Here is a 57671-nt window from a genome sequence, read left to right as displayed (position 1 = left end):
GCAGCGGGGCCTCCACGGACACCAGGGGCCTGCCGTCCGGGGCGCACAGACGCAGCACGGCGCCCTCGGACCCGGCGGTCACGGCCGCCTCGGGCCCGCCCGCGTACAGCCCGGCCAGCAGGGCCCAGGTGTCCGGCATCTTCGGGGTGAGGGCGATGACGTCCTTGGTCACGACTCTCCTTCCTCGGCTCCGGTCAGCGCGGTCTGGACGAGCCGGTGGTGCCGGCCGCGGCGGACCAGGGTGCCGCGACCGGGTGGCTGCGGGGAGGCGTACAGGCCGGGGAAGAGCTGTCCCTCGGTGCGGTCGCCGGTCATCACCAGGGCGGTGGTGCCCGTCTCGCGCAGGGTGGTCAGCAGCGGCTCGTACAGCGCGCGGGAGGCTCCCGCGGTGCGCCGCGCCAGGACGAAGTGCAGGCCGATGTCCTGCGCGGAGGAGACGTACGGCAGGAAGGGCGCGAGGGGCTGCTGTCCGGCGGTGGTGAGGATGTCGTAGTCGTCGACGAGGATGACGATCCGCGGGCCCCGGAAGGAGGGTTCGCCGGTCTCGGGCGCGTCCGGGTCGGCGGTCTCCGGCAGCCGCTTCTGCAGTTCGGCGGCGATGCCCGTGGACAGGGCGGCGGCGAGCGCGGCGTTGTGGGCGTAGCCGCCCCGGTACGGCTCCGGGACGATGCCGCGCAGACCGCGGCGCGGGTCGAAGACGCCGAAGACCAGCTCGTCGTCGGAGTACCGCTCGACGAGCCCGGCGACGATCAGCTTCAGCAGGTTCGTCTTGCCGCACTCGTTGTCGCCGAGGACCAGCAGGTGCTGGTCGCCGCCGAAGAGGTCGAGCAGCACGGGCGCGAGGGCGTCCTGGTCGAGACCGAGGGGTATCCGCCGCGGTTCGGCGGCCGGCGAGGGCAGCCGGGTCGCCGGCAGCCGGGCCGGCAGCACCCGCACCGGGGCGGCGGGTTCGCCGTGCCAGGTGGCGCGGACGGTCCGGGCCGCCTCGTCCAGCGCCGGGCCCAGGTCGCCGGTCGTGGGCGAGCCGTCGATACGGGGCAGGGCGGCCTGCGCGAACAGCTTGCCGTCGGTGAGCACCCGGCCGGGCACGTCCGGCGAGAGGGTCTCGGAGAGCTTGCGGTCGACGGAGGAGTCGGCGGGGTCGTTCAGGCGCAGCTCGACGCGGGTGCCGAAGAGCGACTGGGTGGCGATGCGGACGTCGTTCCAGCGCAGCATGCCCGCCACCACGTGGATGCCGTAGCCGCCGCCCCGCTTCAGCAGGTCGGCGACCGGCTCGTCGAGGTCGGCGAAGTCGTCGCGCAGCGCGCCGAAACCGTCGACCACGAGGACGACGTCGGTGGAGCCGAGCTGCGGCAGCCGGCCCTGGGCGCGGAGCCGGCGGAGCTGGTCGACGGAGTCGATGCCGTGCTCGCGGAAGACCGTCTCGCGCTCGGCGAGCATGGCGCGCACCTCGGCGACCGTACGGGCCGCGCGCTCACGGTCGGCCCGTCCGGCGACCCCGCCCACGTGCGGCAGGGCGGCCAGCGCCGACAGGCCGCCGCCGACCAGGTCCAGGCCGTACACGGCGACGTCGCGGGGCGTGTGGGTGACCGCCAGGGACAGCACGAGGGTCCGCAGCAGCGTGGTCTTGCCGGACTGGGGGCCGCCGATCACGGCCACGTGGCCGCCGGCCGTGGTCAGGTCCAGCACCCACTGGCCCTGCCACTGCCGGGCCGGGTCGTCGAGCACGCCGAGCGGCACCCGCATCCCGCCCGTGGCGCGCGCCAGGCGCAGCCCGTGCTCGGAGACCCGGACCGGTCCGGCGGCCGCGTCCAGGGTGACGGTGTCCGGCAGCGGGGGCAGCCAGATGCGGCGCACGGCGGGCGCGGCGCCGGCGAGCCGGTCGACCATGAGGGACAGCACGGTCGGGCCGGTCTCCCGCCGGGTGGCGGCGGGTTCCTCCTCCGGCTCCTCGGCCTGCCCCGCGGTGTTGTACGCCGGGTAGGGCAGGGCGAGCGGCTCCTCGTCCCGCTGCTCGCGCGCCGCCGGGCCGCGGTGGGCGCCGGAGACGTACCCGGCCTTGAACCGTTCGTAGGTGGAGGTGTCGACCTTGAGGTAGCCGAATCCGGGCAGGGGCGGCAGATGGAAGGCGTCGGTGGTGTCGAGGACCGTGCGGGACTCGTCGGCGGAGAAGGTCCGCAGGCCCAGCCGGTACGACAGGTAGGTGTCCAGGCCCTTGAGCCTGCCGCCCTCGATGCGCTGGCTGGACAGCAGCAGGTGGACGCCGATGGAGCGGCCGATGCGCCCGATGGACAGGAACAGGTCGATGAAGTCCGGCTTCGCGGTGAGGAGTTCGCCGAACTCGTCGATGACGACGAACAGGTGCGGGAGCGGTTCGAGGTCCGGCCTCCGCGTCGCGCGCAGCGCGGCGTAGTGACCGATGTCGGCGACGTTGCCGGCGTCCTTCAGGACCTGCTGGCGGCGCTTGACCTCGCCGGCGAGGCTGGTGTGGACGCGTTCGACGAGCCCGGCCCGGTTCTCCAGGTTGGTGATCATTCCGGCGGTGTGCGGGAGTCCGGCGAAGGGGGCGAACGTGGCGCCGCCCTTGTAGTCGACCAGGACGAGCGCCAGGTCCTCGGGGGAGTGGGTGGCGACCAGGGCGAGGACGAGGGTGCGCAGCAACTCGCTCTTGCCCGAACCGGTCGCGCCCACGCACAGTCCGTGCGGACCCATGCCGAGCTGGGAGGACTCCTTCAGGTCCAGCAGGACCGGCTCGTGGCGGTCCGTCAGCCCGATGGGTACGCGGAGGAAGTCGCGTTCGCCGCGGGGCTTCCACAGGGCGGTCAGGTCGAGTTCGGCGGGGTCGGCGATGCCGAGGAGCGCGGGGAAGTCGACCGGACCGGTGACGGGGCTCCCCTCGGCGACGGACTCCGGCGACAGCCGCAGCGGGGCCAGCAGCCGGGCGACGCCCTCCGCCCCGGCCGCGGTGACCGGATCGGCGGTGCCCTCGGCGGTGATTGGTGCGGCGGCGCCCTCGGCACCGGAGCGGCGCAGGTCCTCGACGACCACCCGCTCGCCGTGGACGGTGATGCGGACGCTCACCTCGTCCGGCTCGTGGACCTGCTCCCGCAGGAGGTGCACCACGGTGACCCCCATGTCCGGCAGCCCGACCGCCGAGTCCGGTCGGGGGAGCTCGGCGGCCGGCTCGCCGTGCGTGTCGGAGATCACCAGCAGCCGGCTCGCCAGCCGCAGCGCGTTCCGGTCGGCCAGGCCGCGCCGCACCTCCGCCGCGTACGCGGACCGCCGGCCCAGCTCGTGCCGCAGCAGTCCGGCCAGCTGCCTCGGATCGGGCGCGATGCGGCGGGCGGCCACCGGACCGTCGTGCGCCTGCGGGTCCAGCACGTGGGGCAGCCACTTCGCCCACTCCCACTCGGCCAGCCGCTCGCCGGGCACGGCCAGGGCGAGCGCGACGTCGTCGGGGGCGTGTGTCACCGCCGTCTGCGCCAGCAGCGCCCGGGCGACGCGCAGGACGTCCTCCCGGTCGCCGACGACGCTGACGTTCCCGGCGCGGTCCAACGGCACGGTCAAGGGCACGTCGGCGGCGGTCGCGAACCGGCGTTGCAGAGCGCGCGCCTCGTTGAGCATGAAGGGGTCCGGCGGCGTCAGCACCCCGCCGGCGCCGCTCTGCTGAAGGGCCGGTTCCCGGACCGGTACGTCACCGAGACCGACCCGCACCCGCAGGAAGTCGGCGTCCTGACGGCGCCGCTCCCACAGCCGGGCGGGGTCGCGCACCAGGTCGTACAGCGCCTCCGGCGGCGGGTTCAGCTCCCGCTCCGCCTCCCGCAGCCGCCGCTCCGCGGCACCGAGCTCCTCCCGCAGTTCCTCCAGGTACTCCAGGTAGCGCTCACGCTGCGTGCGCCGGGTGCGCTGCGCCTTGCCGCGCTGCGACAGGAACAGCGCCACCGCTCCCAGCAGCGCGAAGACCAGCACGACCGCGCCCACCACCGCGAACCGGCTGTTGCGGACCACGGTCATCATGACCACGGAGCCCATGACGCCGGCCATCGGCAGCAGCGCGGTGGCCGCGTTGCCGATCTTCCCCTCGGGCAGGTTGGGCGGCGCCTCGACCGTACGGGGACGGGCGGGTTCCAGGGGGCGGGTGCTGCGGGCGGGCCGGTGGACGATCTGCAGGGTCACGGGCGGACTTCTCCGGAGCGGGTCGTGACGGAGGAGGGTCGGGGCGGGTACGGGCCGGGGCGCACCGGCCGGATGCTCATCGCACCCTCACCGCGCGCTCCATCACCTCGGCGGCCAGCCGCAGGACGGACTGCTGCGTGGCGTGCGCCAGGAGGTCGGTGCGGATGGGGCCGCCGCCGGCCAGATGACGGTCGTACGGCACGGTGACGACGGTGACACCGGCCTCCTTGAGGTGCCCCGCGGCCGTCCTGTCGTCGAGGAGGGTGTCGGGGGTGTTCGCCACCAGCGCCACGACCGTCGTGGCCAGAGCGGAATGGGGCAACCGCGCCAGCCAGTCCAGCACCTGACGGGTGGCGCCGACGCCCTCCGCCGTGGTCGGCGCGACCACCACCCGGGCGTGCGCGGTGTCCATCGCCGTACGGGCCACCTCGCCGGGGAGCGTCTCGCAGTCGGCCACGGTCACCGCGAAGTAGCGGCGCAGCGCCAGCGTGACCTTGCGGTACGACGTCATGTCGAGCGGCGGGCCGACCTGGCCGCGGCTCGCGGGCAGCAGCCAGCCGCCGTCCGACACCGGGACCAGGTAGCCGGTCACGTCGGTCAGTTGCATGGAGGGGTGGAGGATCGGCGCGAGATCGGTGCACGTCCAGCGCACCGCCTCCGCGCCCATGCGCACCGGCAGGGTGCCCAGCGCGGTGTCCGCCTCCAGGGTCAGCACCGGGTCGTGCCGGTAGTGGTTGAGGGTGCGCCCGAGCAACGCGGAGACGGTGGACTTGCCGACGCCGCCACGGATGGAGGTGACGGCCACCACCCGGCCCGTGGTGACGGGCTGCTGCAACGCGCGGGCGATCCGGGTCCGTTCGGCGACGTCCTGGGTGACGGACGAGGTGAGCTTGCGCAGGGCTTGCCCCGTACGCCGGGTCACGGAGTCGCCGTGCAGAGGGCGTCCCAGGGCGAGGAGGAGACGGGGATCGAGGGTGGGGGAGGACTCGGGGGCGGGGGCCGCGGGGAGACGGGGGTCGTGGGCGGGGGGCGTCGCGGGCCGCTCCGGGGTCGGCTCGTCGGCGGCCCGGGCGCCGGATGCGAGGGCCGGGGACGCGGGGCCGCCCGGTGCGTCGGGTGCGGACGGGGGCACCGGACGGGGGACGCGCGGGCCGGACGCGTCGCCGTCGGTGCCCGCTCCCGTTTCCGTCGTCGAGGGCGCGGGGTGCACGAGCCGCAGCGTGGGCTCGCCCGGCCGGACGGAGGCCCTCCCCCGGCCCCCGCCCGTACCGGCGTCCGTACCCGGACCGCCGCCCCCCGCGGCGCCGCTCAGTTCCCGCAGGACGTTCCGCTGCCAGTCACCGCCACCGCCGTGTGCGGACAACGGCTCCCGCCGCTGATCCCCCTGCTCCTGCGTCATGCCGCCGCGCCCCCTAAGCGAAGGTGTCGAGCAGTCGCCCGTACACACCGAACACGCCGACGAGCAGCGGGAGCAGTGCGATGACCCCCACCGACTCGAGCAGGTCACCGGCCCGCCGCAACCGGACCCGCACGTGCTCGGCCGGTTCCACGGCGAGCACGAGGAGCGGCAGGACCGCCAGCACGACGAGGAAGGCCGACGGCGCCGCGGCCGAGGACCGCTCCGCCCATACCGTCAGCAGCCGCACGACGACGCCCGCCGCGGCGGCCAGCAGCACGACCACCTCGGCGACCAGCGGGAACGCCCGGGCCCGCAGGGCCAGCACCACCGCGACGACCGAGGCGAGCGGCACCGTCCACACGGAGGGGTCCCGCAGCGCCAGGACGGCGGCCGCGGCGGCCGACCCCGCCAGGGTGACCGTGGCGAGCACCAGCCCGCGGTGGGCGGCGGCCAGGGCGACGGACACCTGGTGGCGGCTGACGGAGATCCCCCCGGCCCGCCGGTCGTCGAGCCCGGAGAGCCCGGACGCCATCAGCGCGAGCCGTGGCAGCACTCCGAGCAGCACCACGCAGACGACGCCGAGAACGGCTCCGACACGGGCCTGCTGCTCCGCCGTCCCGGCGCCGGACTGCACGGCGACGACGGTCTCCCAGCCGACGGCGGTCAGGGCCACGGCACCGGCGCCCACGACCCCGCCCCGCCCCAGCGGCGTGAACAGCCCGAGCAGGGCGAGGACCAGCACGCCCACGGTGGCCACCCCGGCGAGCCGCAGGGCGCCCGTCGAGGACCCGCCGACGACGTCGACGAGGCTCCACACGCCCGGCACACCGAGCGCGCCCGCGGCACACAGCAGGGTCGCGGCGAGCCCGTGCCTGCGCAGCCGCCCCAGGACCGCACCCGTGACCGCGGCCAGACCGGCGGCGGCGAGCAGGGCACCGGCGACGACCGTCCGGTCGTACTGCGCACGCGCGAACAGGGCGGCGACGACCACCCAGCCCACGCTCGCGGCACCCGCCGTGACCCGTCGCGCGGCCGGCCCCCACACCCATGCCCGATGACCGAGATCCTCCGCCACCTCGTCGGTGACGTCGTGCACGACGGGGGCGGGCGGGGCGTCCTCCACGCGGACGAGACGCAGTACGGCGCCGTCGCGGATGCCCGCCGTCTCCAGTGTGCTGTCGTGATCGAGCGCGGAGCCGTCCACCGTGACGAGGTGGCGCGAGGCGGGCCGCCCCGTCACGCGGTCGTCCAGCAACCGCATGATCTCGGGCAGCAGCAGCCCGACCGGCTCCCGCGCCGGAAGTACGAGGTCGACGCGGCGCCGCTCACCGACGAGCGTGACCCTGCTCAACACCGTCGGCCCACCGGCCGTTTCCCTGCTCAAGGCCCCCGTAGACATCACGTTCGCGAACCTATCACCGGCTTGTAGGACTGTCGGAGGGCGTGGAAACGCCGGAGGAGTACGGGCTCTGTCCGATCAGCCGGTGCGACACGAACGACCACCCCACGCACCCCGCGCACAGCACGGCCGCGATCACCGTCCCGGCGAGCACCTTCCCCATCCGCTCGTCCACGGTCCGCCGTTGCCGCTGTGCCCCGAACACCAGGGCGTCCCGCAACCGCCGCCGCCGCACGGAGACGGACTCGAGGAGCTGGCTGTCGTAGTCCTGAGCGGTCATGGTGATCGGTCACCTCGTGTCACGTGGGGAACTCACCGAGCCAGCTGCGCTTGAGCAGGTGCTCGGGCAGGTACTCCGATTCGACCTCGATGGGCCGTCCGGCGTCGTGGGCGAGGCAGGCGATGGCGAGGACCGCGAGGGGGACGTCGCCGTCGCCCGTCTCCTGGCGCTCCTCGTTCGCCGTCCAGTACTCCTTGTGGAGCTCGAGCGCCTGTACCAGGGCCTCGTTGAACTGGTCCGGGTCCCGGCCGACGAAGCGGTAGAAGAGATTGATCGGCGGATACAGGACCTTGAGCATCGTCTCGCGGTCCATGAACCGCAGCCGGTCCGGGTCGGTCCCGTCGAACGCGGCAACCAGCTTGTCCCCGAGTCCCGGCCGCTCCAGCCAGTACGTCTGGAGGGCGTCGACCCAGTGGTAGACGTACTCCTCGAAGACGGCGCCGGAGGCGCGCAGCGTCTCGATCGGCACCTGGCACAGCTGCGTCATCCGCGCCTGGTCCCGGCACACGACGGCCAGCCAGAAGGCCTCCAGCCAGGTACCGGCGTCGACGAAGTGCGTGATTCCCACGGCGGGGATCGTCCGTACCTCGTGGCCGATCATGCACTCGACGGTGGAGCCCTCCGGGGCGGTCGCCGAGGCGAACAGGGCGGACCCGACCTGCATGGCCATGACCCAGGCTTCCCACGTCTCCAGCTTCTCGGCGGTGGGGTCCTCGACGCAGAGGAGCGCGGCCCTTTGGCGCGCCCGGTTGAACGTCATGTCGAGGCTGTCGGGGTACTCCTCCAGGTCCTCGATATCCTTGAGGGTGCGCGCATTGATCCTCTGTCGCAGCCCGCCCGGATCCGGGTGACTTCCTTCTGCCGGCGGCCGCGAAATCCTCGTCGGCATGGACGGTTCCCTCATTTCGTGATGTCGAACTGCAGCATCTCGTAGCCAGCGTACTTAGCCCCGTTGGGCTTGGCTTTCACGAGGACGTAGTCCACCTCGCCTCGTTTGAGTGCCATGCTCAGGTCTTCCGCCAGTTTGCGTTCGGCTTCAGCCGCCTTGAGTAGATCTTGGTTACCGGTGCTCTCGGCCTTTCTCTCGTTCCTTTCGGCCCGGGTTTGCATTTGGTCGAGAATGGTCCGGAAGTACTCTCTCGTTCCCTGTGTCACCAACCGCCCGCTGTGACCCTTGCGTACTCCGAGAGAGGCTGTCGTGGACCCCTTCGCCTCGACGACGACGTACCGGCCGTCCGTCGTCCGGTACACCTGGTCGAACCGATTGTTCCCGAACGCCCCGTCGTCCAGGCGCACTGCGCCCGCGTAGTGCTCCGGGATCGCGTGACGCTCGGCCGCGTACTCGCCGAGCAGTTCGCTCTGCCTGTTCGCGTCGCCGTGGAGCGGTGAGTGCGTCTCGTCGGCGAGATCCCTCGCGGCGGCCAACTCGTCCGTGGGATTGGCGGCGTAGGCCTTCTCCGCGTCCTTGAGGACGTTCTCCGCCGCCTTGTCGGCCTTGACTGCCGCGTCCCGCTTGGCGGCCTGCTCGTTCAGGTAGTCCCGGGTCTCGTCGGGGAGATCTGACGCCTTGCCCTGGATGGGATCCGGGCGCACATACTTCTCCTTGATCGCCGGAGGCATGTCACTCGCCGCTATCCACTGGGGAGGCGCGAACGGGTTGCGTGTGAGCTGGGGTACGGCCTGGCCGTATCCGCCCTCGGCGGACGTGGAGCGCCGGTATCCGTTCTCTCGGTAGTGCTCCTTGAACCACTGGGGGTCGTTGTTGGCCCGTTCGACCTGCCGGCGCATGACCTCGCGTTCGGCATCCAGCGGATCACGGCTGCCGGACGGCGATCCGCCCGAGCCGTCCCCGCCTCCGTGACCGCCACCGGACCCGCCGCGCTGGGCGGGAACGTGACCACTGTCGGTCCCGCCGCCCGCGTGCCCGTCGCCGCCCGCCGCATGGCCGCCGGTGTCGCGTGCGGGCACCGTGTCCGTGCCGCGCGCCCCCGCGCGCTCGCCCACGTGAGCGGTCGGCGTCGTGTTCCCGCCGGCCCGCCCCGTCGCGTCGCCGCCGACGTGGGCCGCCGTGCCCCCGGCGGCGTGTGCGCCTGCCCGGTCGCCCGCCCCGACGAGCGCACCCTCCTCGTGCGGCAGGTTCTGCTCCAGCAGTTCCCGGTCCGCCGCCGACAGCTCCACCTTGGCCGGTGCCGCCGTGCCGTCCGCGCGGACGACCGAGCCGTCGTCCAGGTTCAGCCGGGTGCCGTCCGGCCACTCCACGACGTTGCCGCGGATGACCGGCGTGTCGTCGGCGACCCGCACCACGCTGCCGTCGGGCTGGACGCGCCCCGCGCCGGAGAGGATGTCGTCGTAGGCGCCCGCGTGCACGCCCCGCAGACCGGCGAACAGGTCGGTGACCTTGACCGTGCCGAACTTCGCGGCCTTGCCGAGGTACGTCATCGGGTCGACCAGCCGGGCCGTCCTGCCGAGCGCACCCACCGTGCGGGCCACCGAACCGCCCTTCGCCGCCGCTCCGGCCCCTCCGGTGAAGACCGTCGTCAGGACGTTGAAGGTGACCGCGCCGCCCGCCCGGGCGGGGTTCTCGCCCCACTGGTCCCAGGCGACCAGCGCCTTGCCCGCCTCCTTGACCGTGTTGCGGGAGTCGCGCAGGTAGGAGGGGAGTTTGTCCTCGGGCATCATCCAGTACGCGACGCCGACGACGGGCACCGCGGTGACGAGCACGCCGGTCGCGAGCTTGCCGAGCCCCTTCCACGCCTCGCCCGCCGCGTCCCAGCCGTCGACGCCGACGAGGGTGCCCAGGCCCCGGATCGTGCCCCACACCCCGTCGACGACGAAGCCCTTGCCGAACTCCATCAGCTGGTGGCCGAGCCAGTCGAGCCCGTGCCGCTCCTTCTCCACGGTCCTGCCCCAGGGCAGTTCCTCGGACCGGTTCAGGAGGTCGGCGGTGAAGCCGTAGGTGCTGGTGCCGCGTTCCAGCAGGCGCTTCTCCGCGCCGTCCTCGAGGATCAGCGTCGTTCCGCCCACCAGCGCGGTGATCTTGTTGTGGCAGGTGATCTCCGCCTGCCAGAAGGCCGCCGTGGTCGCGTTGACGTCGTGCACCAGGTCGTTGTTGAGCTGGACGTTGTCCTCGTCCTCGCGCCAGTCGTCGTCCCCCGCGATCTGCTGCCGGAAGGTTTCCGCACGCTGCTTGAGGCTCTTCAGCCTGGCCACGAGCGGCTGGATCTCCGTCTCGTACGAGCTGAGGGCCGCCGCCACCTTCTCCAGGTCGTCGGCGAACTCGTCCGCCTTGGCCGCCACCGGCGCCGTCGTGGCGAACAACTGCTCCGCCTCCGGGGCCGTGTAGCACGCCGACAGCCCCTGGAAGCGGGTGTGCACGTCCGACCCCGACTGGCGGAAGACGAGCGCCTCCCCCGTCAGAAGCATGTGGTCGATGCCCAGCTGCTCCAGATCGCCGGTGAACTGCGGGATGTTCTGCGGATCGATGAGGTCCGCGCTCACTGGCCCCCCTGCTGCCCGCCCGCACCCGGCAGGTCGATCTTCGGTTCCTTCAGCGCGTTCGCCTGGGCCTGCGCGGCCATCTCCAGATCACCCCTGACGTACGCGTTGGTCGCGGTGGCCGCCCCGTCGAGGGAGTTCGACGTGCGCACCGCGACGTACATCAACTTCTCCTGGTAGGCGGTGAAGAACTCGCCCAGCGCCGCCGCGACCGGGCCCTGGACCCCGCTCTTCTCCACACCGCCCTGCTGGATCGTGCCGGCGGACTTCGCCGCGCTCGGCATGGTCTCCTGCAGGGCCTTGCCGGTGTCCGAGAGTCCCTCGGCCGCCTTCGCCGTCTCGGTGAGGACGCGTTGCACGCCCGACGGCGAGATGTCCCACCCCGTCATGTGGATTCCCCGTACTCCCGTGTGCCGTCGTCCCGCCGACGCGCCCGCGTCAGCCGATGTTGTCGACCGCCGCCCGAGCCTTCGCCATCGTCGACTGGGCCGTCCCGTCGTTCTCCTCGAGGGTCGTGCGCACCAGTTGGATGATGCTGCGCACCTCGTTGGCCGCGCGGTTCCAGCGCAGTTCCTTGCCGTGGTACTCCTCGGAGACCCCGTCGGCCTGGAAGTCGGCCATGGCGGCCTTCACGGCGTTGTCGCGGTCGGTCAGCACGCGCTCCAACTGCCCGACGATTCCCTGCAAGCCGCCCTGCACCTCGCTCGACGCACCGGTGTCGTAGGAGCGGCGGTCCAGACTCTGACCCATCGTCACAAACCCCCTGTGGTTGTCGGCCCCTGCCCGGCGGCGGCCTAGCGCGCGCCGAAACGGGCCGCGTCGAAGTTGGCCGCGCCCATGTTCTTCTGGGCGTTGTCGTGCTGTTCGGCTTCACCGGTGGCGAACGCGGTGTCCATGCCGCCCTGGCCCTCGAGGATCGCGCCGAGCGACTCGTTCAGCGCGGCGGTGATCTCGTCCGCACGCGTCTTGAACGAGTCGAAGGCGACCTTTCCGGATCCGTTGAACTTGCCCTCCAGCGGCTCGGCCGCCTGGATGAGCATGCGGATCAGCGTGCCCAGGTCGGTGCTCGAACCGTCCGTGCGCCTGCCCAGCTCCGACAGGGTCGTGGACCCCATGTCGAACTTCACGTGTGTCACCCCCGTGCGTCACGTACGCATCACAAAGCTGTTCGAACATGCTGTCGCACAACCCGTTGCGGACGCAACGCCGTTGATCACGGTGTGACGCAATCCGGACAAGGTGGAGACAACACCGATGCCGTCGGTCCGTCGCCTGTCCGGCGTCGCCCGTCACGGGGACCACGCCCCGTGACGGGGCGGCCGACCGCACCGGCTGCGTCGAGGGCGGACCGTTCGACGACGCGCTGTGGGCCCGGGACGGCCGCGAGGTGCTCGCCGGGACGGCGGCGCGGTTCGCGGAGCACGCGGAATGAGGCCCGCCGCACGCTGGGACGCGGGTGCCCGGACACGCCGTGCCCGGACACCCGCGCCGCCGGCGCGGAGCACGCGGGCCGGGAGCCGCGCGGGGCGCAAGCCGTGCGGTGCCGGACCGGACGCCGACGTTCGCCGGCACCGCACGTTGCTTCCCCCCTGCTCCCCGCAGTGCACAGCCCCCACTGCGCACGCGCACCAGCATGCGGCACCGGGGCGCCCGAGACCTTGACGGTCCGTGCAGGGATCTTGTCGATTCCCGCAGCATCCGGCGTGCGGAGGGGAGTGCTACGCGGTCCGGCCCGTGTGGTGGTGGCGGTGGTCCGTCGGCGTCATCCCGTACGCGCGGCGGAAGACGCGGCTGAAGGTGGCCGGGTCGGTGAAGCCCCACCGCGCGGCGATGGACCGGACGGAACGGCCCCGCAGCCGGGGGTCGGCGAGGTCGCGGCGGCAGCGCTCCAGCCGCCGGTGGCGGATCCAGCCGGCCGGGGCCTCCCCCTCCGCCGCGAACAGCTGGTGCAGGTGGCGCACCGAGATGCCGTGCGCCGCCGCGACGGTGGCCGGGGACAGCGCCGGATCGCCCAGGTTCCGCTCGATGAAGTCCCGGATCCGGGTGTGCAGGGCACGCCGGCGGGACTCCGGGGGCAGCGCGTCCTCGGAGTCCAGGCACCCGCCGAGCACGGAGGCGAGCAGATCCGTGGTCACCGAGGCCAGCGCCGGCGCGTCGTCCTGCGTGAACTCGTCGGCCCGCCGGGCGGTGTCGGCCAGCCAGCGGTACAGCGTGCCTCCCATGCCCCGGTCCACCGGGACCGGCACGGCCAGCAGCCGCCGGACCGCGCGGGGCGGCAGCGGCAGCCGGGCCCGGGGCACGCTGACGACCACCGTCGTGGACCACTCCGACGTCCTGTTGATCCGGACGTCGTAGGGGAGGCTGCTGTCGGCCATGACGAGGCGACCCGCCTCGAACACCGCCTCGCGGCCGTCCTGCGCCATCCCGCCGTCACCGGTGAGGTGGCAGTTGATCTGGTAGACCTCGGGGTCGAACCGCCGGATGGTCCGCGGTGTGCGCACGGTGTCCAGCTGCGGCAGGCTCAGCTCGGCGATCTGCAGCTCGCCGAGCGGCAGGACCCGCATCACGGCCCGGAAGTCGTCGCTGCGCTCGCTGCGCAGCAGGTTGGGCACGTGCGTCCGGGCGGCGACGTCCTGCCACAGGTCCCACCGCTCGGCGGGCGGCACGACCTCGGTCCGGAACTCCTGCACCAGCATCGTCCCACGGCCCCCCCACGCGTAACCGGACGGCTGTTTCCTGCCCGGGGGACGTCGTAGGGAACCGGGTGGGAAAAAATCCGGGAAGACCGTGCAACCCTCTGCCCACTTCACCGGTCGTACTCTGCGTCAGGACTTCTGGAGGGGGACCCGGGGGGGCTTGAGGGGTTCTGACGGGGAGGGAACCGTGGGGGCCCGGTCGACGGACCGGGCCCCCTCGAGGTTCGCGTGCCGCCGGCGCCGCCGGCGCCGCCGGGCCGGCTCACCGGCGCCGGCGCGCCGGTGTCAGAAGAACACCCCGCAGCGCAGCAGCACGTTCGCGTACGGCCGTGCCTCGCCGGTGCGCACGACGAGCCGCGCGCCGGCCGTCAGCTCCTTGAGCCGCTCGTGCGGCACCAGCTCGAGCCGGGGGAAGTGCCCCGCCAGCAGGTCCGCCGCCGCCGGATTGGCCCGCCGCACCTCGGTCGCCGCCGTCGCGCCCTCGACCACCAGCTCCTCCAGCAGCCCCTCGACCACCTCGGCGAAGGACGGCACCCCGGCCCGGAACGCCAGGTCCACCACGTGCGGCCCGTCGGGTATCGGCATGCCGGCGTCGCACACCAGCACCCCGTCGCCGTGCCCGAGTGCGGCCAGCGCGCCGGAGAGGTGGCGGTTGAGGATCCCGTGCTTCTTCACCGGGCCCCGCCCCGCGCACCCTCGCGGTCGCCCTCCGGGCCGGCCGCACCCTCGCGGTCGCCCTCCGGGCCGGCCGCACCCTCGCGGTCGCCCTCCGGGCCGGCCGCACCCTCGCGGTCGCCCTCCGGGCCGGCCGGACGCAGCGCCGCGACCTCCTCCGCCGTCGGGAACGACACCTGCGCCCCCTCCTTGGTGACCGTCGCCGCCCCGACCCGGGCCGCGTACGCCGCCGCGCCGGCGAGGGACTCGCCCGCGCCGAGCCGCCAGGCCAGCGCGGCGGTGAACGCGTCGCCCGCGCCGGTGGTGTCCACGGCGCGCACCTTCACGGACGCCACGCGCGAGACGCCGTCCGGGGAGGCCACCAGGGCGCCCTCCCCGCCCAGCGTCACCACCACCGAGCGCGGGCCCTTCGCCAGCAGCAGCCGCGCCCAGTCCTCCGGTTCCCCGCCCCCGCACGCCTCGCCCAGGATCACCTTGGCCTCGTGCTCGTTGACGATCAGCGGGTCGCAGGCCGCCAGCACCTCGGGCGGCAGCGGGCGCGGCGGCGAGGGGTTCAGCACGAACCGGCTGTCCGGCGCCAGGTTCCGCACCACCTCCACCACCGTCTCCAGCGGGATCTCCAGCTGTGCGGAGACCACCCGGGAGGCGTGGAAGAGGCTCGTCGCCGCGCGCACGTCCGCCGGCGTCAGCCGGCCGTTCGCGCCCGGCGAGACGACGATGCTGTTGTCCCCCGAGGGGTCCACCGTGATCAGCGCGACCCCGGTCGGCGCCCCGCCCACCAGCACGCCCACCGTGTCGACGCCCGCCGCCCGCTGCGAGTCCAGCAGCAGCCGGCCGTGCCCGTCGTCGCCGACCCGGGCCAGCAGGGCCGTGCGGGCCCCGAGCCGGGCGGCCGCGACCGCCTGGTTCGCGCCCTTGCCGCCCGGGTGGACGGCCAGGTCCGAGCCGAGCACCGTCTCCCCGGCGCCCGGCCGGCGCTCCACACCGATCACCAGGTCGGCGTTGGCCGAACCCACGACCAGGAGGTCGTAGTCGTACATGAAGTGGCTCCCCACATGGTCGTGCGGGGGCGGACGGTCGCCGTGACCGTCCGCCCCCGGTCCTTCTGGCCGGTGTCAGCCGCCGAAGCCGGCCACGTTCTCCTTCGTGACCACCTTCACCGGGACCTTCACCGTCTCGCTGACCTTCTTGCCCTCGGCCGCGCGCAGCGCGTTGTCCACCGCGATCCTGCCCAGTTCCCTCGGCACCTGCGCGACGGACGCGTACAGCGTGCCCTCCTCGACCGCCTTGAGCCCGTCCGGCGTGCCGTCGAACCCGACGACCTGGACCGACTTTCCGGCCTTGGAGCCGAGCGCCTTGATCGCGCCGAGCGCCATCTCGTCGTTCTCGGCGAACACGCCGTCGATGTCCGGGTGGGCCTGGAGCAGGTTGGTCATCACGTCGAGGCCCTTGGTGCGGTCGAAGTCGGCGGGCTGCTTGGCGACCACCTCGATGCCCGGGTAGTCCTTCAGTCCCTCGGCGAAGCCCGCGCCGCGCTCCCGGCTGGCGGAGGTGCCGGCCTGGCCCTGGAGGATCACGATGGTGCCCTCGCCGCCCAGCTTCTCGGCGAGCGCCTTCGCGCCCTGCCGGCCGCCGGCGACGTTGTCGGAGGCGACCAGCGCGTCCGTCTCCGCCTGGTTGACGCCCCGGTCGACGGCGACGACGGGGATGCCGGCCTTGTTGGCGGAGCGCACCGAGGGGCCGGCCGCGTCCGAGTCCACCGGGTTGACGATGATCGCGCCGAGGCTCCCGCTGGTGAAGTTCTGCAGGTGGTTGGCCTGCTGGGAGGCGTCGTTCTGGGCGTCCGTGACGGTCAGGTCCACGCCCCGCTTCCTCGCCTCCTCCTCGGCGCCGGCCCGGATCTGCACGAAGAACGGGTTGTTGAGGGTCGACAGCGACAGGCCGACCTTCTCGCTCTTCGCCGCCGAGGAGCCGTTGTGCAGGAAGGACATCGCGCCGACGACCGCCGCCGCGACCACCGCGGCCAGCACGTAGGTCGCCGCCTGCTTCCCGCGGTTCCCCCCGCCGGACGTGCCGGCGGCCACCGGGGTGGCCCCCGCCTTGCGGCGCAGCGTGTCGAAGAGCACCGCCAGCGCGATCACGACGCCGATGACGACCTGCTGCCAGAACGCCGACACCGACAGGAGGTTGAGGCCGTTGCGCAGCACCGCCAGGATCAGCGCGCCGATCAGCGTCCCGGAGGCCTTGCCGGTGCCGCCCGCGAGGGAGGCGCCGCCGATGACGACCGCGGCGATCGCGTCCAGCTCGTAGCCCTGCGCGGCCTGCGGCTGCGCGGAGGACAGCCGGGCGGCGAGCACGATGCCCGCGGCGGCGGCGAACAGGCCGGACAGCGCGTAGACGGCGAGCTTCTGCTTCCTCACCCGCAGCCCGGACAGCCGGGCCGCCTCCTCGTTGCCGCCGATGGCGTACATGGAGCGGCCGATGTACGTCCGGCCCAGGACGAACGCCGTGAGCAGCCCCATGACGGCCATCACCAGCACCGGCACCGGCAGCCAGCCGCCGAGGGTGTCGCCGAGGTGCGAGACGGAGTCCGGGAAGGGGATCGGGGAGCCCTGCGAGATCACCAGGGACAGACCGCGCGCCACCGACAGCATGGCCAGCGTCGCGATGAACGGCGGCAGTTTGCCGTACGAGACCAGGAAGCCGTTGACCAGGCCGCAGACGATGCCCGTGGCGACGGCCAGGAGCACCGCCAGGACCACCGGGACGCCCTGCGAGGTGGCGCTCCAGGCCAGCACGGTGGCCGACAGGGCGGCGACCGAGCCGACCGACAGGTCGATGCCCGCGGAGACGATCACGAAGGTGACGCCGAAGGCGAGGATCGCGGTGACCGCGGCCTGCACACCGATGTTGAGCAGGTTGTCGGCGGTCAGGAAGTCGCCGGACAGCGCGGACATGGCGACGACCAGGACGATGAGCGCGGTGAGCGCCCCGTTGTCCAGCAGCAGGCGGCGCAGGCCGCCCGAGGCGCCACCCGTGCCCGTCCGGCTCTTGAGCGTGTCAGCGGCCACGGGGGGCCTCCTTGTCGGTCTTGTCGGAGTCGGGAAGGGAGGGGGAGGGGGCGGGGGAGCCGGGGTCCGGGCCCGCGCCGTCGGACTCGGCGCCGGTGCCGACGGCGAGCGCCATCACGGCGTCCTGGGTGGCCTGCTCGGCGGCCAGTTGGCCCGCGATCCGGCCCTGGGCCATCACCAGCACCCGGTCGCTCATGCCGAGCACCTCGGGCAGATCGCTGGAGATCATCAGGACGGCGGTGCCGGCGGCGGTGAGTTCGTTGATCAGCTGGTAGATCTCGACCTTGGCGCCGACGTCGATGCCGCGCGTGGGCTCGTCGAGGATGAGCACCCTGGTGTCCGCCAGCAGCCACTTGCCGATGACGACCTTCTGCTGGTTGCCGCCGGAGAGCGTGCGCACGTGCTGGCCGAGGCCCGCCATCCGCACGCCGAGCTGCTCGGCGATCCGGGCCGCCGCCGCGCGCTGCCCCTTGAGGTCGACGAGCCCCGCGCGGGTGGCCGAACGCAGCGTCACCAGGCCCAGGTTCTCCTCGACGGAGGCGTCCAGGACGAGTCCCTGGCCCTTGCGGTCCTCCGGGACCAGCCCGATGCCCGCCGCCATGGCGGCGTTCACGTCGTGCCGGCGCAGCGCGCCGCCCGCGACCTCCACGGACCCCCTGTCGTAGGGGTCGGCGCCGAACACGGCCCGCGCGACCTCGGTGCGGCCGGCCCCGACCAGGCCCGCGATGCCGACGACCTCGCCGGCGCGCACCTCGAAGCTGACGTCGTGGAAGACGCCGTCGCGGGTGAGTCCCTCGACCCGCAGCAGCGCCTCGCCGGTCTCCGGCCGCGCACGCGGGTACTGCTGCTCGATCGACCGCCCCACCATGAGCCGGACCAGTTCGTCCTCGGGCGTGGACGCCGGGACCTGCCCGACGCTCCTGCCGTCCCGGATGACGGTGACCCGGTCGCCCAGGGCGGCGATCTCCTCCAGGTGGTGGGTGATGAACACGATGCCCACGCCGTCCTCGCGCAGCCTGCGCACGATGGCGAACAGCCTCTCGACCTCCTCGGAGGTCAGCACGGCGGTCGGCTCGTCCATGATCAGCACGCGGGCGTCCAGGCTGAGCGCCTTGGCGATCTCCACCATCTGCAGCCGCGCGATGCCGAGTTCGCGCACCCGCGCGCGGGGCGGCACGTCGACGCCGACGCGCTCCAGGAGGACGGCGGCCTCGGCCTCCATCCTCTTCCGGTCGATCATCCCGAAGCGGCGCGGCTGCCGTCCCAGGAAGATGTTCTCGGCGACCGTCAGATCGGGAACGAGGTTGAACTCCTGGTAGATGGTGGCGATCCCGAGCCGCTCGGAGTCCTGCGCGCTCTGGATGCGCACCTCCTCGCCGCCGGCCAGGATCCGGCCGGCGTCGGGCGTGTGGGCGCCCGACAGCGTCTTGATGAGGGTGCTCTTGCCCGCGCCGTTCTCGCCGAGCAGCACGTGCACCTCGCCCCGGCGCAGGTCGAAGTCGACGCCGTCGAGGGCGACCACGCCCGGGAAGGTCTTGCGGATGCCCTCGATGCGCAGCAACTCGTCCGGGTCGCTCACGACGTACTCCTTCGTACGGGGGACGGGGTGGGGGGCTGTGGGGGCCGTGCGGGGGCCGGTTCGCCGCACGAGCGGCGCACCACGAGCCGGGCGGGGAGGGTGACGGACTCGCCGGGCCGGCCCTCGATGCGGTCGACCAGCGCGCGCACGGCGGCCCGCCCCAGCTCCTTGGTGGGCTGGGCGATCGCGGTGACCGGCGGGTCGGTGTGCACGAACCAGCGGATGTCGTCGAACGCGGCCAGCGCGATGTCGTCGGGCACCCGCAGCCCGCGCGCGCGGACGGCGTCCAGCGCGCCGAGCGCCATCAGGTTGTCGGCGGCGAAGACCACCTCGGGCGGTTCGGGCAGGTCCAGGAAGCCCTCGGTGACGCGGCGGCCGCTCTCGGCCTGGAAGTCGCCCTGGCCCGTGTAGGCGTCGGGGAGCTCCAGCCCGTGCTCGCGCAGCGCCGCGCGGAAGGCGTCCACGCGTTCCCGGCCGGTCGTGGTCGCCGCCGGGCCCGCGATGATCGCCAGCCGCCGGTGTCCGAGTCGGTGCAGGTGCGCCACGAGGTCCCGCACGGCCGCCTGCCCGTCCGACCGCACCACCGGCACGTCCACGCCCGGGATCCACCGGTCGACGAACACCATCGGCGTGCCCGCGCGGGCGGCGTCCAGCATCAGCGGCGACCCGCCGTCGGTGGGGGAGACCAGCAGCCCGTCGATCCGGCGGTCCAGCAGGGTCCGCACGTGGTGGTCCTGGAGGTCGGGCCGCTCGTCGGCGTTGCCGATGATCACGCTGTAGCCGAGGGCGCGGGCCTCCTCCTCCACGGAGCGGGCCAGTTCGGTGAAGTACGGGTTCAGCACGTCGCTGATGACCAGGCCGAGGGTGCGGGTCTGGTCGGTGCGCAGGGAGCGCGCGACGGCGTTCGGGCGGTAGCCCAGCGTCTCGACGGCGGCCAGCACGCGCGTGCGGGCGTCCGCGCTGACCGACGGATGGTCGTTCAGGACGCGCGACACCGTGGCGACGGACAGGCCCGCCTCGGCGGCGACGTCCTTGATGCTCGCCATCGCTGCTCCACCTCCTTGTGGAAGAGCTCGTGGAATCGATTACATCGATCGACACCGAGGATTGGAATCGATTACACGCCGTTTCGGCAACCCCCCGGCGCCGCCTCGAAACCGGATCGTGATGTTCCGTGTCCGGGGGGTCGCGGACCGTCGGACGGGGGTCACGCTGGTGGTGAGGGTCGTCTCCCCAGGTCCGCGGGGGCCGGAGGCGGAGGAGTCATGACGGCGGCGGCTCGTGAGGGCGCACCCGTCGCCCTGGAGGGCGACGGAGTGGAGCTGCGCACGCAGCCGACCGGCGGGGGCCCGCCGGTCGGCTGCGTGCGCCTGCCGCGGGGCACGGACATGGGCCCGGCCCTCGAGGGCCTGCCCGGCGACGCGTGCCCGTGCCCGCACCGGGGCCATCTGCTCGAGGGGCGGCTGCGGATGCGCACGGCCGAGGGGGAGCAGGACCACGAGGCGGGGCAGGCCTGCCACTGGGCGCCCGGGCACGTCCCGCTGGTGCTGGAGGACTGCGCGTTCGTGGAGTTCTCCCCGACCGACGACTTCAGGAAGGTGACCGCGCACATCGCACGGGCGGCGTGAGGGCCCGCGGGCCGCTCCCGCCGACGGGCCGCCCCGGGCTGTCGGCGGCGGGCGGTACCGTCGGACCATGTCCAACCAGGCGGGGAACGGCGCGTCGGCCACGGGGAGCGGGGAGCGGCGCTGGGCCGTGCTCGAAGGCGTCCTGGAGCGCATCACGTACGCCAACGAGGAGAACGGCTACACGGTCGCCCGGGTCGACACCGGCAGGGGCGCCGGCGACCTCCTCACGGTGGTGGGCGCGCTGCTCGGCGCCCAGGTGGGGGAGTCGCTGCGGATGGAGGGCCGCTGGGGCTCCCACCCCCAGTACGGCAAGCAGTTCCACGTGGAGAACTACACGACCGTCCTGCCCGCCACGGTCCAGGGCATCCGCCGCTACCTCGGCTCGGGCCTGGTCAAGGGCATCGGCCCGGTCTTCGCCGACCGCATCACCCAGCACTTCGGCATGGACACACTGAAGATCATCGAGGAGGAGCCCGAGCGGCTGATCGAGGTCCCCGGCCTCGGCCCCAAGCGCACCAGGAGGATCGCCGAGGCGTGGGAGGAGCAGAAGGCGATCAAGGAGGTCATGCTCTTCCTCCAGACCGTCGAGGTCTCCACGTCGATCGCGGTGCGCATCTACAAGAAGTACGGCGACGCCTCCATCTCCGTCGTGAAGAACCAGCCCTACCGGCTGGCCGCCGACGTCTGGGGCATCGGCTTCCTCACCGCCGACAAGATCGCCCGATCCGTCGGCATCCCGCACGACAGCCCGGACCGGGTGAAGGCGGGCCTGCAGTACGCGCTGTCGCAGGCCACCGACCAGGGGCACTGCTACCTCCCCGAGGAGAAGCTGATCGCCGACGCGGTCAAGCTGCTCCAGGTGGACACCGGCCTCGTCATCGAGTGCCTCGGCGAACTGGCCGCCGAGCCCGAGGACGGCGAGGACCCCGGCGTCGTGCGGGAGAAGGTCCCCGACCCGGAGGGCGGCGACCCCGTCACCGCCGTCTACCTCGTCCCCTTCCACCGTGCCGAACTGTCCCTCTCCGCCCAGCTGCTGCGCCTGCTGCGCACCGACGAGGACCGGATGCCGGGCTTCGGCGACGTGGTCTGGGAGAAGGCGCTGGCCTGGCTGAAGGGGCGGACCGGAGCCGACCTCGCCCCCGAGCAGGAGGCGGCGGTGAAGCTCGCGCTCACCGAGAAGGTCGCGGTGCTCACCGGCGGGCCCGGCTGCGGCAAGTCCTTCACCGTCCGCTCGATCGTGGAGCTGGCCCGGGCCAAGAAGGCCAAGGTGGTGCTGGCCGCCCCGACCGGCCGCGCCGCCAAGCGCCTGGCCGAGCTGACCGGCGCCGAGGCCTCCACCGTCCACCGCCTGCTGGAACTCAAGCCCGGCGGCGACGCCGCCTACGACCGGGACCGCCCGCTGGACGCCGACCTGGTGGTGGTCGACGAGGCCTCCATGCTGGACCTGCTGCTCGCCAACAAGCTGGTCAAGGCGGTGGCGCCGGGTGCCCACCTGCTCTTCGTCGGGGACGTCGACCAGCTGCCCAGCGTCGGCGCCGGAGAGGTGCTCCGCGACCTGCTCGCCGACGGCAGCCCCGTCCCCGCCGTCCGCCTCACCCGCGTGTTCCGCCAGGCCCAGCAGTCCGGCGTGGTGACCAACGCCCACCGGATCAACGCCGGGCAGCACCCGGTCACCGACGGCATGAAGGACTTCTTCCTCTTCGTCGAGGACGACACCGAGGAGGCCGGCCGGCTCACCGTGGACGTCGCGGCCCGGCGCATTCCCGCGAAGTTCGGCCTGGACCCGCGCCGCGACGTGCAGGTCCTCGCGCCCATGCACCGGGGGCCGGCCGGCGCGGGCACCCTGAACGGACTGCTCCAGCAGGCCATCACCCCCGGCCGCCCGGACCTCGCGGAGAAGCGGTTCGGTGGCCGGGTCTTCCGCGTCGGCGACAAGGTGACCCAGATCCGCAACAATTACGAGAAGGGGGAGAACGGCGTCTTCAACGGCACCGTGGGCGTGGTCACCTCGCTCGACCCGGTCGACCAGCGCCTGACGGTGCTGACCGACGAGGACGAGGAGGTGCCGTACGAGTTCGACGAGCTGGACGAGCTGGCGCACGCCTACGCCGTGACCATCCACCGCTCCCAGGGCAGCGAGTACCCGGCGGTCGTCATCCCGGTGACCACGGGCGCCTGGATGATGCTCCAGCGCAATCTGCTGTACACGGCGGTCACACGGGCCAAGCGGCTGGTCGTCCTCGTGGGTTCCCGCAGGGCGATCGGGCAGGCGGTGCGCACGGTCTCGGCGGGCCGCCGGTGCACGGCCCTGGACTTCCGCCTCGCCGGTTCCCGGTCCCCCGGCCCCTCCGGTTCCTGACCCTCCGGTTCCCGGCCCCCGGCACACCTCTCCGCCGCCGGTGCCGCCGCCGTGAGCGGCCCGTCACCAAAAAATGATCGATCAAATGAGTCGTGAAGGTCACAGAGCCCTTCCGGTTGGGGGACGGAGGGGGCAGGATGGGCAAGTTGGCGGCACTGAGTGCCGCCGATAGGCCCGATGGTCGACCCCGAGTGCACTCTCCTGAGCCAAGTGGGGGATGGTAGAGACAGTCAGGGCACCTCGAAGATGAGGCACAACGTCGGTGAGGGAAGACGTGAGCGACAACTCTGTAGTACTGCGGTACGACGGCGGCGAGTACACCTACCCGGTGGTCGACAGCACCGTCGGCGACAAGGGCTTCGACATCGGAAAGCTCCGCGCCCAGACCGGTCTGGTGACGCTGGACAGCGGCTACGGCAACACGGCCGCCTACAAATCCGCGATCACCTACCTGGACGGCGAGGCCGGCATCCTCCGGTACCGCGGCTACCCGATCGAGCAGCTGGCCGAGCGCTCCACCTTCCTGGAGGTCGCCTACCTGCTGATCAACGGCGAGCTGCCGACGGTCGACCAGCTCACCGCGTTCAAGAACGACATCACGCAGCACACCCTGCTGCACGAGGACGTCAAGAACTTCTACCGGGGCTTCCCGCGCGACGCCCACCCGATGGCCATGCTGTCGTCGGTCGTCTCGGCGCTGTCCACCTTCTACCAGGACAGCCACAACCCGTTCGACGAGCAGCAGCGCAACCTCTCCACCATCCGCCTGCTCGCCAAGCTCCCGACGATCGCGGCCTACGCGTACAAGAAGTCGGTCGGCCACCCGTTCGTCTACCCGCGCAACGACCTCGGCTACGTCGAGAACTTCCTGCGCATGACCTTCTCGGTGCCCGCCCAGGAGTACGAGCTCGACCCGGTCGTGGTCTCCGCGCTGGACAAGCTGCTGATCCTGCACGCGGACCACGAGCAGAACTGCTCGACCTCCACGGTCCGCCTGGTCGGCTCCTCGCAGGCGAACATGTTCGCCTCGATCTCCGCCGGCATCAACGCGCTGTGGGGCCCGCTGCACGGCGGCGCCAACCAGTCGGTGCTGGAGATGCTGGAGGGCATCCGCGACTCCGGCGGCGACGTCGACTCCTTCATCCGCAAGGTGAAGAACAAGGAGGACGGCGTCCGCCTGATGGGCTTCGGCCACCGGGTCTACAAGAACTTCGACCCGCGCGCCAAGATCATCAAGGCCGCCGCGCACGAGGTGCTGTCCGCCCTCGGCAAGTCCGACGAGCTGCTGGACATCGCGCTGAAGCTGGAGGAGCACGCGCTCTCCGACGACTACTTCGTCTCGCGCAGCCTCTACCCGAACGTCGACTTCTACACCGGCCTGATCTACCGGGCCATGGGCTTCCCGACCGAGATGTTCACGGTCCTGTTCGCCCTCGGCCGCCTGCCGGGCTGGATCGCCCAGTGGCACGAGATGATCAAGGAGCCGGGCTCCCGCATCGGCCGCCCGCGCCAGATCTACACGGGCGTGGTCGAGCGCGACTTCGTCCCGGTCGAGGAGCGCTGACACCCGCGCCGAGCCGCATCACCGGGCCCCGGGCACGCAGGTCGTGCGCGGGGCCTTCCGGCGTGCGCGGAGACGGGAAAAGGCGCCCCGGCCGCCGGTCCCCCCACGGGCCGACGAACCAGGGCGCCTTCCCATGTCCCGGTGCGGATTCCCCCCACGGGATCCGGCCGGGCGTCTGTGAGGACAGCGCCTGAATCGCTGTGTCGTGCGGTCTGCCGGGACACCGCACGGTCGGGAGGGCCGCTCAAAGCTCCCCTGCCTGTACGTGTCCCGGCAACGCAATCTCCGGGGAAAGTCCCCCAAGACGTTCCCCAGATGTCAGGAAGCGCCCCCCAAGACGCTGCCCGACATCGCCAACTTAGACCTTCGAACCCCTTCGATGGTTACGTTCGGATCACTGTGATCTGCGTCTCTTGCATATGTCCGTTAGGTACGCAAGAGCCCGCGTATCGCTCACGGGACCCAAGCGTAAGGATGATGCGCGAGCCTTGTGAAGAGCTTATGTGAGGGGCGTACCGGACTCCAGGGGTGCACCCCAACTCGAGACCTCAATGAAACGACCGCAGCCGCAGGCTGTTGGTCACCACGAAGACCGAGGAGAAGGCCATCGCCGCACCGGCGATCATCGGGTTCAGCAGTCCGGCCGCGGCCAGCGGCAGCGCGGCGACGTTGTAGCCGAAGGCCCACACGAGGTTGCCCTTGATCGTGGCGAGGGTCCTGCGGGACAGCCGGATCGCGTCCGCGGCCGCCCGCAGGTCGCCGCGCACCAGGGTCAGGTCGCCCGCCTCGATCGCCGCGTCCGTGCCGGTGCCCAGGGCGAGGCCCAGATCGGCGACGGCGAGCGCGGCCGCGTCGTTGACGCCGTCGCCCACCATGGCCACGACGCGCCCCTCGGCCTGCAGCCGCCGCACGACGTCGGCCTTGTCCTCGGGCAGCACCTCGGCGATCACCTCGTCGATGCCCACCGCCTCGGCCACCGCCCCGGCCACCGTCCGGTTGTCGCCGGTCAGCAGCACCGGCGCGAGCCCCAGGGCGCGCAGCTCGCGCACCGCCTCGGCGCTGGTCCCCTTGACCGCGTCGGCGACGGCGAGGACGCCGCGCGCCGCCCCGTCCCAGCCGACCACGACGGCCGTGCGCCCGGCGCCCTCGGCCTCCTCGCGGGCCCGGGCCAGCTCCGGCGGCAGGTCCGCGGAGAGTTCCGCGAGCCGCCCCACGGCCACCTCGTGGCCCTCCACGCGTCCGCGCACGCCCCGGCCGGGGACGCTCTCGAAGGACTCGGCCGCCGGCAGCGTCCCGACGCGCTCCTGGGCACCGGCGGCGACCGCCCGGGCGACGGGGTGCTCGGAGGCGTGCTCCAGGGCGCCGGCGAGCCGCAGCACCTGCTTCTCGTCGGCGCCCTCGGCGACGTGCACCTCCTGCAGGGTCATCCGTCCGGTGGTGACGGTGCCGGTCTTGTCCAGGACGACGGTGTCGACCCGGCGGGTGGACTCCAGCACCTCCGGGCCCTTGATCAGGATGCCGAGCTGCGCGCCGCGCCCGGTGCCGACCATCAGCGCGGTCGGCGTGGCCAGTCCGAGGGCGCACGGGCAGGCGATGATCAGCACGGCGACGGCCGCGGTGAACGCGGCGACGGTGTCGCCCGTGGCGCCCAGCCACATCCCGAAGGTGCCGGCCGCGATCAGCAGCACCACGGGGACGAAGATCCCGGCGACCCGGTCGGCCAGCCGCTGCACCCGGGCCTTGCCGTTCTGCGCGTCCTCCACCAGCCGCGCCATCCGCGCGAGCCGGGTGTCGGCGCCGACCCGGGCCGCCTCGACGACGAGCCGGCCGCCCGCGTTGACCGTGGCGCCGGTGACGGTGTCGCCGACGGTGACGTCCACGGGGACGGACTCGCCGGTCAGCATGGAGGCGTCCACGGCGGAGGAGCCCTCCACCACCGTGCCGTCGGTGGCGATCTTCTCCCCGGGCCGTACGACGAACCGGTCGCCCACGGCCAGCCGGTCCGCCGGGATCCGCACCTCGCGTCCCCCGCGCAGGACGGCCACGTCCTTGGCGCCCAGCTCCATCAGCGCCCGCAGGGCCGCTCCCGCGCGGCGCTTGGAGCGGGCCTCCAGGTGGCGGCCGAGCAGGATGAGGGCGGTGACGCCGGCGGCGACCTCCAGGTAGATCGTGGCGGCGCCGTCGGTCCGCGAGACGGTGAGCTCGAAGGGGTGCCGCATCCCGGGCATGCCCGCGTCGCCGAGGAACAGCGCCCACAGGGACCAGCCGAACGCGGCGAGCGTGCCGACGGAGACCAGCGTGTCCATGGTGGCCGCGCCGTGCCGGAGGTTGGTCCAGGCGGCCCGGTGGAAGGGCAGCGCGCCCCAGACCACGACGGGCGCGGCGAGGGTGAGCGAGAGCCACTGCCAGTGGTCGAACTGCAGGGGCGGGACCATCGCCAGCAGGACCACGGGCAGGGCGAGGAGCGCGGAGACGGCCAGGCGCCGGCGCAGCGCGGCCGCCTCGGGGTCCTCCGGCGCGGCGGACGGCCCGTCCTGCGCGGCGGGCGGCTCCTGCGCCGGGGGCGCGGGCTCCTCGGCGGTGTAGCCGGTCTTCACCACGGTGGCGATCAGGTCGGCGACCCCGACGCCCGGCGGGCAGGTGATCCGGGCCTTCTCCGTGGCGTAGTTCACCGTGGCGGTGACGCCGTCCATGCGGTTGAGCTTCTTCTCGACGCGGGCCGCGCAGGAGGCGCAGGTCATCCCGCCGATGAGCAGCTCGACCTCCGAGACCGCCGGCTGTTCACCGGCCGGGGCCCCGGTGGCGGCGGTGGTGGTGGTGCTGCTGGTCACGTCCGTCACTCCAGGGAAGGTGGTGTCCGGGCCTCCGGGGCCGGCGGCCGCCGGGCCGCGGGGGCCGGGCGGCGCACCGGGCCGCGGGGACCGGGTGGCCGGTACGGCCCGGTGCACGCCGCGCGGCGCCCCGGTCCCGTCTCAGGCCCTGCCGACGAGTTCGAAACCGGCCTCGTCGACGGCGGCGCGCACCGCCGCCTCGTCGAGCGGGGCCGCGGAGACGACGGTCACCTCGCCGGTGGAGGCGATCGCCTTCACCGAGCTGACACCGGGGATCCCGGAGATCTCGCCGGAGACGGCGCCCTCGCAGTGGCCGCAGCTCATCCCGCTCACCCGGTAGACGGCGGTGACGGAACCCTGGGTGTCGGTCGGGGAGGTCATGGCGTTGCTCCTCATCGGTGCGTGGGGTGTGCGGGGTGGAGGGGGCCCTCGGGGGCCACACACCGAGATTATACCCCTAGGGGGTATTAATCCACGACCAGCGGGCCGAGGTAGCGGATGAGGACGTTCTTCAGCTCCCGGACGTACGCCTCTCGCTCGGCGCCCTCGTGGGCGAGGACCAGCTCCAGGCCGGCCTTGTAGATCCCCACGCACACCTGGGCGGTGCGGCGCACGTCGGCGGCCGGCGTGTCCGGCAGGAACGGGGTGAGGAGCGCCTCGACCCGGGCGATCAGGGTGGCGTGCAGCGCGTCGTGCTCCTCGGCCATGCGGCCGGGGATGTCCGGGCCGTGCATCAGGGCGAAGAAGACCGGGTGGCGGCAGTTGAAGTCGATGAACCGGTCGACGGCCGCCGCGACGGCCTCCTCGAGGGGGGTGGCGGGGTCGATCGGGGCGAGGGCCTCGCCGTAGGTCTCCCGCATCTCGTGCATCAGCCGGCCGCCGAGCTCGATCGCGATCGCTTCCTTGTTCGGGAAGAACTGGTACAGCGTGCCCGGCGAGACGCCCGCCTCGCGGGCGATGGCGTTGGTGCTGGCGGCCGTGTAGCCGGTCGTGCAGAAGACGGAGGCGGCGGCCTCGAGCAGCTGGGCGATGCGCCGCTCGCCGCGCGCCTGCCGGCGGACGGGCCGCTCGTCGGCCGTCTGCCGCTTCGCGGACCTGCCGGGTTCCCCGGGTTTCTCGGTCTTCTCGGGCACGCGTCATCCCCAGTTCTCGGCACGCGATTGACAAACGCGAGCGGCCGCTCGCATTCTGGTGAAACGCGAGCGATCTCTCGTGTTTGCCAGTCTATGGCAACGGCACAGCCATGCCTCCTGCCCGCGCGCGCCGCGGGCCGCGCGGGCCCGGACCACCGGACGCGCGGGCACGGGGGCATGGCCCATGGTGAAGGGGACAGCGCAGGATGACCGAAGTCAACACTCCACCCCGCCCCGGAGGCTGGACCCGCTTCGTCACCGCCCGGCCACGACTCGCCCTGCTGGCCGCCCTCGTGCTCACCGTGCTCGCCGTGCTGGCCGGCAGCGGGGTCGCCGACCGCATGGGCAGCGGGGGCTGGGAGGACCCGGACGCCGAGTCCTCCTACGCGACCAGGGCGCTCGAGCGCGAGTTCCCCGACTCCCAGCCCAACCTCCTGCTGCTGGTGGACGCGGGGGACGCCTCGGTGGACGATCCGGCCGTCGCCGCCGAGGCCGGGCGGCTCGCCGAGCGCCTGGCCGGCGAGCGGGGCGTCACCGGCGTCGGCTCCTACTGGCAGTCCCGCTCGCCCGCCCTGCGCGCCGAGGACGGACACGAGGCGCTCATCGCCGCCCGCATCACGGGCGACGAGACGGCCATGAACAGGACCCTGGAGCGCATAGCGCCCTCCTTCCGCGGCGAGCACGGCGTGGTGGAGGTCGGTGTCGGCGGCCCGGTCGCCGTGCGGCACGAGATGCAGACGATCATCCAGGAGGACCTGCTGCGGGCCGAGATGATCGCCCTGCCGGTCACCCTCGTCCTGCTGGTGATGGTCTTCGGCAGCGCCGTCGCGGCCCTGCTGCCGCTCGGCATCGGCATCGTCGCGATCCTCGGCACCAACGCCGTCCTGCGCGGGCTCACCGAGGTCACCGACGTCTCGGTCTTCGCGATGAACCTCACCACCGCCCTCGGGCTCGGCCTGGCGATCGACTACGCGCTCTTCATCGTCCGCCGCTTCCGGGAGGAGCTGTCCACCGGCGCCGATCCCCTCACGGCCGTCGGCACCACCCTGCGCACGGCCGGCCGCACCGTGCTGTTCTCCGCCCTCACGGTCGCGGTGTCCCTGGCGGCGATGCTGGTCTTCCCGCAGTACTTCCTGCGGTCCTTCGCCTACGCGGGGATCGCCGTGGTGCTGCTGGCCGCGGCGGCCGCGCTGATCCTGCTCCCGGCCGCGCTGGTGCTCCTCGGCCACCGGGTCGACTCCCTCGACCTCAGGCGCCTGTTCCGCCGCGGACGGCCCGCGCGGCCCGCCGCCGAGGAGGGCGCCGTCTGGGGGCGCGCGGCGACGCTGGTGATGCGCCGTGCCCCGTTCTTCGCCCTGGGCACCACGGCCGTGCTGGTCCTGCTCGGACTGCCCTTCCTGGGCGTGAAGTTCGGCACGGCGGACGACCGCCAGCTGCCCTCCGGCGCCGAGTCGCGCGTGGTGCAGCAGCACATCCGCGACGGCTTCCCGGGCAGCCCCGGCGGCGGCCTCGAGGTGCTCGCCGAGGGACGCGCGACCCGGGCGCAGTACGCCGCCTACAAGGAGCGCGTCGCCGCCCTGCCCGAGGTGGTGCGGGTCGACGGGCCGGTGGTGAAGGGCGACACCGCCTACTTCACCGTGCTGCCCAGGGGCGAGGCCGTCGACGACCCCGCCCAGCGCCTGGTGGGTGATCTCCGCGCGGTGGACGCCCCCTTCGACACCGCGGTGACGGGCGCGGCGGCCGTGCTGGTCGACTCCAAGGCCGCCATCGGCGAACGCCTCCCCGCGGCGGCCGCCTTCATCGTGATCGTCACCCTGTTCCTGGTGTTCCTGCTCACCGGCAGCGTGCTGATACCGGTCCAGGCGGTGGCGCTCAACGCCCTCAGCCTGACCGCGATGTTCGGCGCCGTGGTCTGGGTCTTCCAGGACGGCCACCTCTCCGGCCCGCTCGGCTTCACCAGCCCCGGCTCCATCGAGACGACCCTCCCGGTCCTGATGTTCTGCGTGGCCTTCGGCCTCTCCATGGACTACGGCGTGTTCCTGCTCTCCCGCATCAAGGAGGAGTACGACCACGGCGGCGACCACGAGCAGGCGGTCCGGCACGGGCTGCGGCGCACGGGCGGGCTGATCACCGCGGCGGCGGTCATCCTGGCGGTGGTCATGGTCGCGATCGGCACCTCGCGGGTGACGAACACCAAGATGCTGGGCCTGGGCATCGCGCTGGCGGTGCTGATGGACGCGATGATCGTCCGCAGCCTCCTGGTCCCCTCGGTCATGCGCCTCACCGGCCGCGCGACCTGGTGGGCGCCGGGTCCGCTCCGGCGGTTCCACGAGCGGTTCGGACTGAGCGAGGGGGAGTCCGCGCGCGGGCCCGGCGGCCCGGGCCCGGACGCCGGGGCGGGCCGGGCGGACGGCCCCGCCGCGGGCGACTCCACCGCGGCCGGGGAGGCCGCCGGCGACGGGGCCGCCCGCGAGAAGGCGGAGGCCCGGGGATAGCGTTCCGCCGACAGCGGTGGGCTCGAGGGAGGGACGGCCATGCGGGCGGTGGTGTTCGAGCGGTACGGGGAACCGGCCGAGGTGCGGGAGGTCGCGGACCCGCAGCCCGCGGAGCACGGAGTCGTGGTCCGCGTGGAGGCCACCGGCCTGTGCCGCAGCGACTGGCACGGCTGGCAGGGCCACGACCCGGACATCGCGCTGCCGCACGTCCCCGGCCACGAACTCGCCGGGGTCGTCGAGGCGGTCGGCGCGCGGGTCGCCCGGTGGCACCCCGGAGACCGGGTGACCGTCCCGTTCGTCTGCGCCTGCGGAAGCTGCCCGGCCTGCGCGGCCGGCGACCAGCAGGTGTGCGAGCGGCAGACCCAGCCCGGCTTCACCCACTGGGGCTCCTTCGCCCAGTACGTGGCGCTGGACCACGCCGAGGTGAACCTGGTCGCCGTCCCGGACGACCTGTCCTTCGCGACGGCCGCCTCCCTCGGCTGCCGCTTCGCCACCGCCTACCGCGCGGTGGTGCAGCAGGGCCGGGTGGCGGCGGGGGAGTGGGTGGCGGTGCACGGCTGCGGCGGGGTGGGCCTGTCCGCGGTGATGATCGCGGCGGCGTCCGGCGCGCGGGTCGTCGCGGTGGACATCTCCCCGCAAGCCCTGGACCTGGCGGAGAAGTTCGGCGCCGCGGCATGCGTGAACGCGGCGGTGTCCGGCGACACGGCGGAGGCGGTCCGCGACCTCACCGGCGGTGGCGCCCACCTCTCCCTGGACGCCCTCGGCTCACCCGCCACCTGCGCCGCCTCCGTGGGCGGCCTGCGCCGCCGGGGCCGCCACGTCCAGGTCGGCCTGCTGCCCTCGTCCACGGGCACCACACCGGTCCCGATGGCCCGCGCCATCGCCCTCGAGCTCGAACTCCTCGGCAGCCACGGCATGGCCGCGCACGCCTACCCGCCGATGCTGGAACTGGTCCGCGCGGGCGCGGTCCGCCCCGACCTCCTGGTGACGCGGACCATCGGCCTGGACGCGGCTCCGTCGGCCCTGGCGGCCATGGACACGGCCCCGGGCGCGGGCGTGACGGTCATCGAGCCGTGGCGCTGAGCGCGGCCCACTCCCGGTCGAGGATCGCCATGATCACCTCGTCGACCCACGCCCCGTTCCGGAACGCGGCCTCCCGCCGCACGCCCTCGACCACGAAGCCGACCTTCTCGTAGACGCGCAGGGCGCGCGGGTTGTCGCCGTAGGCCTCCAGCTGGATGCGGCGCAGCCCGAGGCGCTCGAAGCCGTGGCCGACGATCAGCCGCGTGGCCTCGGTGCCCAGTCCCCGGCCGCGGCCGCGCGGCCCGATGAGGGTGCGGAAGGTGCAGCTGCGCGCGTCCGGGTCCCACTCGTTGAGGACGACCTCGCCGACGAGGTCCCCGGTGGCACGGTCGGTGACGGCGAGGTCGAGCCGGTCGGGCCGCGCGGACCGGGATCCGTACCAGGAGCGCAGGGACTCCGGGGTGAGCACGGTGGACGGCTCGAAGGTGAAGCGGACGACCTCCGGGTCCTGGAGGATCTGCCACATCGTGCCGGCGTCGGCCTCCGTGAAGGGACGCAGCACGGTCCGGTCCCCGGTGAGGGTGGGTTTGTCGGTGAAGTCCATGGCCGGCACTGTGCCCCACCCCGGCGGCGGGGCACAGCCGTTTTCCCGCAGGTCCGCGGGGCTCCCGCGGGTCAGCCGCCCCCGCGGCCCCGGTTGCCCGGCCGGGAGGCCACCCAGGCCCGGACGGTCTCCGCGTACCAGTAGGGCTTACCGTGCTCGACGTGGTCCGGCGGGGGAAGCAGGCCGTGCTTGCGGTAGGAGCGCACGGTGTCCGGCTGCACCTTGATGTGCGCGGCGATGTCCTTGTAGGACCACAGCCGTCGGTCGGTCATGGGTCGCACCTCCCCGCGCGCACCGCGGCGGCGGCCGGGGGCGGCCGTCAGGGGGAGCCGGGTGCGGCGCTGGCGATCACAAGCGTCGTGCCCGGTGAACGACACCGGGCGGGAGCGGGGCAGGGGCCGTGCGCGGGTGTGACGGAAGGCCCGCCGACCCGTGACACGCGTGACGGAACGGGGGCGTTTGTGACACGGATGTCGCAAAGGCGTGCGCCGGCCGCACGACGGGGGCGAGCCGGCCCGCCTCACGCCACGGCGCACGCCCCGGACTCCCGTGCGAGCTCTCCCAGCTCGCGCGCCGACTCGGGGGCCAGCCGGTAGATGCCGTGGACGCTCACCGCCCTGCGCAGCTCGCCGTCCACCACGTGCTTGATCCGCCGCTCGCCCCGCCGCGACCGGTAGGTGAGCCGGGTCAGCAGATCGGGCGGCACGGGGCGGTCGAAGGTGAGCGGCGTGCCGGGCGGCCCGACGACGACCTCGCTGACGCAGCCGGACCTCAGCGGCCTCCAGTGGACGAGCCGGAGGTAGTCCTCCACGGCCAGTTCCTCGCCCGCGGTGTCGTGGTCCAGCACGCGCCCCACCTCCATGGCCCCGAGCACCCACAACCGCTTGCGGAAGACCCGCACCGGATGGATCACGTCACCGGGGCGCACCCCGGCGCTCGTGAAGCTCGGCAGCGACTGGTGCGGCCCGCCGAACAGCACGGTCAGGCGCTCTCCGGCGTAGCCCTCGCGGAAGAGGGTCCTGCACAGGTCGTTGGTCCACAGGGTGGTGTAGGAGTTCGGCACGGCACCGCACGTCAGACCCGGGCACTGACACCGGACCTTTCGCTACGAACCGCCCGGGTCCGGCCCGGGACCGTCGCGATGCCGCCACGATCTGGTCCGTATGTCCGGACAAAATATTGACAGGGTTTCCCGCCCGGGCTAGAACCGGGGAGAGCCGCACGGTCCGCGTGATCCGCGCGGAGGAGGAAGCGCGTGCCGGCTCCCGGGAGGAAGGGCGTGTCCGCATGGGTCACCGACGCCGTGCGCGCACCCCGGGACGCCCGGGCACAGATCGCCTCCGGCGCGGGAGGCCGCTTCGCTTTGGCAGGAGCGAAGGCGCGGGCGACGACTCCCCGCCCGCCGCGGCCCCGCGCCGGAGGTCCCGCCGACGGCGCCCGCCGGGGCGCGGACCGGCCCCGCGGCCGCGCCGCTCCCGCATGTGTCTACGCGCGGACCGAAACGGCCGACACTGTGTCGGGCGCACCCGGAGGCCCGGACCTGGTGGGATGGACCCGTGGCCGAGACCGCGGCACGGCTGTCCGGGGTCACGGCGCACGAGCTGCACGAACGGCACGTCCCCTCCCGTCGCCGCCATCTTCAGAAGGAGCTCTCGGTCATGACGAAGATCGTCAACCACTGGATCGGCGGCAGGACCGCCGAAGGCGCCTCGGGCACTTACGGCCCGGTGACGAACCCGGCGACCGGCGAGGTCACCACGAAGGTCGCGTTCGCCTCCGTCGAGGAGGTGGACGCCGCGGTCGCCGCCGCCAAGGAGGCCTACCTGTCCTGGGGCCAGTCCTCCCTGGCCCAGCGCACCTCGATCCTCTTCAGGTTCCGCGCGCTGCTCGACGCCCACCGCGACGAGATCGCCGAGCTGATCACCGCCGAACACGGCAAGGTGCACTCCGACGCCCTCGGCGAGGTGGCGCGCGGTCTGGAGATCGTCGACCTGGCCTGCGGCATCACCGTGCAGCTGAAGGGCGAGCTGTCCACGCAGGTCGCCAGCCGCGTCGACGTGGCGTCCATCCGCCAGCCGCTGGGCGTCGTCGCCGGCATCACGCCGTTCAACTTCCCGGCGATGGTGCCGATGTGGATGTTCCCGATCGCCATCGCCTGTGGCAACACGTTCGTGCTGAAGCCGAGCGAGAAGGACCCCTCGGCCTCGATCCGCCTGGCCGAGCTGCTGGCCGAGGCCGGGCTGCCCGACGGCGTGTTCAACGTCGTGCACGGCGACAAGCTGGCCGTCGACCGCCTGCTCGCCCACCCCGACGTCAAGGCCGTCTCCTTCGTCGGCTCCACCCCGATCGCCCGCTACATCCACACCACCGCCTCCGCCAACGGCAAGCGCGTCCAGGCCCTCGGCGGTGCCAAGAACCACATGCTGGTGCTGCCCGACGCCGACCTCGACGCGGCGGCCGACGCGGCCGTCTCCGCGGCCTACGGCTCGGCGGGCGAGCGCTGCATGGCGATCTCCGCGGTGGTCGCCGTCGGCGCGATCGGCGACGAGCTGGTGGAGAAGATCCGCGAGCGCGCCGAGAAGATCAAGATCGGTCCCGGCGACGACCCGACGTCCGAGATGGGCCCGCTGATCACCAAGGCCCACCGCGACAAGGTGGCGTCGTACGTGGAGAACGCGGCGGACGAGGGCGCCGAGGTCGTCCTCGACGGCACCGGCCACACCGTCGAGGGCCACGAGGGCGGCCACTGGATCGGCATCTCCCTGCTCGACAAGGTGCCGACCACGGCGAAGGCCTACCAGGACGAGATCTTCGGCCCGGTCCTGTGCGTGCTGCGCACCGAGACCTACGAGGAGGCCCTGGAGATCGTCAACTCCTCGCCGTTCGGCAACGGCACCGCGATCTTCACCCGGGACGGCGGCGCGGCCCGCCGCTTCCAGCTGGAGGTCGAGGCCGGCATGGTCGGCGTGAACGTCCCGATCCCGGTCCCCGTCGGCTACCACTCCTTCGGCGGCTGGAAGGACTCCCTCTTCGGCGACCACCACATCTACGGCAACGACGGCACGCACTTCTACACCCGCGGCAAGGTCGTCACCACCCGCTGGCCCGACCCGGCCGACGCCCCGGCCGGCGTCGACCTGGGCTTCCCGCGCAACCACTGACCACCGCCACCACCCCCGAGGGGCCGTCCGTCATGCGGACGGCCCCGTTTTTTTGCGGTCCGGCCCTGCGGTTCCCGCAGCGGCGCAAGACGGCTTCCCGTGCGCTCCGTTGTGTCCTGATGGTCACTGACAGCGCTTCAAGACAACGGATTCCGTAGGCAAAGACCCATTGACGTCACGGTTTCCGTCGGATTCCATTCTGCGCAACCGGGAGCGGACACACGACGTACGACCTGATCCGCCGGAGGCGATAGCGCTCCCGGCCCCCACGTCTTGTCGCACGAGTCGATCGGAACCGCCGCATGACCGACACGCTCCACCCCGCCGAGACCGCCGTCACCGAGGCGGACCCGGACAGCCCCCGGAAGCTCAAGCGCTCCATCGGGGTCGTCGGCGGCACCCTCCTCACCCTCTCGTGCGTGACCCCCGCGTCCACCCTGTTCGTGGTCGTCCCCGACCTGTTCGGCTCCCTGGGCACCGCCACCGCCCTCACCATCGCCCTCGGCTCCCTGCTCTGCGTCGCCGTGGCGTTCTGCTACTCGGAGCTGGGCACCCTCGTCCCCAGCGCGGGCGGCGAGTACGCGATGGTCTCCACGCTCGCCGGGCGGCTGGCGGGCTGGCTGGTCTTCGTGCTGTCCCTGCTGGTGGTGATGATCGTGCCGCCGGTGATCGCGATGGGCACGGCCGACTACCTCGCCCCGATCGCCCGCCTCGACCCGTCCTGGACCGCCGCCGCCGTCATGCTGCTCGCCACCCTCGCCGGCCTGCTCGACCTGCGCGCCAACGCCTGGATCACCGGCGTCTTCCTGGTCCTGGAGGTCATCGCGGCGGCCGTGGTGGCGGTGCTGGGCTTCGCCCACGCCGAGCGCGGCCCGGCCGCCCTCCTCTCGATGGAGGTCGCCGGCGCCGAGGGCCGCCCGGACACCGTGACCGCCCTGCTGGTCGTCTCCGGTCTCGCCATCGCCCTGTTCATCACCCAGGGCTTCTCCACGGCCGTCTACCTGTCCGAGGAGCTGGAGAACCCGCGCCGCAACGTGGCCCGCACGGTGCTGGCCACCCTCGGCATCTCCGCCGTGATCATCCTGGTCCCGGTCGTCGCCATCACCCTGGGCGCCTCCGACCTCGCCGAGCTGACCGGCGGCGACATCTCCGCCATGGTCACCGCCTGGTCCGACTCCGCCGTCGGCACCTTCGTCAGCCTGTGCGTGGCCCTCGCGATCGTCAACGCCGGCATCGTCATGGTCATCCAGAACTCGCGCGTCCTGTTCGCCTCCGCACGGGACAAGGCCTGGCCCGAGCCGGTGAACGCCGTCTTCTCCCGGCTCGGCCGCTTCGGCTCCCCCTGGGTCGCCACCCTCGCGGTCGGTGTCCCCGGCGCGGCCCTGTGCTTCGTGGACCTGGACACCCTGTACGGGGTCACGGGCGTCTCCGTCACCGGCATGTACCTGCTCGTCGCGGTCGCCGCCCTGCTCTCCCGCCGCGGCGCCCACCGCGACGCCCGCGCCTGGCGCATGCCGTGGTGGCCCGCCGTACCGGCCCTCCTGATCGTGGTCCTGGGCTACGTCCTCACCCAGCAGGAACCGGGCCACCTCCTGTGGACCGGCGGCATCACGGCCGCGGCCACCCTCTACTGGGCCCTCTACCTGCGCCCCCGCGCCACCACCCGCTGGCTGGTGACCCTGCCGGAGGACGCCCGCTCCTGATCACCGGCGTACCGCGGACGCGGTACGCGACGGCGGCGCCGTACGCCCGTGGGAGGTGACGAGGTTCGGCCTGCGGTCGACAACGTGCCGACAGGTTCACCCCGTACCGTTGACGCATGGATCTTCGACTGCCCGGATCGCGGTGGCTGCGGTCACGGCGGCCGCGACGGACCGCGGCCGCCGCGGCCGCCGTCGTCGTGCTCGCCGGCGCCGGTACCTGGACCGCCGTCGCCTCGGACGACGCGCCCGCGGTCCACCGCGCCGACCGGGTCGTGGCCGTGGGCGACGGGGTGCGCATCGACACCTCGTACTTCACCGCCGGCCGGGACGGCCGCCGCCCCGCCGTCCTGCTCGGGCACGGCTTCGGCGGCAGCAAGGACGACGTGCGGCAGCAGGCCGAGGAGCTCGCGCGCGACGGGTACGCCGTCCTCACCTGGTCCGCGCGGGGCTTCGGCAAGTCCACCGGGAAGATCGGGCTGAACGACCCGGAGGGCGAGGTCGCCGACGTCTCCCGGCTCATCGACTGGCTGGCGGACCGGCCCGAGGTCGAGCTCGACGAGGCCGGCGACCCGCGCGTCGGCATGGCCGGCGCCTCCTACGGCGGCGCCATAGCCCTGCTCGCCGCCGGGCACGACGACCGCGTCGACGCCATCGCCCCGGCGATCACCTACTTCGACCTCGCCGACGCCCTCTTCCCGAACGGCGTCTTCAAGAAGCTGTGGGCCGGCGTCTTCGTCAGCTCCGGCGGCGGCTGCGAGAAGTTCGAGCCCGCGCTGTGCGCGATGTACGAGCGGGTCGCCGAGTCCGGCACCCCGGACGACCGGGCCCGCGAACTGCTCCGGGAGCGCTCGCCGTCCGCCGTCGCCGACCGCATCGACGTGCCCGCCCTCCTCGTGCAGGGCCAGTCCGACTCCCTCTTCCCGCTCGGCCAGGCCGACGCGGCCGCGCGCGCGATCCGCGCGAACGGCGCCCCCGTCGACGTCGACTGGATCGCGGGCGGGCACGACGGCGGCGACCCGGAGACCGACCGCGTCCGGACGCGGGTCCGGGCGTGGTTCGACCGGTACCTCAAGGACGACGAGAGCGCCGACACCGGCCCGGCCTTCCGCGTCACCCGCACCGGAGGCGTCGACTCCACCGACGGCGAGGCCCTGCTGCGCGGCGCGAGCGCGGACCGCTACCCGGGCCTGGACAGCGGCGGCAGGTCCTTCGCCCTCACCGGACGCGAGCAGAGCTTCGCCAACCCGGCCGGCGCCGGCCCGCCCGCCGTCTCCGCGCTCCCCGGCCTCGGCGGCTCCGGCGGCCTGGCCCAGCTGTCCTCCCTCGGCATCGGGGTGTCCCTCGACTTCCCCGGCCAGCACGCCCGCTTCGAGTCCGCCCCGGTCGCCGACGACCTGCGGATCACCGGATCGCCGACCGTCACCGTGCACGTGAGGTCGACCGGCGACGACGCCGTGCTGTTCGGCAAGGTGTACGACGTCGGCCCGGACGGACGGCAGCAGGTGCTGCCCTCCCAGCTCGTCGCCCCGGTCCGCGTCGAGGGCGCCGGGTCCGGCAAGGACGTGACGCTCACCCTCCCGGCCGTCGACCACGAGGTGCGCAAGGGCCACCGCCTGCGCCTCGTCCTCGCCTCCACCGACCTCGGCTACGCCTCACCGGCCGCCCCGGCGACGTACACCGTCTCCCTCAGGAGCGACCTCACGGTGCCCACCGCACCCGGCGTGACCACCGCGGCGGCCCCGCTGCCCGCGTGGGTGTGGTGGCTGCCGGCCGCCGGTGCCGTGACCGCCCTCGCCCTGGTCCTCACCGGCCGCCGCCGTACGGCGGCCCCGGCCCCCGACCCCGGACTCGCCGGCGTACCGCTCCAGATCACCGGCCTGGGCAAGCGCTACGCCCGCTCCGCCGACCGGTACGCCGTGCAGGACCTGTCCTTCCGCGTCGAGAGGGGCCAGGTCCTCGGCCTCCTCGGCCCGAACGGCGCGGGCAAGACCACCACCCTGCGCATGCTGATGGGGCTGATCAAGCCGGACGGCGGCGAGATCCGCGTCTTCGGCCACGCCGTCCGCCCCGGCGCCCCCGTGCTGTCCCGCGTCGGCGCCTTCGTCGAGGGCGCCGGCTTCCTGCCGCACCTGTCCGGCCGGGAGAACCTCGAGCTGTACTGGCGGGCCACCGGCCGCCCGCCCGAGGACGCCCGCCTGGAGGAGGCCCTGGAGATCGCCGGGCTCGGCGACGCCCTCGCCCGCGCGGTGCGCACCTACTCCCAGGGCATGCGCCAGCGCCTCGCCATCGCCCAGGCCATGCTCGGCCTGCCGGACCTGCTCATCCTCGACGAGCCGACCAACGGGCTCGACCCGCCCCAGATCCGCGAGATGCGCGAGGTGATGATCCGGTACGCCGCCGCCGGGCGCACGGTGATCGTCTCCAGCCATCTGCTGGCGGAGGTGGAGCAGTCCTGCACCCACCTCGTGGTCATGGACCGCGGCCGGCTCGTCCAGGCCGGCCCGGTCCACGAGATCGTCGGCTCCGGCGACACCCTGCTGGTCGGTACGCAGGAGCCGGTGGACGAGCCGGTCGCCGAGAAGATCGCCGCACTGCCCGGCGTCGCCTCCGCCGTCCGCACCGACGAGGGACTGCTGGTCCGGCTGGACGCCGGCGGCAGCGCCCCGCGCCTGGTCGCGGAGCTGGTCCGGCTGGAGGTGCCGGTGGCGTCGGTGGGCCCGCACCGCCGCCTCGAAGACGCCTTCCTCACCCTGATCGGAGGTTCCGCATGAGCACGCTCACCGAGCGGAACGAGCCCGTCGAGCCGGCCGGCGCGAGCGGGCCGGCCGGACCGGCGGCGCCCGTCGAGGTCGCCGCCGGCTACCGCGCGGGCCGCACCCTGCCGCTGCGCGTCGAACTGGTCCGGCAGCTCAAGCGCCGCCGCACCTTCGTCATGGGCGCGATCCTCGCCGTCCTGCCCTTCGTCCTGGTGGTCGCCTTCGCGATCGGCGGCGAGCCGGGCGGCCGCGGCGACCGGATCAACCTGATGGACACGGCCACCGCGTCCGGCGCCAACTTCGCCGCCGTGAACCTGTTCGTCTCGGCGGGCTTCCTGCTGGTCGTCCCGGTCGCCCTGTTCTGCGGGGACACGGTCGCCTCGGAGGCCGGCTGGTCCTCCCTGCGCTACCTGCTCGCCGCGCCCGTGCCCCGCATGCGGCTGCTGTGGTCCAAGCTGATCGTCGCACTGGGCCTGAGCCTCGCCGCGATGGTGCTGCTGCCGCTGGTGGCGCTCGCCGTGGGCACGGTGGCCTACGGATGGGGCCCGCTGCAGATCCCCACCGGCGGCGCGCTGGACCCCGGCACGGCGGCCGGGCGGCTCGTGGTGGTCGTGGCGTACCTCTTCGTGTCGCAGCTGGTCACCGCCGGGCTCGCGTTCTGGCTGTCCACCCGGACCGACGCCCCGCTCGGCGCGGTCGGCGGCGCCGTCGGCCTGACCATCGTCGGCAACGTCCTGGACGCGGTGACCGCCCTCGGCGACTGGCGCCACTTCCTGCCCGCGCACTGGCAGTTCGCCTGGGCGGACGCCGTCCAGCCGACGCCCGAGTGGTCCGGCATGATCCAGGGCGCCGCCGTCTCCGTGACGTACGCCCTGGTGCTGTTCGCGCTGGCCTTCCGCGGGTTCGCCCGCAAGGACGTGGTCTCCTGACGCCGGACCGCGCCCGGGTCGCGCGGTCCAACCGGGTGAACCTGCGCAACCGATTCCCCCGAGTCGGGTTGATGAAGGAGTAGGCCACACGACAGCCGAGGGTCAGAACGTGTGGCCTCGGTTGCCGATCTCCATGCGAGGCCGGCCGCTCCCATTCTTCAAGCAGGAAGACAACCACATTGCGACAGACCCTGAGCAGGGGAGTGTTCGCGGCGGCCGCCGCCACGGGCATTCTGTCCCTGTACGGAACCCCCGCCTTCGCCGACTCGCACGCGGTGGGCGGTGCCGAGGATTCTCCCGGTGTGCTGTCCGGGAACAACGTGCAGGCGCCGGTGCACGCACCGGTGAACGTGTGCGGCAACACCGTCGGTGCGGTCGCCGCGTTCAACGGCGCGTTCGACAACTCCTGCGTCAACGGCTCGCACGCGCACCGGGCCGAGGACCGGTCGTCGGACTCCTCCCACGGCACCTCCTCCCGCAGCGGCTCCTCGCACGGCGGTGCGCACGCGGTGGGCGGCGCGGAGAACTCCCCCGGCGTGGCGTCCGGGAACAACGTCCAGGTGCCGGTGCACGTGCCGGTGAACGTGTGCGGCAACGACGTCACCGCGGTCGGGGCGTTCAACACGGCGGCCGGCAACTCCTGTGCCAACGGCTCGCACGCGCACCGGGCCGAGGACCGGTCGTCGGACTCCTCCCACGACGCCTCCTCCCGCAGCGGCTCCTCGTACGGCGGTGCGCACGCGGTGGGCGGTACCCAGGGCTCCCCCGGTGTGCTGTCCGGGAACAACGTCCAGGTGCCGGTGCACGTGCCGGTGAACGCGTGCGGCAACGCCGTCGACCTGATCGGGCTGTTCGACTCCGCGTACGACAACACCTGCGCCAACACCGGGTACGGCTACGGCGAGGACGACACGACCCCGCCCGCCGTCACCCCCACCCCCACCCCCACGCCGGCGCCCGAGCCCGGCAGGAAGACGCCGCCCGCGCCTCCGTCCGTCGACGAGGAGCGGCCCGGCACCGGGCCCCACCTGGCCGAGACCGGCAGCGAGGGCCTGATCGCCGCCTCGGCCACCAGCGCCGCGCTGATCGCGGGCGGGGCGATGCTGTACCGCCGCCGGCGCGTCGGCGCCCGCCGCTAGCCGCTCCCGGGCGCCGGTGCCGGGAACACCCCGCCCGGCCCCGGCACCCACCGGAGCACGACACGTCCCCCGGACCGGCCCGGGCCACCCCGCGAGGTGGCCGGACCGGTCCGGGGGACGCGCCGTTTCCCCGACCGGACGGGGCGGGCGGCGCCGGCGCCGCCCGCCCCCGGCGTCACTGGCCCACCGGCGACGGCGACGCGCTCCGGCTGCCGCCGCTCGGCACGGGAACCGTCCCGCGCGGCGGAGCCGCCCTGAGCCGGCGGCGCACCCCCTGCACGAGCGTCGCCGCCGTGAACGTCGCGCCGTGGACGAAGCGCATGGCCGGTCCGAAGCCGGACGCGGTCACCAGGCCCGCGAGGAACAGCCCGGGGTGGGACGACTCGAAGGTGTGCCCCAGTGCCGGGGAACCGTCGGGCAGGGTGGCCAGCGTGCCGCGCAGCTCGGCGGAGAGCAGCCCCAGCCGGTCGCAGCGCGCCCGGAACCCGGTGGCGGCGATGACGTGTTCGGTCTCCAGGCTGCGCCGGGCACCCTGGAGGCTGACCGTCTCCAGCAGCACCCCGCCCGGCACCGCGCTCGCCTTGGTGACCTCGTGGCCCGGCAGCAGGTCCACCGCCCGCTCCACCCGGCCCCGCACCCACCAGGCGCCCGCGGGACCCAGCGCCGTGGCCGCGATGCGCGACCGGGTCGCCTCCGGCAGCCGCCGGAAGAGACCGGGGCGCTCGGAGTAGAACCAGTTCCGCCAGCCGGGGCCCAGGCCGCTGTGCGGGGAGCGCACCGACTGCCACCAGGGCCGCTCCCAGGGCGGCGGCACGTCGTTCCACCGCAGCCGCTCCGCCCGCGCCAGCACCCGTACCCGCGTGCCCTGCTCGGCGAGGAGCGCCGCGGTCTCCAGCGCCGCCTGACCGCCGCCGATCACCGTGACGTCCTTGCCCTGGAAGCGGCCGAGGTCGCTGTGGTGGCTGCTGTGCGTGACCAGGGCGGGGTGCAGTCCGCGCAGGGTCTGCGGCACCTCGATGAACGGCATCACGCCGACCGCCAGCGCCACGGTCCGCGCGTGCAGCGCCTCCCCGTCCTCGGTGACCACCGTGAAGCCGTCGGGGCCGGGCGTCACCCGGGTCACCGTGCGCTCGTCCACCGCCGGCACGGCGTTCCGGGCGAACCACAGGCCGTACGCCGCGAAGGCCTCCACCGGGATCGGCTCGGCGTGACGTGCCGTCAGCCCCTGCTCGGCGCAGTAGGCGTCCAGCCGCCAGCGCCCGGCCGGGTCGGAGAGGTTGGACGCCCACGGCTCGGACTTCAGGAACATGCCGCCGGGCATGTGGTCCCGCCAGGACGCCATGGGCCGGCCGAACACGCGCAGGTTCAGCCCGGCGGCCGCGGCGTGGGACGCGATCGACAGACCGTACGGACCCGCGCCGACCACCAGAAGGTCGTACATCATCAACTGCTCGCTTTCTCGTTGTCGGTCAGGGAGGGCGAGATCGCCCGGGGGATCGCGCGCGGTGCCGGCACCGGGGCCGTCGCGGCCAGCCGCTCGCGCACCCGGCCGGACACATGACGGCACCACAGGGACCACATCGCCCACCCGGGGCCGCGGTCGTCCCGGGCGTACCAGGCCAGTTCGCGGCCGCCCGGCGCCGGCCGCAGCGCGGCGAACGGCGCGTAGTTCTCCACCACGAACGCCCGTCCGGCCACCGGTTCCCCGTCCGGCAGCTCACGGCCGGTCAGGTCCAGGTGCAGGGCGCGCACCACGTCCAGTCCCGAGCTGTCCGCGAAGAGCCGGAACTGGGCGCCGGGGCGCGGGTTGAAGTCGAGCAGGTGGTAGCGGCCCGTCGTGCCGCAGCGGCGGAAGTCGAGGTCGAGGACGCCGCGGTAGCCGAGTTCGCCGACGAGCCGCTCGGCCAGTGCCCGCACCTCGGGGTTGGGCGTCCAGCGGCCCACGGCGGTCAGGCCCGCCCCGCGCGGCCAGGACAGCTGCTTGCGGCCCGGCCCGCCCGCGCGCACGGTGCCCGAGCGGTCGGCGTAGCCGTGGAAGAACCAGTCCCGGTCCTTTCCCGGCGGCAGGTACGCCTGCAGCAGCAGCCGGCTGCCGGCCTCCTCGGTGCGCAGGTACAGCTCCCGGGCCTGCCGCGCGGAGCGCACCAGTTGGGTGCTGCGCAACCCGGAGCCGGCCGGCAGCAGCCAGGGCCGGCTCCACTTCGCCACCAGCGGCAGCCCGAGCCGCCGCGCGTCCTCGGCGGCCCGCGCCGGGCCGTCCGGGACCAGCGTCACCGGGTGCGGAACGTCCGCGGACGCGCACACGGCGGCCAGTTCCGCTTTGTCGGCGACGCGTTCGGCCAGCGTGCCCGGCATCTCCGGCAGCAGGTAGGAGGGGGCGAGGTCGTCCCGTACGCGGCTGACGGCGATGGCGCTCGCGTCGTCCAGCGGGACCAGCACGGCGGGACGCGCGACCCGTTCGGCCACGCGGCGCAGCGCGGCGAGGATCTCCTGCGCCGACGCCCCGGGGAGGGGCGGGGGGTGCATGCGGTGCGCGTAACGCGACCGGTGGACGGGGCCTCCCGCCGCGTCGGCGACGACGTGCACCTCCACGCCCGCCCTGCCGAGCGACCGCACCGCCCCCAGCGTTCCGTGGTGAAAGGGATTCCGGTCGACCCGCAGCAGTACGGCGGGGACACGGGTGTCGAGCAACAACACGCGTCCTCACTTTCTTTTGGATTTCTTTTGGCGCGGCTCACTCGCACGGGCGAGCCCGGCACTCGAAAGCCGTACGGCGCTGGCGCCGTCGGTTTTCCTGTGCCTTTACTTCATATGACTGTTCGTCAACAAAGGGCGCAGTGTCAGAAGGCGGACGAGAGCGAGAAAAGGAGCAGCCATGGCCCCACAGCACAAGCGGGTCCGGGTCCGCGGGCCGGCCATGGGCGCGGCGGCGGTCGTCGTGTCGGCCGCCCTGGCGGCGGCCGGTCCCGCGCCGGGGGCGGGGGCGGCGCGAGCCGACGACTCCCGCCCTCCGGCGCCGGCCCCGACGGTGCCCGGGGTGACGCCCCCGGTCCCCGCGGCACCGGCCGTTCCCCCGCTGCCGGTCACCACCTGGGACGTCCAGGTGCCCCGTCCGAAGGTCCCGGCCTTCGGCGCCTTCCTCGCCTCGGACGCCCGGGGCGTGGCCCGCGTGGAGCAGCTGAGCCACTGGCTGGGCGGTGCCGAGCTGCGCGTCGGGCACACCTACCTGCCCGGCAACCACTGGAGCGACATCGAGGGCGACATCCGCTTCCTCGAGGACTGGGCGCACTGGCGCAACGCGCGGGAGGACCGGATGCTCGTCCTCAACGTCCCCCTGCAGGAGCGCAACGAGGGGGGCGTCTCCGACGACGAGGTGCGGCGGCTGCTGCGGCGCGGCGCCGCCGGGGAGTTCGACCACCACTTCCGCGCGCTCGCCGAGCGGCTGGTCGCACTGAAGGTGCCGGACACGATCCTCGTGCTCGGCTGGGAGATGAACGGCACCACCTACACCCACCGGTGCGGGCCCGACCCGGAGTCCTGGAAGAAGTACTGGAACAGGATCGTCACCACGATGCGCGCGGTGCCGGGCCAGAAGTTCCGGTTCGACTTCACGCCGAACCGCGGCCGGGACGCCGTTCCCTGGACCCGGTGCTATCCGGGGGACGACACGGTCGACATCATCGGCATGGACGCCTACGACCAGCCGGCCGGAATGTCGTTCGACGAACAGGTGGAGGAGCCCTACGGACTCCGGGCGCACGTCGATTTCGCGAAGGCCCACGGAAAACCCGTCTCCTATCCCGAATGGGGGCTCTTCCGCAACGGTGACAATCCCGAGTACATGCGGCGCATGCTCGCGTGGATGGACGAGCACCGGCCGCTGTACAACACGCTGACCGACTACTGCCCGCACGGCGTGTGGCAGTGCGACGACAACCCCGAGTCGTCCCGCGTCTACCGGTCCGTCCTCTCCGGCCGCTCGGACGAGCCGGCCCCGGTCCCCACCCCCACACCGCCCGGGCCCACCGCTCCGCCGCCCCCGCAGAACTGCTCGCCGCTGGACCTGGGCAGCTTTGTGGAGCACTGGCTCGGCGGGAAGCTCTGCCTGCGCTTCGACTGGTGGTCGCGCAGCGCGCCCTGACGCCGGCCCGGCCGGGCCCACCGCCGTCACCGCTGTCCGTGCGCGTCGGCGGCGGTGGCCGGGCCCGGTACCGAGGCGGCGGGCGCGGGGCCCTCGTCCCGGCCGGGCCGCCCCGGCCGGACCAGCAGCGCCAGACCGCCCAGCAGCCCGCCGGCGCTCGCACCGACCAGGGCGGTCACCGCCGGCGACGCGGACGCCGGCTCGGTCGGCCTCACCGCGCGCGAGAACCGCACCAGCCGGACCTGGGTGCTGTTGCGGGCGTGCTCCGCGTGCCGGGTCAGCGCGAGGGAGACCGCGTCGGCCATGTCGACGGCGAGTCCGGGCCGCGAGGAGGTCGCCGTGACGGCGACCATCGGCGCGTCCGGGGAGGTCGAGGCGCGGATGCTGTCCCGCAGCGTCCGCACCGGCACTCCGGCCCACACCTGTGCGTCGCCGAGCACCGCGAGCTGCGTGGCCACCCGGCCGTACGCCTGCGCGAAACCGCGGGCGGCCTCCGGGGGCGCCTTGTCCGTCGGCACGGCGACGACGTAACTGGTGGCCGTGTACGCCGGGGGCGTGAACAGCCCGTACGCGCCGCCGCACAGACCGCCGACGAGGGTGCCCGCCGCGAGCGCGGACCAGGCCGGCAGCTTCCCGGCACGGGCCAGGGAGGCGGCCAGGGGCGGACGGCGCCGACGGGTCGGGGTGTCGGTCATGACGGGTTTGCTCCCTTAACGACGTCTAAGGTGCGGGGGACGGTGACGAGCCGGCGACGGCCGCCGCGTACACGTCCATGAGGCGGGCTGTGCTGCGGGTGATGCTGTAGTGGTGCGCGGCCCGGGGTGCCGTGCGCGGCCCGGGGCCCGCCGCGCGGACCTCGGCGATCGCGCGGGCGTACGCCTCGGGGCCGCCGCGCACCCGCCGGGCGCCGCCGGCGGCCGCCGCCGGCAGGTCCTCGACCGCCGGGCAGGAGGCGTAGAGCACGGGCAGGCCCGACGCCAGCGCCTCCACGACCGCCAGGCCGAAGGCCTCCTCCGCGGACGGGGAGGCGAGCAGGTCCATCGCCGAGGTGAGCGAGGGCAGGTCGGGGCCCGGGGAGCCGTCGGGGACGCAGGGGCGCTCGCCGGTGAACAGGACCCGCCCGGCCACACCGGCCTCGCGGGCCGTGCGGCGCAGGACGTGCTCCTCGGGGCCGCCGCCCACCAGCAGCAGCCAGTGGTCCTCCGGGAGCCGGGCCAGCGCGTGGACGAGGACGTCGAACCGCTTGCCCCGGGCGAGCCGGCCGACGCCGCCGACGACGAACGCCCCCTCGGGCAGGCCGAGGCGCCGGCGGGTGCGCTCCCGCCGTTCCGGGTCGAAGCGGAAGCGGTCCAGGTCGATGCCGTTGGGGACGACCTCGATGCGGGGCGCGGGCACGCCCCAGCGCCTCAGGCGCTCGGCCACCGCGTCGGAGACGGCGACCGTCGCCGAGCCGAGCCGTTCGCTGGCGAGGTACAGCGCGCGCACCCCCGCCGTCAGCCTGCGGCCCTCCATCTGCGAGTCGCCCAGGGAGTGCTCGGTGGCGACGACCGCGCGGATCCCGGCGACGCGCGCGGCGATCCGGCCGTAGACGCAGGCCCGGTACAGGTGCGTGTGCACCAGGTCGTAGCCGCCGGCGCGGATCACCCGGACCAGGCGCGGGAGCGCGGCCAGGTCGCGGTTGCCGCCCATGCCCAGGTGCACGACGCGGACGCCGTCGGCGGCGAGGCCGTCGGCGACCGCGCCGGGGTTGGTGAGCGTCACCACGTCGCAGTCGACGGGCAGGTGACGCAGCAGCAGCCGCAGCTGCTGCTCGGCCCCGCCGACGCCGAGGCCGGTGATGACGTGCAGCACCCGCATGCCGGACGTCCGGGTGTCCCGCGCCTTCACGTCACGCGTCCCCGTGTCGCACGCCTGCATCTCACACCCCTCCCGCCGGGCGCCGGCGCAGCCGGTGCAGCCGGTGCTTGAGGTGCAGGCGCCACGCCGTGTCGTTCTGGCCGACGTGCACGCGCGGCAGGGCGTGCGGACCGGTCAGCGGGCCGGGGTCGATGGCGCAGGCGTAGGCGTAGCCCGCCTCCCGCACGGCCTCGACGGCGCGGGCGTCGACCGTGCCGTACGGGTAGCAGAAGCCGTCGACCCGGTTGCCGGTCAGCTCCGCGAGCAGCGCGCGGCTCTCGGCGACCTCGGTCTTCAGGGTGACGTCGTCCGCCTTCGTGAGATCGACGTGCGTCAGCCCGTGCGAGCCGATCTCCACGCCCTCGGCGGCCGCGCGGCGGATGCCGTCGGCGGTCAGCAGCGGCTTGCGCGGGCCGAGCGGGTCCCAGGCGTTGTCGCCGCCGAGCCGCCCGGGCAGCACGAAGAGGGTGGCGCCGCAGTCCCAGCGGCGCAGCAGCGGCAGGGCGTCGGTGACGAAGTCGGCGTACCCGTCGTCGAAGGTGAGCCCGACCAGGTCCCGCGCGGCGCCCCGGGCGCGGGCGGCGAGCAGCTCGGCCACGGACACGCCCCGCAGCCCGCGCCGGCGCAGCCAGGACAGCTGCCCCGAGAGCCGCTCGGGGGTGACGGTGATGCGGTACGGATCGTCCGAGCAGTCGCCCACCGAGTGGTACATCGCCACCCACGGGACGGGGCCCGGGCGGCGCGGGGCGGGGAGGGCGCCGGTGCCGGCGGGTTCAACGGAACCAACGGAAGCAGCCATGTACGAGCCTTCGTGTGACGGTGCGTGCGGAGCGCAGTGCGGATGCGGAGCCCTGGACGCCCAGGACCAGGGAGAGGGCGGCGAAGACGGCGGTCACGGTCAGGCAGCCCGCCGCGAGGCCCGCCGCCGGCGCGTCCGGCCGGCTCGCGGCGAACGCCCCGGCGGCGGTGGCGGCGGCCGCGGCGAGCACGGGCCTGCTCAGTCCGGCCAGGACCCGCCGGACGCGGACCGAGACCCCCGGGGCGCCGGTGCGCCGGGCGGTGCGCAGGCCGGCCAGCAGCAGGGCGGCGGTGACGGTGATGCCGAAGGCGTTGGCGGCGGCGATCCCCGCCACCCCCCAGCGGCCCACGGTCGCGGCGCCGATCAGGGAGGTCGCGACGATGCCCGCGGCCATCACCCCGACGGGGTACCAGCTCGGCCGGCCGGTCGAGAAGTACGAGCGGATCAGGGCGCCCACCAGGGTCTGGCCCAGCAGCCCGAGGGCGTACACGCGCATGACGTCCGCCGTCGCGGCGGTGTCGTCCGCGGTGAACGCGCCCCGCTGGAAGAGCAGTTCGATCATCTGCGGGGCGCAGGCGATCACCGCGCACATGCCCAGCAGCACCACGCAGGAGGCCAGCACCAGGTCCCGCTCCACGCGGGTGCGGGCCCGCTCGGTGTCGCCGTCCGCGAGGGCCCGCGCCACCACGGGGAAGGTGACGGTGCACAGCATCAGCGACAGCGTCATCGGGATCTGCGCGACCTTCTGCGCGTAGTTCAGGTGCGAGATGGCCCCCGCGGGCAGCGAGGAGGCCAGGAAGCGTTCGACGAGGACCTGCGACTGGCGGCACAGCGCGAACAGGAGCACGGCGGCGATCAGGGCGAGGCGCACCGGCCGCTCCCCGGCGCCGGCGTCGGTGTCGGCCCCGGTCCCGCCGGACGCCGGCGTGCGCGACGCCAGCTGCCGCAGCAGCGAAGGCAGCTGCACCACCACCATCAGACAGCCGCCCACCGCGACCCCGACCGCCGCGGAGCGCACGCCCCACTCGCCGCCGAGCAGGAACATCGCGGCCACGATGCCGGTGTTGTAGGCGACGTAGATCGCCGCGGGCGCGAAGAAGCGGCGGTGGGCCCGCAGGGCGGCGCTGCAGTACCCGGCGAGCCCGAAGGCCAGCACGCTGATCGCCGTGAGCCGGGTGCAGTCGACGGCCAGGCGCGGATCGGGCAGACCCGGCGCGAGGGCCCGGACCAGGTGCGGGGCGACGGCGGCGACCAGGGCGGCCACCGCGGCGAAGGCCAGGCACAGCCGGGGCAGGGTGGCGGCGACCAGGGCGCGCACCGGATCGCCCGCGGCGCCCCGGGCACGGCGGGCCAGCGCCACGCTGAACGCCGGGATCAGCGCGATCGCCAGCCCGTCCTCGATCAGCAGCGTCGCGGCGATCTCCGGCACGGTCCACGCGACCAGGAAGGCGTCCGTGTCGCTCCCGGCACCGAACAGCCGGGCCAGCGACTGGTCGCGCACCAGGCCCAGCAGGGAGCCGGCGACGGACAGCGACGCCGTGACGAGCGTGGCCCGGGCGAGGAACCGCCGGGACGGCGAGGCCGGGTCGGCGCCGTCCCCGGCCGGACCGGCGGTGCGCGCCGCGGGGACGGCCGCCGCCTCGTCGGCCGTGGACCCGGGGGCCCGGGAGGGCACCACCGTCATCGTGCCACCGCCTCCCCGGCGTGCCCGGGCCCTCCGCCACGGCGCGCGGCCCCCGTCCGCCCGCCGTCGGCCAGCGCCCACCACGCCGTGAGGCCCAGGCCCACGGCGGTCAGCACGGTCGAGGGGCCGCCGATGTCGCCGTACACGAAGTCGGTCAGCGACCAGACCAGCAGCCCGCAGGCGACGAGCCCGCAGTCGAGCCCCCGTCCGCGACGGCGCACCCGCAGCAGCCGCCGCAGCCCGCACACCAGCAGCGCCAGCCAGCTCCCGGCGAGCGTGAGCAGCCCGATCAGGCCCTGCTCGCTCAGCACCAGCAGGTACATGCTGTGCGGGGAGAGCAGCGCCTGGCGGTGGAACGCCTCTCCCGCGCCCTCGACGTCGCTGCCCGACGACAGCGCGAGGGTGGCGTGCCCGTCGCGGTACTCGGGAAAGCCCTTCAGGCCCACGCCGGTCAGCGGGTGCTCGCGCCACATGTCGGCGGCGGACGCCCACAGGGCGTACCGGTCCGTGACGGACTGGTCGGGGGCGTCGGTGACCTGCGTGATGCTGCCGAGCCGCTCCTGCAGCTGTGCCGTGCCGAGGCCGAACCCGCCCACCAGGACCACGCCCGCGGCGACCGCGGCCGCGGCCGTCTTCAGCGCCCGCCGCAGCCCGGCCAGCGCCAGCTGCGCGGTGCACGCCAAGGCGGTCGCGATCCAGGCGCCCCGGCTGAAGGAGAGCGCGAGCGGCGGCAGCAGCGCCAGGGCGCATCCGGCGGCGGCCGCCCGCTGCCGTACCGGGGCCCGGCCCAGCGCGATCCCGACCGCGCACACCAGGCCCAGCGAGACCGCCGTCGCCATGCCCATCACGTCCTGCGCCCCGAAGGTGCCGACCGCGCGGACGGTCTCCCCCTGGTAGGAGGCGCCGGTCCGGGTGACGTACTGGTGCACGCCGACCGCCCCCTGCCACAGGGCGACCCCCACGCACGACCAGGCCAGCACGCGGAAGTCGGTCCGGTGGCGCAGCAGCACCAGCACGGCCGCCGGAACCAGCACGAAGACCTGGAGGTAGCGGCCCAGACCGGTGAGCCCCGCCTCCGGCGAGGAGGCGCCCATCGCGGCCAGCGCGAGCCCCACGACCGGCAGGCCCAGCACCACCGCCGCGGTCGTCGACAGCGGGCGCCGCCTCTCCCGCAGCAGGCGGACCACGCAGTACACGATCACCAGGGCGGAGACCGCGTCGGCGGGTCCCGCGCCGTCCCCCGTGGACGGCAGGGCCAGCAGGGCCACCACCGCCACCAGCGGCAGGACCGGCACCAGCGCGACGGCCCGGGGCGGCAGCGGTGCGGCCCGGCGCGGCGGCGGTGCGAGGGCGTGGCTCACGGTCTGTCAGCTCCCCGTCGGACGGACCAGCGCGGCCGCGGTGCGCAGCAGGATGCACACGTCCCGCCACAACGACCAGTCGTCGATGTAGGCGTTGTCGAACCGGCAGCGGTCCTCGATCGAGGTGTCGCCGCGCAGCCCGTGGACCTGGGCGAGTCCGGTGATGCCGGTGCGCATCCGGTGGCGGGCCGCGTAACCGGGGTAGGTCTGGCTGAACTGCGCCACGAAGTAAGGGCGTTCGGGCCGCGGTCCGACCAGGCTCATGTCGCCGCGCAGCACGTTCCACAGCTGCAGCAGCTCGTCGAGGGAGGTGCGCCGCAGCATGCGGCAGAACCGGCGCATCTCGTGCTCGCCCGCCACGCTCCACCGGGTCGCCGACTCGTGCTCGTCGACCGGGCGGTGGGTGCGGAACTTCAGCAGCGTGAACGGCTCGCCGTCGCGGCCGATGCGCTCCTGCCGGAACACCACGCCCGGCCCGTCGATGATCCGCAGCGTCACCGCGCACACCAGCAGCAGCGGACTGACCAGCAGCAGCAGCGCTCCCGACACCAGGATGTCGAGCATCCGCTTGCCGGCGCCGCCGTCGCGCGCCGGGGAGAGGTCCAGCCGCCGGCAGGGGAACCCGGCGAGCCGTTCCCCCGGCCCGTACGACGGGGAGTCGGGGTCGACCTCCCAGACCGCGCAGCCGGACCCGGCCAGCGCCCGCAGCAGCGGCCCCTGTTCGGCGCGCACCGAGGGGTGCGCGACGAGCACCGCCCGCACCCCGTTCTGGATGACCGCCCGCTCGACCTCCTCGTCCGTGCACAGCACCGGAACGCCCTCGGCGCCGTCCGGCCGCCCGTCGGCGACGATCCCCACCGGCCGCACCCCGCACCGCGGATGGCGCAGCACGGCGGCGGCCACCCGCTGCGCGGTCGCCACCGGCCCGACGACGAGCGCGGCGTGCGGGCGGCGCAGCAGCGCCGCGCGCCGCCGCCCGTGCACGGCCGCGCGCAGCGCACAGCCCGCCACCGCCTGCAGGGCGAGGCCCGTCAGCACGGTCCGGACGGACAGCGCGTGCTCCGGCCGGTACGCCGCCCAGAGCGCCGGGACCGCCAGCCAGACCACCGCGACGCGCCCGCACACGGAGGGCAGTTCCTCCAGCAGTCCCGGTGCCTGCGGGCCGCCGGCGCGCGGGCGCGACAGCAGCGACGCGCCGACCAGCAGGGCGATGAGCAGGGGATGGCGCTGGCCGCCGGCGAGCGCCAGCGCGCCCAGCAGGGCGGCGGCACCGTCCGCGACGCGCAGCGGGACCGGGGAGGCCGGTCGCGCGGGTGGCCTGGGGGAGGGCGGCCGCAGGCCGGTGCCGGTGGTGCCGGCGTCGGTGCCGCGCGGCGGCACGACGGACACGGGTGAGAATCCGTGCTCCCGCGGCGTTGCGCCGGGGGAGGGCACGGTACGTTCGGCGGTCACGAGTGGATGGACTCCCTGTGCTCGGATGGCTCGGCGCGCCGTGTCGTCCGGTGGGCCCCGGCGCCGCGGGCCCTGATGCGCTCGAACGCCCGGGACGGGCGCGCCGTTGCGGTGGCGGGCGGGCCGCCGAGCAGCTCGCGGTAGACGTCCGCGACCGCCCGGGCGGTGTGCCGCACGTCGTGGAGGGACAGCACGTGCCGGCGGCCCCGGTCGCCGAGCGACGCGCGCAGCGGCGGGTCGAGCAGCAGCTCGCCGACGGCACCGGCCAGCGCCCCGGGGTCCTCCGGCGGGACCAGGCAGCGGGCGGGGAAGGAGGGCGGCAGGCTCTCGCGGGCCCCGTCGACGTCCGTGACGACCACGGGCCGCCCGCAGGCCATCGCCTCCAGCGGGGCCAGCGCCATGCCCTCCCAGCGGGACGGCAGGACGACGAGGTCGGCGGCCTGGTACCAGGGGGCGGTGTCGCGGACGGCTCCCGCGAACAGCACGGACGCGGGGGCGTGCGCGCGCAGCCGGTCCCGGTCCGGTCCGTCGCCGACCAGGACGAGGCGGGCGTCGGGCACCCGGCGCGCGACGGCGTTCCAGGCGTGCAGCAGGACGTCCTGCCCCTTCTGCCGGCACAGCCGCCCCACGCACACGGCGAGCGGCGCCCGCGGCGGGAGGGCGGCGAGCGGCGCGAGCCCGGCGCGTACGGCGTCGGCGGGGGCCGGACGGAAGCGCTCGGGGTCGATGCCGTTGGGGACGACGGCCCACCGGCCGGTGATCCCGGCGTGCACGCCCGTCGCGCGCTCCGCCTCGCTCACGCACACCACCCGTCCGGCCCACCGCGCGCCCCACCGTTCCCACAGCAGCGCCAGGGCCGCGGTGCCCCCGTCCACCGCCTCGAACGACCAGGCGTGCGGCTGGAAGACGGTCGGGATCCGCCCGCGCACCGCGAGCCGTCCGGCGAGCCCGGCCTTCGCGCTGTGCGCGTGCACCAGATCGGGGCGCACCTCGTCGATCAGCCGGGCGAGGTGCCGCACCTCCCGCACGAGCGACGCGCCCGGCGACCGCGTCGCCCGCCACTGCCGTACGTGTGCGCCGAGCGCCCGCAGCCGGTCGCCGAGCGGGCTGTCGGGGCAGGCCGCGGTGACGTCCAGGCCGTCCGCCAGCTGGGCTCGGACCAGGTCCGTCACGACCCGGGCGACCCCGCCGTCCACCGGCTGGGTGAGGTGCAGGATCCGCGGTCTGCGGCCGGCGAAGGACGGTTCCGTGGGCACGGTTTCCTCGTTCACGAAGCTCATGGGGGCGCTCGGGGCGGACCGCGGCGCGTTCACCGCTGGGCGTCGACGGCGGCGAAGAGCACGCCGGCCCAGGCCGCGTCCCGCTGGGACGTCAGCCGGAGGGCCGCCTCGTCGCCGGCGTGCGGCAGCGCGCCCGCGAGGTCGAACACGTCGGAGTCGTAGCCGAGGGTGTTGGCGTGCGCCGGTACCCGCGCCGGGGCCGTCCCGGGGTCGCTGACGGTGGAGTTCAGGACGTCGTCGCCGGGGTTGGCGCGGTCGGCGAGCGCGGTGGACACGGGCACGGACCCGCCGGCGGTCAGGACGAGCGAGTCGCCGCCGGTGCCGCGGTCGCCGTTGTACGCCACCAGGCCCACCCGGCCCCCCGCGCCCGCGGGGAAGGGCAGGTCGCGCAGCGGGATCCGCGCCTCCCCGTCGGACCGCAGGGCGGTGAAGCCGTCCCAGAGCGCGAGGTGCCGCAGGGGTTCCGCCGGGTTCTCGTACGCCACCACCAGGGTCCAGCCGCCCCACGCCCCGGCCGCCGATCCGCCCATGGCCACGTTGACCTGCGCCACCGTGTACAGGCCCGGCCCGCTGCCCTGCACCAGGCCGGTCACGTCCGCCGAGGCCTGGAAGGCATCCGCGCCGTCCGCGACGCGGTGCCCGACGACCGTGTCCGCGAGGAGCTCCTTGTACTCCCCGCCGGGTTCGGCGATCAGCACCCGCCCGTTGTCCTCGGGCGGCTTCTGCTCGCCCACGCGCAGGTTGCCGCCCCAGTACAGGCGTGCGTACGTCACCCGGGAGCCGGCGGGCAGACGGACCTCGGCGCGGGAGGAGTTGTAGGTGTTCGGGTCGCTGTCGGCGTCGACGTAGAACATGTCGAAGTCGCCGTTCACCCCGTGGCCGCCCCTCTGCACGTCCCGGCACGAGGACGCCTGCGCGGCGCGGCAGGTGATGGAGGTGTTGGCGGCGCGCACGATGCCGCCGTGCTGGAGCGCGCGGTACCGCTGGGCGAACGGGAGGCCGGGGGCCTCGGGGGCGGGTGCGGCCGGCGCGGCAGCCGGGGAGCCGCAGGGCGCCCACACCGCGGCGAGGGTGAGGGCGCCCACCGTCGCACGGCGAAGCAGCAGACCCAGGGATTGACGCATGACCGTCGGAGCCTTTCGGAACGGGTGGGGCGGGCGGCGGGACGAGGACGTCGCGTCCGCCCGGAGGGGTGCGCGGGGCGGATCGCAACTCTAGTCATCAAACGGACAAATTCACTGAAACTCAGTGAATACCGGCATGTGTGTTGGAATCGTGAATCCGGCTCCCGTCGCCCCACCGCCGTTCCGCTGCCGCGCGGCGGTGCGGGGCCGGGCCGCCGGCACCCCGGGGCGCGGCCCCACCAGGCAGGACGGGCAACGGGGTGAACGGGGCTCACGAACGGCGCATGCCCGGTTGCGGGCAGCCACGGGCGCTTCCACGGTGGGCACAAGATCCGACGTCCACCGAAAGGACTCCCTCCCATGCGTGCTCTGCCCGCACGGCGCATCGCACTCGGCGCGTGCTGCGCCGCCCTCCTGGTCGGGATCACCGGGCCCGCCGCCACGGCGGCCGACCCGGCCCGCGAACGCACCCCCGTGACCTCGTCCGAGGCGCTGCTCGTGCAGGTCAGGAGCCTCGACGCGCAGGAGGGCGAACTCGCCCCGGTCGTCGACCTGCTGGAGGCCGTGCTCGAGGCGGACGGCGGTCACCTGCCCCCGGCCGAGGCCAAGAGGCTGGGCGAGGCCGCCGAGGCCGCCCTGGAGGAGGCGGCGGCGAAGGCCGCGGCCACGGAGCCGGAACCGGGGACCACGGCCACGCCGGCCGCGTCGGACCCGGCGACCACGGCCGTGACGCCGGAAGCGACGCCGGAAGCGATGCCGGAGGTGCCGGCCCCGGAGGAGGGCACGCCGCTCACCGACGAGGCCGACCTCGCGAGCGAGCTGCTGGACACCGTGCGCGAGGCCGTCGACGACCTCCTGGAGCGGCTGCTCTCCGACGCCGAGGAGGACACCGCCGAGGAGCTCTCCTCGGTCGACGAGCTGCTGGCCGAGGTGGCCGCCCTCCTCGACGCGCTGCGCGACACCGGCCCGCAGGCGTCGACCCTGCCCGCTCCGGCCGGCACGGTGCCGGTGACGCAGGTGCCGCTGCTTCCCGCCGTCACGCTCCCCGCGCCCGTGCTGCTGCTGCCGCCGGCCCCGTGAGCGTCGTACGGCGCGGTTCCCGCCCGGTGCGGGCCTCGAAGGGGCGTCACGACCGCTGTCGTCCGGCGGCCTTTCCCCGTCGGTGCCGGCCGTCCCTGGCACGGACGTGCTGAGATCTCATATGAGAAATCACCAGTCTTCGGCTTCCCGGTTTCCGCTCCGGCCGGAAATCGTTGGGCACGGCGACAGAATTCCCCTCCGGCGACCCGCGTTGCCGAAGAAAGGAACACGATGAAGTCCCTGAAGGCCGCCGCCGTCATTGCCGGATCCCTGATCGCCGCCGGCATCGCCGCCCCCGCGTACGCCCAGGAGGCCGACCTGGTGTCCACCGGCCTCGACACCGGCCTGCGCACCGCGGTCCCCTTCGAGGCGATGCCGCTGCAGGAGGAGTCGCACGCGCTCGACACCGAGGACGAGAGCTCGCTGCTGCACACGACGAAGGACGCGACGGCGACGCTGGACGAGGCCAAGCCGGTGCACGGTGACCTGGGGCTGCACGCCTGACACCGCGCCGTACGGAAGTCGGCCCCCGGGATCTCCCGGGGGCCGACTTTCTCGTTGACGCGGTCGGTGACGCCCGTCCGCGGGGGCCTGCGCGTGCTCGCCCGGTACCGCTCGCCGGCGTTCACCGTGTTCGCCGCACGGCGGTGACCGCGTGACGCGTTCGTCGGTTACCGCTACCGACAACCGCACGGACGAGGAGTGCAGCATGATCATCGACATGGGCGGGGCGCCCGCGGGCGCCGAGGACACGGCACC

The 57671-nt window shown here is 74.1% G+C and carries 46 protein-coding genes and 1 pseudogene (2 of these 47 only partly in view); 15 read left to right on the top strand and 32 right to left on the bottom strand.

All coding sequences use genetic code 11. The annotated features are described in order from the left end of the window. The 10 genes from GL259_RS14955 to GL259_RS14910 all read right to left on the bottom strand — a co-directional run. A protein-coding gene (locus tag GL259_RS14955; protein WP_159532989.1) for a DUF6177 family protein crosses the window boundary here: on the bottom strand, window positions 1-172 show its 5' portion. It extends 1238 nt beyond the left edge of the window; only the first 172 of its 1410 coding nucleotides appear in the window; the start codon lies at window positions 170-172; the stop codon falls past the left edge of the window. After that, window positions 169-4176, bottom strand: coding sequence for a type VII secretion protein EccCa (gene eccCa, locus GL259_RS14950; protein ID WP_159532987.1), 4008 nt, complete (start codon window positions 4174-4176; stop codon window positions 169-171). The genes GL259_RS14955 and eccCa overlap by 4 nt, the downstream gene beginning before the upstream one ends. Before the next feature lie 76 nt (window positions 4177-4252). Further along, window positions 4253-5575, bottom strand: a complete 1323-nt coding sequence (locus tag GL259_RS14945; protein ID WP_159532985.1) for a hypothetical protein — start codon at window positions 5573-5575, stop codon at window positions 4253-4255. A gap of 13 nt (window positions 5576-5588) precedes the next feature. Continuing rightward, window positions 5589-6974 carry a type VII secretion integral membrane protein EccD gene (eccD, locus tag GL259_RS14940; RefSeq protein WP_159532983.1) on the bottom strand — a complete coding sequence of 462 codons (1386 nt, stop codon included), beginning with the start codon at window positions 6972-6974 and terminating at the stop codon, window positions 5589-5591. A 16-nt stretch (window positions 6975-6990) separates the two neighbouring features. Continuing rightward, window positions 6991-7254: a hypothetical protein gene (locus GL259_RS14935; protein WP_159532981.1), complete on the bottom strand. Its 264-nt coding sequence runs from the start codon at window positions 7252-7254 to the stop codon at window positions 6991-6993. A 19-nt stretch (window positions 7255-7273) separates the two neighbouring features. Beyond that, complete coding sequence (locus tag GL259_RS14930) at window positions 7274-8143, bottom strand: immunity 49 family protein (RefSeq protein ID WP_159532979.1); 870 nt, start codon at window positions 8141-8143, stop codon at window positions 7274-7276. A gap of 11 nt (window positions 8144-8154) precedes the next feature. Then, a complete protein-coding gene (locus GL259_RS14925) occupies window positions 8155-10752 on the bottom strand; it encodes a hypothetical protein (protein ID WP_159532977.1) in 2598 nt (865 codons plus the stop codon). Further along, entirely contained in the window at window positions 10749-11138 is a 390-nt protein-coding gene (locus tag GL259_RS14920; RefSeq protein ID WP_159532975.1) for a DUF6507 family protein, read from the bottom strand. The genes GL259_RS14925 and GL259_RS14920 overlap by 4 nt, the downstream gene beginning before the upstream one ends. Window positions 11139-11187: 49 nt before the next feature. Further along, on the bottom strand, window positions 11188-11499 hold the full coding sequence (locus GL259_RS14915; RefSeq protein ID WP_159532973.1) for a pore-forming ESAT-6 family protein: 312 nt from the start codon (window positions 11497-11499) through the stop codon (window positions 11188-11190). A gap of 44 nt (window positions 11500-11543) precedes the next feature. Then, on the bottom strand, window positions 11544-11876 hold the full coding sequence (locus GL259_RS14910) for a hypothetical protein (RefSeq protein ID WP_159532971.1): 333 nt from the start codon (window positions 11874-11876) through the stop codon (window positions 11544-11546). Window positions 11877-12064: 188 nt separating this feature from the next. Between GL259_RS14910 and GL259_RS38715 the strand changes: the two are divergent. Next, window positions 12065-12181: pseudogene (locus GL259_RS38715) on the top strand (sugar phosphate isomerase/epimerase); the annotation flags it as partial. Between the two features lie 286 nt (window positions 12182-12467). Here GL259_RS38715 and GL259_RS14905 read toward each other — a convergent pair. The 6 genes from GL259_RS14905 to GL259_RS14880 all read right to left on the bottom strand — a co-directional run bounded on the left by GL259_RS14905 (window position 12468) and on the right by GL259_RS14880 (window position 19816). Next, window positions 12468-13445 (bottom strand): helix-turn-helix domain-containing protein, encoded by a 978-nt coding sequence (locus tag GL259_RS14905; RefSeq protein WP_159532969.1) that lies wholly within the window; start codon window positions 13443-13445, stop codon window positions 12468-12470. A 285-nt stretch (window positions 13446-13730) separates the two neighbouring features. Further along, the gene (rbsD, locus tag GL259_RS14900; RefSeq protein ID WP_159532967.1) at window positions 13731-14120 is read right to left on the bottom strand and encodes a D-ribose pyranase; all 390 of its coding nucleotides are present in this window, start codon (window positions 14118-14120) and stop codon (window positions 13731-13733) included. Then, window positions 14117-15160, bottom strand: a complete 1044-nt coding sequence (locus tag GL259_RS14895) for a ribokinase (RefSeq protein ID WP_243762307.1) — start codon at window positions 15158-15160, stop codon at window positions 14117-14119. The genes rbsD and GL259_RS14895 overlap by 4 nt, the downstream gene beginning before the upstream one ends. Before the next feature lie 75 nt (window positions 15161-15235). Next, a complete protein-coding gene (locus GL259_RS14890; protein WP_159532965.1) occupies window positions 15236-17191 on the bottom strand; it encodes a substrate-binding domain-containing protein in 1956 nt (651 codons plus the stop codon). After that, window positions 17181-18770 carry a sugar ABC transporter ATP-binding protein gene (locus tag GL259_RS14885; protein ID WP_159532963.1) on the bottom strand — a complete coding sequence of 530 codons (1590 nt, stop codon included), beginning with the start codon at window positions 18768-18770 and terminating at the stop codon, window positions 17181-17183. Before GL259_RS14885 ends, GL259_RS14890 begins: the two co-directional genes overlap by 11 nt. After that, window positions 18767-19816 carry a LacI family DNA-binding transcriptional regulator gene (locus tag GL259_RS14880; protein ID WP_159532961.1) on the bottom strand — a complete coding sequence of 350 codons (1050 nt, stop codon included), beginning with the start codon at window positions 19814-19816 and terminating at the stop codon, window positions 18767-18769. Before GL259_RS14880 ends, GL259_RS14885 begins: the two co-directional genes overlap by 4 nt. 219 nt (window positions 19817-20035) lie before the next feature. Here GL259_RS14880 and GL259_RS14875 point away from each other — a divergent pair, with 219 nt between their 5' ends. From GL259_RS14875 to GL259_RS14865, 3 genes are all read left to right on the top strand, one after another. Next, window positions 20036-20398: a hypothetical protein gene (locus GL259_RS14875; RefSeq protein ID WP_159532959.1), complete on the top strand. Its 363-nt coding sequence runs from the start codon at window positions 20036-20038 to the stop codon at window positions 20396-20398. Window positions 20399-20465: 67 nt separating this feature from the next. Beyond that, the gene (locus tag GL259_RS14870; protein WP_159532957.1) at window positions 20466-22757 is read left to right on the top strand and encodes an ATP-dependent RecD-like DNA helicase; all 2292 of its coding nucleotides are present in this window, start codon (window positions 20466-20468) and stop codon (window positions 22755-22757) included. Window positions 22758-23031: 274 nt separating this feature from the next. Next, window positions 23032-24321, top strand: a complete 1290-nt coding sequence (locus tag GL259_RS14865; protein ID WP_159532955.1) for a citrate synthase — start codon at window positions 23032-23034, stop codon at window positions 24319-24321. A 548-nt stretch (window positions 24322-24869) separates the two neighbouring features. On the opposite strand, the gene GL259_RS14860 is transcribed toward GL259_RS14865, so the two are convergent. The 3 genes from GL259_RS14860 to GL259_RS14850 all read right to left on the bottom strand — a co-directional run bounded on the left by GL259_RS14860 (window position 24870) and on the right by GL259_RS14850 (window position 28183). Next, entirely contained in the window at window positions 24870-27152 is a 2283-nt protein-coding gene (locus GL259_RS14860) for a heavy metal translocating P-type ATPase (RefSeq protein WP_159532952.1), read from the bottom strand. 141 nt (window positions 27153-27293) lie between these two features. Then, the gene (locus GL259_RS14855; RefSeq protein WP_159532950.1) at window positions 27294-27533 is read right to left on the bottom strand and encodes a heavy-metal-associated domain-containing protein; all 240 of its coding nucleotides are present in this window, start codon (window positions 27531-27533) and stop codon (window positions 27294-27296) included. An 86-nt stretch (window positions 27534-27619) separates the two neighbouring features. Further along, window positions 27620-28183, bottom strand: coding sequence for a TetR family transcriptional regulator (locus GL259_RS14850; RefSeq protein ID WP_243762566.1), 564 nt, complete (start codon window positions 28181-28183; stop codon window positions 27620-27622). A 308-nt stretch (window positions 28184-28491) separates the two neighbouring features. On the opposite strand from GL259_RS14850, the gene GL259_RS14845 reads away from it, so the two are divergent. Continuing rightward, a complete protein-coding gene (locus GL259_RS14845; RefSeq protein WP_159532946.1) occupies window positions 28492-30780 on the top strand; it encodes an MMPL family transporter in 2289 nt (762 codons plus the stop codon). Between the two features lie 39 nt (window positions 30781-30819). Then, on the top strand, window positions 30820-31863 hold the full coding sequence (locus GL259_RS14840; RefSeq protein ID WP_159532944.1) for a zinc-dependent alcohol dehydrogenase family protein: 1044 nt from the start codon (window positions 30820-30822) through the stop codon (window positions 31861-31863). Here GL259_RS14840 and GL259_RS14835 read toward each other — a convergent pair. The 3 genes from GL259_RS14835 to GL259_RS14825 all read right to left on the bottom strand — a co-directional run bounded on the left by GL259_RS14835 (window position 31844) and on the right by GL259_RS14825 (window position 33470). After that, window positions 31844-32407, bottom strand: coding sequence for a GNAT family protein (locus GL259_RS14835; RefSeq protein WP_208026471.1), 564 nt, complete (start codon window positions 32405-32407; stop codon window positions 31844-31846). The two genes, GL259_RS14840 and GL259_RS14835, sit on opposite strands and share 20 nt — an antisense overlap. A gap of 71 nt (window positions 32408-32478) precedes the next feature. Beyond that, window positions 32479-32679 carry a MerR family transcriptional regulator gene (locus GL259_RS14830; protein ID WP_159532940.1) on the bottom strand — a complete coding sequence of 67 codons (201 nt, stop codon included), beginning with the start codon at window positions 32677-32679 and terminating at the stop codon, window positions 32479-32481. Between the two features lie 248 nt (window positions 32680-32927). After that, window positions 32928-33470 (bottom strand): hypothetical protein, encoded by a 543-nt coding sequence (locus GL259_RS14825; protein ID WP_159532938.1) that lies wholly within the window; start codon window positions 33468-33470, stop codon window positions 32928-32930. Between the two features lie 595 nt (window positions 33471-34065). Between GL259_RS14825 and mmsA the strand changes: the two genes are divergently transcribed. The 5 genes from mmsA (at window position 34066) to GL259_RS14800 (ending at window position 42095) form a co-directional block, all read left to right on the top strand. Further along, window positions 34066-35568: a CoA-acylating methylmalonate-semialdehyde dehydrogenase gene (gene mmsA, locus GL259_RS14820; protein WP_159532936.1), complete on the top strand. Its 1503-nt coding sequence runs from the start codon at window positions 34066-34068 to the stop codon at window positions 35566-35568. Window positions 35569-35870: 302 nt separating this feature from the next. Further along, window positions 35871-37271, top strand: a complete 1401-nt coding sequence (locus GL259_RS14815) for an APC family permease (RefSeq protein WP_159532934.1) — start codon at window positions 35871-35873, stop codon at window positions 37269-37271. 116 nt (window positions 37272-37387) lie between these two features. Continuing rightward, entirely contained in the window at window positions 37388-40042 is a 2655-nt protein-coding gene (locus GL259_RS14810; RefSeq protein ID WP_159532931.1) for an alpha/beta fold hydrolase, read from the top strand. Next, complete coding sequence (locus GL259_RS14805; RefSeq protein ID WP_159532929.1) at window positions 40039-40956, top strand: ABC transporter permease; 918 nt, start codon at window positions 40039-40041, stop codon at window positions 40954-40956. The genes GL259_RS14810 and GL259_RS14805 overlap by 4 nt, the downstream gene beginning before the upstream one ends. A gap of 179 nt (window positions 40957-41135) precedes the next feature. Beyond that, on the top strand, window positions 41136-42095 hold the full coding sequence (locus GL259_RS14800) for a chaplin (protein WP_243762306.1): 960 nt from the start codon (window positions 41136-41138) through the stop codon (window positions 42093-42095). 175 nt (window positions 42096-42270) lie between these two features. Here GL259_RS14800 and GL259_RS14795 read toward each other — a convergent pair whose 3' ends face one another. Both GL259_RS14795 and GL259_RS14790 read right to left on the bottom strand, forming a co-directional pair. Beyond that, the gene (locus GL259_RS14795) at window positions 42271-43536 is read right to left on the bottom strand and encodes an NAD(P)-binding domain-containing protein (protein ID WP_159538649.1); all 1266 of its coding nucleotides are present in this window, start codon (window positions 43534-43536) and stop codon (window positions 42271-42273) included. Between the two features lie 2 nt (window positions 43537-43538). Continuing rightward, a complete protein-coding gene (locus GL259_RS14790) occupies window positions 43539-44792 on the bottom strand; it encodes an ATP-grasp domain-containing protein (protein ID WP_159532927.1) in 1254 nt (417 codons plus the stop codon). A 178-nt stretch (window positions 44793-44970) separates the two neighbouring features. On the opposite strand from GL259_RS14790, the gene GL259_RS14785 reads away from it, so the two are divergent. After that, window positions 44971-46236 carry a glycosyl hydrolase gene (locus GL259_RS14785; RefSeq protein ID WP_159532925.1) on the top strand — a complete coding sequence of 422 codons (1266 nt, stop codon included), beginning with the start codon at window positions 44971-44973 and terminating at the stop codon, window positions 46234-46236. 26 nt (window positions 46237-46262) lie between these two features. Here the strand turns inward: GL259_RS14785 and GL259_RS14780 are convergent, their stop codons facing one another. The 8 genes from GL259_RS14780 to GL259_RS14745 all read right to left on the bottom strand — a co-directional run bounded on the left by GL259_RS14780 (window position 46263) and on the right by GL259_RS14745 (window position 55832). Next, window positions 46263-46931, bottom strand: coding sequence for a lipopolysaccharide biosynthesis protein (locus GL259_RS14780; RefSeq protein WP_159532923.1), 669 nt, complete (start codon window positions 46929-46931; stop codon window positions 46263-46265). A 25-nt stretch (window positions 46932-46956) separates the two neighbouring features. Beyond that, complete coding sequence (locus GL259_RS14775; protein WP_159538647.1) at window positions 46957-48093, bottom strand: glycosyltransferase; 1137 nt, start codon at window positions 48091-48093, stop codon at window positions 46957-46959. A gap of 61 nt (window positions 48094-48154) precedes the next feature. Continuing rightward, window positions 48155-48931 (bottom strand): polysaccharide deacetylase family protein, encoded by a 777-nt coding sequence (locus GL259_RS14770; RefSeq protein WP_159532921.1) that lies wholly within the window; start codon window positions 48929-48931, stop codon window positions 48155-48157. Beyond that, on the bottom strand, window positions 48906-50615 hold the full coding sequence (locus GL259_RS14765) for a lipid II flippase MurJ (RefSeq protein ID WP_159532919.1): 1710 nt from the start codon (window positions 50613-50615) through the stop codon (window positions 48906-48908). The genes GL259_RS14770 and GL259_RS14765 overlap by 26 nt, the downstream gene beginning before the upstream one ends. After that, window positions 50612-51976 (bottom strand): O-antigen ligase family protein, encoded by a 1365-nt coding sequence (locus tag GL259_RS14760; RefSeq protein WP_159532917.1) that lies wholly within the window; start codon window positions 51974-51976, stop codon window positions 50612-50614. The genes GL259_RS14765 and GL259_RS14760 overlap by 4 nt, the downstream gene beginning before the upstream one ends. Before the next feature lie 6 nt (window positions 51977-51982). After that, a complete protein-coding gene (locus GL259_RS14755; RefSeq protein WP_159532914.1) occupies window positions 51983-53428 on the bottom strand; it encodes an exopolysaccharide biosynthesis polyprenyl glycosylphosphotransferase in 1446 nt (481 codons plus the stop codon). Beyond that, window positions 53425-54699, bottom strand: coding sequence for a glycosyltransferase family 4 protein (locus GL259_RS14750; RefSeq protein ID WP_243762305.1), 1275 nt, complete (start codon window positions 54697-54699; stop codon window positions 53425-53427). Before GL259_RS14750 ends, GL259_RS14755 begins: the two co-directional genes overlap by 4 nt. 38 nt (window positions 54700-54737) lie before the next feature. Next, complete coding sequence (locus GL259_RS14745; protein ID WP_159532910.1) at window positions 54738-55832, bottom strand: DUF3344 domain-containing protein; 1095 nt, start codon at window positions 55830-55832, stop codon at window positions 54738-54740. 360 nt (window positions 55833-56192) lie between these two features. Between GL259_RS14745 and GL259_RS14740 the strand changes: the two genes are divergently transcribed. The 3 genes from GL259_RS14740 to GL259_RS14730 form a co-directional block, all read left to right on the top strand. Further along, window positions 56193-56912 carry a hypothetical protein gene (locus GL259_RS14740; RefSeq protein ID WP_159532908.1) on the top strand — a complete coding sequence of 240 codons (720 nt, stop codon included), beginning with the start codon at window positions 56193-56195 and terminating at the stop codon, window positions 56910-56912. Between the two features lie 231 nt (window positions 56913-57143). Beyond that, window positions 57144-57416, top strand: coding sequence for a hypothetical protein (locus GL259_RS14735; protein WP_159532906.1), 273 nt, complete (start codon window positions 57144-57146; stop codon window positions 57414-57416). Between the two features lie 205 nt (window positions 57417-57621). Continuing rightward, window positions 57622-57671, top strand: the start of a protein-coding gene (locus GL259_RS14730; RefSeq protein WP_159532904.1) for a tyrosinase family oxidase copper chaperone. Its footprint extends 445 nt past the window's final position; the window shows 50 of its 495 coding nt (coding positions 1-50); its start codon is at window positions 57622-57624; the stop codon falls past the right edge of the window.

It is taken from the genome of Streptomyces sp. Tu 3180 (assembly GCF_009852415.1).
GTDB lineage: Bacteria > Actinomycetota > Actinomycetes > Streptomycetales > Streptomycetaceae > Streptomyces.
This window is presented reverse-complemented; position numbering and strand designations above follow the sequence as displayed.

Excerpts from the sequence above, each read along its gene's own strand:
- GL259_RS14795 (WP_159538649.1), bottom strand. The coding sequence starts at position 43,536 with ATGTACGACCTTCTGGTGGTCGGCGCGGGTCCGTACGGTCTGTCGATC.
- GL259_RS14830 (WP_159532940.1), bottom strand. The coding sequence starts at position 32,679 with ATGACCGACCGACGGCTGTGGTCCTACAAGGACATCGCCGCGCACATC.
- GL259_RS14895 (WP_243762307.1), bottom strand. The coding sequence starts at position 15,160 with ATGTACGACTACGACCTCCTGGTCGTGGGTTCGGCCAACGCCGACCTG.
- GL259_RS14765 (WP_159532919.1), bottom strand. The coding sequence starts at position 50,615 with ATGACGGTGGTGCCCTCCCGGGCCCCCGGGTCCACGGCCGACGAGGCG.
- GL259_RS14810 (WP_159532931.1), top strand. The coding sequence starts at position 37,388 with ATGGATCTTCGACTGCCCGGATCGCGGTGGCTGCGGTCACGGCGGCCG.
- GL259_RS14740 (WP_159532908.1), top strand. The coding sequence starts at position 56,193 with ATGCGTGCTCTGCCCGCACGGCGCATCGCACTCGGCGCGTGCTGCGCC.
- GL259_RS14805 (WP_159532929.1), top strand. The coding sequence starts at position 40,039 with ATGAGCACGCTCACCGAGCGGAACGAGCCCGTCGAGCCGGCCGGCGCG.
- GL259_RS14845 (WP_159532946.1), top strand. The coding sequence starts at position 28,492 with ATGACCGAAGTCAACACTCCACCCCGCCCCGGAGGCTGGACCCGCTTC.
- GL259_RS14920 (WP_159532975.1), bottom strand. The coding sequence starts at position 11,138 with ATGACGGGGTGGGACATCTCGCCGTCGGGCGTGCAACGCGTCCTCACC.
- GL259_RS14945 (WP_159532985.1), bottom strand. The coding sequence starts at position 5,575 with ATGACGCAGGAGCAGGGGGATCAGCGGCGGGAGCCGTTGTCCGCACAC.
- GL259_RS14915 (WP_159532973.1), bottom strand. The coding sequence starts at position 11,499 with ATGGGTCAGAGTCTGGACCGCCGCTCCTACGACACCGGTGCGTCGAGC.
- GL259_RS14840 (WP_159532944.1), top strand. The coding sequence starts at position 30,820 with ATGCGGGCGGTGGTGTTCGAGCGGTACGGGGAACCGGCCGAGGTGCGG.
- GL259_RS14905 (WP_159532969.1), bottom strand. The coding sequence starts at position 13,445 with ATGCTGGTGCAGGAGTTCCGGACCGAGGTCGTGCCGCCCGCCGAGCGG.
- GL259_RS14775 (WP_159538647.1), bottom strand. The coding sequence starts at position 48,093 with ATGCGGGTGCTGCACGTCATCACCGGCCTCGGCGTCGGCGGGGCCGAG.
- GL259_RS14785 (WP_159532925.1), top strand. The coding sequence starts at position 44,971 with ATGGCCCCACAGCACAAGCGGGTCCGGGTCCGCGGGCCGGCCATGGGC.
- GL259_RS14770 (WP_159532921.1), bottom strand. The coding sequence starts at position 48,931 with ATGGCTGCTTCCGTTGGTTCCGTTGAACCCGCCGGCACCGGCGCCCTC.
- GL259_RS14875 (WP_159532959.1), top strand. The coding sequence starts at position 20,036 with ATGACGGCGGCGGCTCGTGAGGGCGCACCCGTCGCCCTGGAGGGCGAC.
- eccD (WP_159532983.1), bottom strand. The coding sequence starts at position 6,974 with ATGTCTACGGGGGCCTTGAGCAGGGAAACGGCCGGTGGGCCGACGGTG.
- GL259_RS14855 (WP_159532950.1), bottom strand. The coding sequence starts at position 27,533 with ATGACCTCCCCGACCGACACCCAGGGTTCCGTCACCGCCGTCTACCGG.
- GL259_RS14745 (WP_159532910.1), bottom strand. The coding sequence starts at position 55,832 with ATGCGTCAATCCCTGGGTCTGCTGCTTCGCCGTGCGACGGTGGGCGCC.
- GL259_RS14935 (WP_159532981.1), bottom strand. The coding sequence starts at position 7,254 with ATGACCGCTCAGGACTACGACAGCCAGCTCCTCGAGTCCGTCTCCGTG.
- GL259_RS14780 (WP_159532923.1), bottom strand. The coding sequence starts at position 46,931 with ATGACCGACACCCCGACCCGTCGGCGCCGTCCGCCCCTGGCCGCCTCC.
- mmsA (WP_159532936.1), top strand. The coding sequence starts at position 34,066 with ATGACGAAGATCGTCAACCACTGGATCGGCGGCAGGACCGCCGAAGGC.
- GL259_RS14815 (WP_159532934.1), top strand. The coding sequence starts at position 35,871 with ATGACCGACACGCTCCACCCCGCCGAGACCGCCGTCACCGAGGCGGAC.
- GL259_RS14870 (WP_159532957.1), top strand. The coding sequence starts at position 20,466 with ATGTCCAACCAGGCGGGGAACGGCGCGTCGGCCACGGGGAGCGGGGAG.
- GL259_RS14880 (WP_159532961.1), bottom strand. The coding sequence starts at position 19,816 with ATGGCGAGCATCAAGGACGTCGCCGCCGAGGCGGGCCTGTCCGTCGCC.
- GL259_RS14735 (WP_159532906.1), top strand. The coding sequence starts at position 57,144 with ATGAAGTCCCTGAAGGCCGCCGCCGTCATTGCCGGATCCCTGATCGCC.
- GL259_RS14835 (WP_208026471.1), bottom strand. The coding sequence starts at position 32,407 with ATGGACTTCACCGACAAACCCACCCTCACCGGGGACCGGACCGTGCTG.
- GL259_RS14930 (WP_159532979.1), bottom strand. The coding sequence starts at position 8,143 with ATGCCGACGAGGATTTCGCGGCCGCCGGCAGAAGGAAGTCACCCGGAT.